The following is a 42,613-nucleotide window of genomic DNA, read 5'->3' as shown; positions in this document are numbered from 1 at the left end:
GGCGGTGTGAGCGGCTTTCTTTGCCTACTTTCTTTGCCGCGGCAAAGAAAGTAGGTGCCGCCCCGCACAGGGGCAACACCTGCGCCGCGAGGCGCTATCGCGGATGCCAGCGATAGTGGCAAAGCACACTGCCAGTGAAAGCAAAAAAAACCGCCCAGCATCGCAGACAAAAAAATCACCCTTGCGCTCCAATCACATTCACAACCCGCACATGCCGCGTATCAGGCACTTCCGCATACGACAACACCTTCAACTGCGGCAAGCTGCGCCGCAAAAACCGCGCAAGCATCGCCCGCAACGAATGCTGGACAAGCATCACGGGAGTAAGCCCCAGATTCTGCTGCCGCGTCATCGCCTTTTGAGTCTCCATCAGCAACGTATTCGCGAGACCAGGTTCGAGGCCGGGATTCGTGCCCGTGGCGAGCGCGTGCGTCAAGACGCGCTCCAGATTCGCGTCGAGACCCATCACCTGGACGTCGCCATTGCCGGGGAACCACTGCTGCGTGATCGCGCGGCCAAGCGAGAGGCGCACGGCGGCCGTGAGATCGTGCGGATCGGTGATCTTCGAGCCGTGCTCGGACAGCGACTCGAGAATCGTGCCCATGTCGCGGATCGGCACGCCTTCTTCCAGCAGGTTCTGCAACACCTTCTGCAGCGTGGCGACAGAGATCATCTTCGGCACGACGTCGTCGACGAGCGGCGCGGCATCCTTCTGCATCCGCTCGATCAACGCCTGAACTTCCTGGCGGCCAAGCAGTTCCGCCGCATGCGTGACGACGAGGTGATTCAGGTGGGTCGCGACGACCGTGCTCGAATCGACCACCGTGTAGCCGTACACCTGCGCCTGTTCGCGCAGATTCGTGTCGATCCAGATCGCCGGCAGGCCGAACGCCGGGTCTTGCGTCGGCGTACCCGGCAGCGCGGCCGTGACCTGGCCGGGATTGATCGCGAGCCATTGACCCGGATACGCCTCGCCGACGCCCACCTCGACGCCCTTGAGCGCGATCCGGTAGCCGTTCGGGCGCAGCTCCAGATTGTCGCGAATATGAATGACGGGCGGCAGAAAGCCGATTTCCTGCGCGAACTTCTTCCGGATGTTCTTGATGCGCTTGAGCAGTTCGCCCTCCGAGTTCTTGTCGACGAGGGGAATCAGGCGGTAGCCCACTTCGAGGCCGAGCGGATCGATCATCGTCACGTCGTCCCAGCTGGCTTCCGCGCCTTCCGCCGGTGCGAGCGCCTGCGGCGCGACCTCGGCGAGCGCCGTGCGGGTCTTGCTCTGCGCAGCGCGCTTTTTCATCATGCGGCCGAGCTGGATCGCGCCGCCCCCCAGCAGCAGAAACGCGAAGTGAGGCATGCCCGGAATCAGGCCCATCAGCACGAGGATCGAGCCCGTGATCATCAGCACGCGCGGGTTCGTGAACAACTGGCCCGTCAGCTGCGTGCCGATGTCCTCGTTGGTCGCGACGCGCGACACGATCACGCCCGCCGCCGTCGAAATCACCAGCGACGGAATCTGTGCGACGAGGCCGTCACCGATGGTCAGCAGCGTGTAAGTCTTGCCGGCATCCGCGAAATCCATCCCGTGCTGCACGATGCCGACGATCAGCCCGCCCAGAATGTTGATGACCATGATCAGCAGACCGGCAATCGCATCGCCGCGCACGAACTTGCTCGCGCCGTCCATCGAGCCGTAGAACTCGGCTTCCTGCGCGACTTCCATGCGGCGCTTGCGCGCCTGGTCTTCGTTGATCATGCCGGCGTTCAGGTCGGCGTCGATCGACATCTGCTTGCCGGGCATCGCGTCCAGCGTGAAGCGCGCGGACACTTCCGCGATACGCCCCGCGCCCTTCGTGATGACCATGAAGTTGATCACCATCAGGATGATGAACACGACGATACCGACCGCGAAGTTGCCGCCGACGAGGAAGTGGCCGAACGCCTCGATCACGGCGCCCGCCGCGCCCGGACCGGTATGGCCTTCGAGCAGCACGATACGCGTCGAAGCGACGTTCAGCGACAGCCGCAGCAGCGTCGAGAACAGCAGCACGCTCGGAAAGGCCGCGAAGTCGAGCGGCTTCATCGTGTACATGCTGACGAGCAGCACCATCACCGACAGCGCGATGTTGAACGTGAACAGCAGATCGAGCAGGAACGGCGGCAACGGCAGAATCATCATGCCGAGGATCATGACGATCAGAAGCGGGCCCGCCAGCGCCCGCAGGTTCGTGCCGTTCAGCGCGTCCGGCCGTCGTGAAAGGAAACCCGCGCGGGCGTTCATGCTGATGCTCCGTTTTGATTGTCGCCGCCGAGCGCGTCGGAGGCTTCCTGGTCGGCTTCGTCGTCCGGAACGCCGCCCTTGTCCAGCTCCGGCGGAACGTCCAGTTCCGTCGGCGCGACAGGCGCGACGCCACCGTCTTCCTTGAAGCGGCGCAGTTGATAGACCCACGCGAGCACTTCCGCGACGGCGCCATACAGCGCGCCCGGAATCTCGCGATTCAATTCGACGTTGTGATACAGCGCACGCGCGAGCGGCGGCGCTTCGAGCAGTGGAATGTTGTGCTCCGTCGCCAGCTCGCGGATGCGCGCGGCCACGAGGTTCACGCCCTTCGCGACCACCTTCGGCGCGCCCATCTCGCCGTCCGTGTATTGCAGCGCGACCGCGAAGTGCGTCGGGTTCGTCACCACCACGTCCGCCTTCGGTACGTTCGCCATCATCCGGCGCCGCGCCATCGCGCGCTGCTGCGAACGGATGCGCGCCTTCACGTGCGGATCGCCTTCGCTCTCGCGATGCTCGCGCTTCACTTCTTCCTTCGTCATGCGCAGCTTCTTGTGGAAGTTCCACAACTGGTACGGCACGTCGAGCGCCGCGATCACGAACATGCCCGCGACTGTCATCGCGCAGCACACGGCGACCAGATGGCCCGCGTGCGACAGCGCGACATGCAGCGGTTGCGTCGTGAGCGCGAGGATGTCCTCGCGCCGGGACCAGATTGCAAGCCCGCCGATCAGCCCGACTACGAAGATCTTTGCGAGCGACATCCCAAGCTGGATGACGCCGTTGATCGAAAAGATGCGGCCGAGACCCGCCACGGGGTTCAGGCGCGCGAAATTCGGCGACAGCGATCTGGTCGACAGCAGCCAGCCGCCGAGCGCCATCGGCGCGAGCAGCGCCGCGAGGCCCATCAGCACGAGCAACGGCAGCAGCGCGTACGCGCCTTCGCGGGCGACGGCGCCCGCGTCGGACAGCGTGCGCTTCGTATCGAAGACGGTCCCGTGATTAAACGTCAAGGCCGTGCGCAGCATCGTCTGCACGTGCTCGCCGATCATTCCGGACAGGCCCCACGCGCCGAGAAACCCGGCCGCCACGAGCGCGAACGTCGCCAGCTCCCGCGAGCGCGCGACCTGCCCTTCCTCCCGCGCCTTCTCCAGGCGCCGGGGGGTGGCTGATTCGGTCTTTTCGAGGTCGCTATCCTCTGCCAACGCGCTCTCCAGCGGGAAGGGCACCATGCCCTTTTTCAGTGACAGCGATTATTCCTGCAGACGTCGAGCGCCGATTGGCGGATAAGGGCGGGGAAACCGGGGTATTTCAACCGATCGTACACAGCAGCAGGCTTCCGGCGCACCGGCAACGGCGTGGAGGCGAGCTGCGGCGCGGGGACGGCCTGGGCGACGCGCGGCGGCGGCCAGCCGGGACGGCGAGCTTCGGCGACGCGCGGTGGCCGCCAGCCGGGACGGACAGCTTCGGCGACGCGCGGCGGCCGCCAGCCGGGACGGCGAGGTTCGGCGACGCGCGGCGGCCGTCAGCCGGGACGGACAGCTTCGGCGACGCGCGGCGGCCGCCAGCCGGGACAGCCAGCTTCGGCGACGCGCGGCGGCCGCCAGCCGGGCGCCGGGCAAGAAGCGCCGCGTGCTTGCGTCGCCTGTCATTCGGGCCATACGAAGCGGGCCGCGGCGCCGCGCGGCCCGTCATGCCGTCAGAACGCCACGAATGGCGCCTGGCCGCCCGACGCACGCTTGTCCATCCCGAAGTACACGTAGCGGCCGAAGAAGAACGGCAGCCCGAGATCGAACGCCGTCAGCGAACCGATCTGCCCGCCGAGATTGTTGAACACGAAGTTGCTCTGGTTGCTCAGCAGCGTCTGCGCGCTGACGATGCTGATCGTCGCCGCACCTGTTGCGCCGTTCGCGCCGACGAGGCTCACCGTGCGTTGCTGCGGCGAGCTGGGGCAGTAGAACGCCGACAGGCTGCCGCCGCACAGCACCAGCGAGTCGTCCTGGAAGAAGTAGGCGTTCGAGCCCGAATCCATGAACGCGCTCGTCTTCGTGCCGTTGAACTGGCTGTTGACGAGGTCGCCCGACGCGTCGGTCGTATAGGTCGTGGCCGCCGCATTGCCGTTGTTCGACTGCGTGCCGATGCCGAACACGACCGTGCCCGTCGCCGACACCGCGCCGCTCGACGAAATGGGCGCCATCTGCACGATCACGCCATTGTTGTCGACGGCGAATTTCGGCACCGGGTTGGCCACCTGCTTCGACGTCTCGGCGAGCGTGCGCGTGCAGTTCGCACCGTTCGGACACGCGTAATAGTTGCTGAACTGCGCGACGTTGCCCTGGACCGAGCACGCCGCGCCGCAGTCGACGGGCGCCACGCCAATTCCGATGATGCCGTTCGCGCCCAGCGACTGCGCGGTGTTCTCCGCCGCGCCGTTCACGCATCCACCCGGAATGGTCGAATCGGGCAGATCGCCGATCACCTGGATCGGGATGTTGTTCGCCACTTCGCCGCTGATCTTCACGGTTGCCGTGCGCGTCGTGCCCCAGCTGAAGCCGTCCGCGAAGTGCGTGCATTCGACGAGCTGGCCGCCCGCCGTCGCTTGCTGGATGGGCAGTGAGTTCGCCAATGAGCCGAGCGCGGAATTGACGACGCGCAGGCCGAACGAGCCGGTATCGAGCAGCACATGGTCGATGGTCGTGCAGTTCGTGGTGGAGTTCGGCGCGCAGACGGTCACGCTGATGGTCGGGATGTTGATGATGTTCGCCACACCACGATCGACGGTCACGGCCACCGTGTTCGGCGCGTTCGCGGCGATAGGTTGCTGGCTGGGGGCGCTATTGTTGTTATTGTTATTGTTATTGTTATTGTTGGAAGACGACGACGAATCTCCGCCTCCGCCACAACCTGCGACGAGCGCTGTCATCGCGATGACGGATAGGGCCAGCACGGCCTTCATGACACGGGTGCACTCTTCTAGCTTCACGGCAAATCGCATGGCTGGTCTCCCGTCGTCAGTGGATATCGTTGCCGCTCATGCCCGCGGGTAATGCCTGCGGCAGCCAGGCCTGGCCCGAGAACGCACCCATGTGGCCGCCCGAACGCACGACAAGTCCGCTGTCCTGCACGACACCGGGACCGTGGCCGCCGCCGCGCAATGCGCGCGCGTTCGTCACGCCCGCCACATACTGCGGAAAATAGCTGCCGAGCAGACTGGACAGATTGGGCATCTGCGGCCCGCTCCATGCGAGGCCGAACACATTGCCCGTCGTCGAAATGTACTCGCGCACCACCGTGCCGTTGCCGAGCGTCGTCTCGCGGACGGTATAGGACGCCGCGGCGCCCGACGACGAAGAAGAAGCTGACGAAACCGTCGCGCCCGAACTGGCCGACGACGCGCTGCGCATCACGGCAACACCGCTCGATGGCGCAGGCACCGTGACGGTCGTGGCGCTCGACCCGGGCGGCGGCGTCATCGGACTGCCGCCTAGCGCGGCGCTGGCGGGCTGCGACGCGAGCATGGCGGGCAGCGCACAACAAAATGTGGAAACAACTGTGGAAACGGCAGCAGCACGGCTGAAGCGAATCGACATGGTAACGACACCTCCCGAATCGACGTCGGACCGCGCCGCAATTTGCGGTCCCGAGTTGTTGATACTGGAAGAAACGGCGCGGCTGAAAACGGCTGAAAGCAGCTAAAAGCGTCCACGAGCGGCGCGCGAGCACGCCGGGGCCGCGCGCAAAACGGCGGCGAACGGCGTCATTCACCATCCTCCCCTGGCCGTAGTATGCCAGTGGTTGATGACGGCGCACGATTTCCGGGCGCGCCAACGGATGCGCACCGACGCAGCAGGCATCGATGCGGAAGGTGTCGATGAGGTGCGCTGCCGTGATGTCACGGAGCAGCTCGCGTTTCTGCGCAGCGCGCCCCGTTTGTACGTGTCGAACGGCGCGACGGGTCGCCCGCGCCGGGGCCCGGCTTCAGAAACCGAGGCTCGCGAGCAGATCGTCCACCTGCCCCTGATCCTGCACCACGTCGGTCTTGCCTTCCGGGTTGATCTGCGGACCGTTGAGCAGGCTTTGCGGGCTCCCCGTCGGCGAAACGGGATCGTGCTGCGCTTGCGCAACGAGTTGCGCCGCCGTCGCCGCAAACTGCTCGCGCCGCTCAGCCGCAATGTTGTCGATCAGCACGCCGAGAAGCTGCTGCTCGATCAGATACACCACATCCGTGATCTTCTTGATGACCTGCCCGGTCAGATCCTGGAAGTCCTGCGCCATCATGATCTCGAGCATCTGTGCGTTGGTCGCCGTCGTGACCTCGGGCACGCCGCGCAGGAACTTGCGCGTGTCATCCATCAGCGCGCGCACTTCCTCGCGCTCGATGGGCGCCGCATACCACTGCTCCCAGCGTGCATCGAGCTCGGCCGCGTCGTGCTGCAACTGTTCCTGCAACGGCTTTGCGATCTCGATCGAAGTCAGAACGCGCTCGGCGGCCTGCTCGGTCATCGTCGCGATGTACTTCAGACGGTCGCGAGCGTCCGGCACCGCTTCCGCCGCGCGCTCGACATGCTTGTCGATCCCCAGCTCGCGCATCGAATCGCGCAGTGTGCGCGTGAGCTGCCCGATGCGCGCCAGGATGCGGTCGGTCGCGAGGTCGGTGCCGTCTTCCCTGGCGCCTTGCTCGTTGATGGGTGGGTTCACATCAGCTCCCGGTTTTTGCCATCTTCTCGAGAATCTTGTTGAGCTTCTCGTCGAGCGTCGCCGCCGTGAACGGTTTCACCACGTAGCCGCTCGCGCCTGCCTGAGCGGCCGCGATGATGTTTTCCTTCTTCGATTCCGCCGTGACCATCAGCACGGGCAGATGCGCGAGCGACGCATCGGCGCGGATTTCCTTCAGCATCGCGAGGCCGTCGAGGTTCGGCATGTTCCAGTCCGAAATCACGAACTCGTAGGCGCCGCTGCGCAGACGCGCGAGGCCCGCTGCGCCGTCTTCCGCTTCGTCGACGTTCGAGTAGCCCAGCTCCTTGAGCAGGTTGCGGACGATCCGGCGCATCGTCGGAAAGTCGTCCACAACCAGAATCTTCATTCCCTTATCCATTTCCTGTTCCTTTTCCCCAATCCAGATGGCGCGGTGGTTATCGGCTTATCTCAATTTGCGGCCGAGGCCCGCATCATACGCGCTGAACGCGCTCACCCATTGCAGCGAGACGCCCCATCACGCGCCGGCTCATTTCCGACAGCGGCGCGATCTCGTCGGCAGCGCCGATTGCGATCGCCTCGCGCGGCATGCCGAACACGATGCAGCTCGCCTCGTCCTGCGCGAGCGTGTACGCGCCCGCCTTGCGCATGTCCAGCAGTCCCGCTGCGCCGTCGCGGCCCATGCCCGTCAGGATCACGCCAACGGCGTTCTTCCCCGCATGCTGCGCCGCCGAGCGGAACAGCACATCGACAGACGGACGATGCCGGTTGACCGGCGGGTCGTCTGACAGATGCGCGATATAGTTGGCTCCGCTACGGGCGAGCAACAGGTGAGCGTGACCGGGCGCGATATACGCATGACCCGGCAGCACGCGTTCGCCGTGCTCTGCCTCTTTAACGGTAATCCGGCACAAACCATTAAGGCGTTGCGCGAAAGATTTTGTGAAACCCGGCGGCATGTGCTGCGCGATCAGCACGGCGGGCGCGTCGGGCGGCAGCGGCACGAGCACTTCGCGGATCGCTTCCGTGCCGCCCGTCGATGCGCCGACGATGATCAGCTTTTCCGTCGACACGAGCGGGTTGTTGAACAGCGGCGCCGGCGCGGCCTGCGCGGCGGGCGCGCCGCCAGCATGACCGGCCGCCGCCGCATGCTGCGCGGGCGCGGCCTGGCGCACGCGCGCGCGGGCAGCGGCGCGCACTTTGTCCGCGAGCTTTTCCGCGTAGTCGAGCATGCCGTCGCGGATGCCGACTTTCGGCTTCGTCACGAAATCGACGGCGCCCAGTTCCAGCGCGCGCAGCGTGATTTCCGAGCCGCGCTCCGTCAGCGACGACACCATCACGACGGGCATCGGCCGCAGGCGCATCAGCTTCTCGAGAAAGTCGAGGCCGTCCATGCGCGGCATTTCGACATCGAGCGTCAGCACGTCCGGGTTGTGCTGCTTGATGAGCTCACGCGCGACGAGCGGATCGGGCGCGGTGGCGACGACCGTCATGTCCGGCTGACTGTTGATGATCTCCGTCATCAGGCTACGAATCAGCGCCGAATCGTCGACGCACAATACTTTGATTTTTTGCACAGCGTTCACGCCTCCTCGACGGTCCTGGCGTTGTTTGGTTGGATAAGGCGCGCGGGCGCGCCGAATAATTCGATTCGCGGCTTCGAGGCGGGCGCGTTCGAGCCAGCCGCCGCATTCGCGCCAAACAGCTCGATGCGCGGCTTCGCTGCGGCGGGCGCCGAGAACAGCTCGACGCGCGCACGCGCCTTCGCGAGCCGGTCGGCGCGCTCTTCGGCCGATTGCCGCGCGAGCGCCTGTTCGCGTTCCGCGACGCCCGCTTCCTGTTGCAGGCGCAGCTTCTTGACCATCACCTGGCCCGTGCGCGGCATGAACGCGACCTTGCGCGGATGCTTGCCTTCGAGGTCTTCGGCGACGATGCGGATCTTCTCCAGCGCGAGATAGCGGCGCACGAACGCGGAGTTGCGATCGCCGATGTTCATCGTCGTCATTCCAGCGAGCACGGCCGCTCCGCCGAATACCTTCGCCTCGAAACGCTCGCGCCGTCCGCCTGCCTTGATCAGTTCGTTGATCAGCACTTCCATTGCGTACGCACCGTAGCGCATCGAATCGGACGCGGCTTGCGCGAGGTCGGCGCCGTCGTCGGGCAGCATGAAGTGATTCATGCCGCCGATGCCCGCCGTGCGATCCTGAATGCACGCGGCCACGCACGAGCCGAGCACCGTGACGAGCACCATGTCGTCGCTCGTCGTATAGAACTCGTTCGGCAGCAGCTTCACGCCGGGGCGCTGGAAGTGGTTGTCGTAATAGAGATTCGTTGCGATCGGCAGGGCGCTGCTCATGCGGGCACCCCACTCGCCGCGCCGTGGTTCGAAGCACGGTGAGCCGCACGGCCGGCGCCCGTCGCGGCGCCCGCGTCGCGCGTCAGTTCGTACACGGTCTGGCCGCGCAGACGGAACGCCTGCGTGACATACGTGAAGTTCTCCGAGTGCCCGGCGAACAGCAGCCCGCCCGGCTTCACGAGCGGCTCGAAGCGCGTCAGCACCTGGGCCTGCGTCGGCTTGTCGAAGTAGATCATCACGTTGCGGCAGAAGATCGCGTCGAACTGCGTGTTCAGTCCGTAGTCGCGATCGGTCAGGTTCAGTTGCTCGAAGCGGATCATCGCGCGCACTTCGGGGCGCACCTTCACCATGCCGGCATGCGCGCCCGTGCCCTTCAGGAAAAAGCGCTTGAGCCGCTCCTGCGACAGATGCTTGACCTGATCGAACTGATACATGCCCGCTTCGCCCTTGGCGAGCACCTGCGTATCGATGTCCGTCGCGAGCACCGTCGCCTGGCGCGCGGCGTGATCGCCGAGCGCTTCGATCAGCGTCATCGCGATCGAATACGGCTCCTCGCCCGTCGATGCCGCCGAGCACCACACGGACACCGGCCCGGAGCGGCGCGTGACGAAGTCGGCGAGGATCGGAAAGTGATGTGCCTCGCGGAAGAACGCGGTGAGGTTCGTGGTGAGCGCGTTGGTGAACGCTTCCCACTCGGCGGGATCGTTATCCGCTTCGAGCATGTCGAGATACTGGCGGAACGAGTCGAGCCCGCGCGCGCGCAGCCGCCGCGCAAGTCGGCTGTATGCCATGTCGCGCTTGTGATCGGACAGCGAAATGCCCGCGCTGCGGTGAATCAGCTCGCGAATGCGAGCGAAATCCGCCGATGTGAACTCGAAGTCGCGAGCCTGTTCGGCAGATCTCGCCGGCTCTGCCCGCTCAGGGCGCGATTGCGCGCGCGTTGCCATCATGATGTCTTCCGTCTGCCATTAGGAGCGCCGCACCGCCCGCCGATCCTGCTAATGCCGCCTTTCCCCGCGATCGCGTCGGCGCTGGCGTCAGCGCCGCTGCCTGTCGTGTTGCCTGCACTGCTGTCTGCGTTACTCGCGCCATCTCTGACTGCGCCGCGTGCGCATGCCTGCCCGTTGCTGTCCGGACGGACGCGCTTGCCGCCGCGCGTGCGCCTTCACGACGCATCGCGCTGAAACGTCCGCCATGGGACGAGGTGCCGCGAGTCCGCATATCCGTGCGCCGTTGGTCAGAACGTTTCCCAGTCGGCGTCCGACGCGGAGGCGACGCTCGCCGTCTGACGCGCGACGGGCTCGGCCGCCGCGTGCGCCTTCCTGACCACGGGTTCGACACGCGCGGGCGCAGCCGCTTCCGTCCTCGCGGCGGCAGGCTGCGCATGCGCCGGTTGCGCCGGTTGCGCCGCGTGCGCGACGGCGGCCTTCACGCGAGTCTTCGCCGCTTTCGCCGACGCCGGGCGCTGCGTCTGCCGCGCACCGCCATAAGCCCCGCCTTGACCGCCATTCACGCGCCACTGCCCGATCACCGTCTGCAGCGAACGCGTCTGCTCTTCGAGCGAGGCCGCCGCTGCCGCCGCCTGTTCGACGAGCGCCGCGTTCTGCTGCGTCACCTCGTCCATTTGCACGACGGCGCGATTGACCTGCTCGATGCCGCCCGACTGCTCTTCCGATGCCGCGCTGATCTCGCCCATGATGTCCGTCACGCGGCGCACGGCCTGCACGATCTCGTCCATCGTCGTGCCTGCCTGGCCGACGAGCGCCGAGCCGTTCTGAACCTTATCGGCGGAGTCACCGATCAGTTCCTTGATTTCCTTCGCCGCGCTCGCGCTGCGTTGCGCGAGGCTGCGCACTTCGCCCGCGACGACGGCGAAGCCGCGGCCCTGCTCGCCGGCGCGCGCCGCTTCGACGGCCGCGTTGAGCGCGAGAATGTTGGTCTGGAACGCGATGCCTTCGATCACGCTGATGATGTCGACGACCTTGTTCGAACTGGTCGCGATGTCCTGCATCGTGCTGACCACCTGACTCACCACCTGGCCGCCGCGCGTCGCGATATCCGACGCGTTCACGGCAAGCTGGCTCGCCTGGCGCGCGTTCTCGGCGTTCTGGCGCACGGTGCCCGTCAGCTGCTCCATGCTCGACGCCGTTTCCTGCAGCGAGGCCGCCTGCTGTTCCGTGCGCTGCGACAGGTCCGTGTTGCCCATCGAGATTTCGCGCGCGCCCGTGTCGATCGATTCGACGCTCGCGTGCACCGACTTGAGCATCGCCGACAGGCTATCCTGCATATGCTTGACGGCCTGGAAGAGGCGCCCGATTTCGTTCGTGCCCGAGGTGTCCACGTGCTGCGACAGGTCGCCCTTCGCAATGCGCTCGAAGCACGAAATCGCGTTGTTCAGCGGCTGCACGATCATGCCGCGCATCGCGAAGCGGATCGCCACGACCAGCACCAGCGCGAGCACCACGACGCCGATGATCAGCGCGCGCATCGTCGTCATCTGCGCGACGGTGTCCGCCTGCTGCTGCTCGGCGTGCGCCTGCAACGCCTTGATGACGGGCGACGACGCGTTGTCGTACACGACGAACATCGGGCTGATCTTCGTGTCGGCGATCGCGTGATAGCCGGACAGGTCGCTTGCCCGCAGCGCGGTGAACTCGGGGTTCACGCCGTCGTTGAGGAGCGACGCGCGCTTCGCAACGACAGCGTCGATCAGCGACGGGTCGATGCCGTTCTTCCGGGTGTTCAGGAACGCCTGCCAGTTTTCATTCGATTTGCCAAGCAGTTCGGCCGCGCGGTCGAGCACCTGCTTCGACTGCTCGATCTCGCCCGCCGCGATCAACGCGTTGACGCGGTCGAGCGACACGCGCGAGCGCAGCAGATACGAAGCCGAATCGTTCAGCGTGCGGATCGCCACCATGTCGCCGTGCGCCATGCTGTCCAGCGCGTCGCCCGAGCGGCTCAGTGCGGCGAGCCCAAGCGCCCCGACGATCACCGTCAGCGAAACCAGAATGATCCCCACGAGAGTCAGCGTCGTGCGAATCGACCATCTGCTCAGCATTTGTTCTACTCCCTGATTACTGTCGGTTCTACGTCGTTCCCGCGACCCGCGTCACTTGCCGAGCGTTTCCGTCAGCGCCATTTCCCGGCTGGTCATCAGCTTCTCGATGTCCATCAGGATCAGCATGCGGCCGTCGACGGTGCCGAGGCCCGTCAGATATTCCGCCGTCAGCGTCGCGCCGAACTCCGGCGCGGGCATGATCTGATCGGTGGCGAGCGTCAGCACGTCCGACACGCCGTCCACGACCATGCCGACCACGCGGCCCGCGACGTTCAGGATGATCACCACCGTCTGATGGTCGTACTCGACCCGCCCCAGGTGGAACTTGATGCGCATGTCGACGATCGGCACGATGATGCCGCGCAGGTTGATCACGCCCTTGATGAACTCCGGCGCGTTCGCGATGCGCGTCACGCTGTCGTAGCCGCGGATTTCCTGAACCTTCAGGATGTCGATGCCGTACTCTTCGGCGCCGAGCGTGAAGATCAGGAACTCCTGACCGCTCGCGTCGGCTTGCGCGTCGCGGCGGCCGCCCGAACCGGCCAGGCCGTTCGAATTGATGGATTGGACTTCTGCCACGTTAGCCCCCAAAACGGTTGGGATATGAGTTGAGTTTCAGTTTCAGGCGAGCGCGAGCGACGCACCATGCGACGCCCGCGTCTCGCGATTCAGTGCCGCCACGTCCACGATCAGCGCGACGCTGCCGTCGCCGAGAATGGTCGCGGCCGAAATGCCGTGTACCTTGCGGTAGTTCGTTTCGAGGTTCTTCACCACCACCTGCTGCTGGCCGACCAGCTCGTCGATCAACATCGCGAAGCGCCGTCCTTCCGTCTGCATGATGGTGACGATGCCCTGCGTCGGATCGGTGCGCGCGTCTTCGACCGAGAACACTTCATGCAGCGCGACGAGCGGCAGATATTCGCCGCGCACACGCACGACGCGCTCGCCGTTGGTCACCGTGTAGATGTCGTCGGCGCGCGGCTGCAGCGACTCCATCACGAAGTTCAGCGGCAGGATGAAGATCTCGCTGCCCACCTTGACCGACATGCCGTCGAGAATCGCCAGCGTGAGCGGCAACACGATGCGCGTCGTGCTGCCCTTGCCCGCGTGCGACGTGATTTCGACGTGACCGCCCATCGACTGGATGTTGCGCTTCACCACATCCATGCCGACGCCGCGGCCCGACACGTCCGTCACCTGCTCGGCCGTCGAGAAGCCCGGCAGGAAGATCAGGTTCCAGACTTCTTCGTCGGTCATCGTGTCGCTGACGGTCATGCCCTGCTTGGCCGCCTTCGCGAGAATCTTGTCGCGGCGCAGACCCGCGCCGTCGTCGCTGACTTCGATCACGATGTTGCCGCCGTGATGCGCAGCCGACAGCACCAGTTGGCCCGTCGAATCCTTGCCTGCCGCCTTGCGCGCCTCGACCGTTTCGATGCCGTGGTCGAGGCTGTTGCGCACGAGGTGAGTCAGAGGATCGATGATGCGTTCGATCAGGCTCTTGTCGAGTTCCGTCGCCTGACCGAAGGTGACGAGTTCGACCTGCTTGCCGAGCTTCGCCGCCAGATCGCGCACGAGACGCGGGAAGCGGCTGAAGACGTAATCCATCGGCATCATGCGGATCGACATCACGGCCTCCTGGAGGTCGCGCGCGTTGCGCTCCAGTTGCGCCATGCCGTTGAACAGGCGGTCGTGCAGCGCGGGATCGAACGTGCTGGTGGTCTCGGCCAGCATCGCCTGCGTGATCACCAGTTCGCCGACCAGGTTGATCAGCTGGTCGACCTTCTCTACGCCCACCCGGATCGAGCTGCCTTCCCCCGCGTTCGCGGCCGCCGCCGGACGCGCCTTGCGATCGCCTTCGGCGGACGCGGATGCGGATGCGGGCGCGGCAGGGGCCTTCGCGGCTGACTGCGCGGCGGGCGCTGCGTCGGCGGCAGCCGGCGCGGCTTGCGGTGTAACGATTGCGGCGCTCGCCGGCTGAACGGCGGGCGCCGCGGCGGGCTGAGCCGCCGCGGGCTGCGCGGCGGCAGGCGCCGTCGCGACAGCGGCTGCAGGCTGCACGACAGCGGCCGGCGCCCCCGCGCCGCCGCTCGCCATGCCCCCCACGTTCGCCGGCGCGGACGGCGCGGATTCGGACGCTCCAGGCGCGCCCTGCTCCGCGCCGTTGGCCGGCGCTGCGCCGCGGCCGATCACGATCTGACTTTCGTCGATCACGAAACAGCACACGGCGACGATATCGTCGGACGACACATCGGATTCGAGCCACAGCGTAATATCGCCGCCTGCCTTCACCTGTCCAACGATACGGCCCAGGTTGCCCAACTCTTCGGTCAGCAGTTCCTGGTCCTTTTCCCCAACGCCCCGTAGCGTAATTTTCAGATGGGGTCCTGCGGCCACTTCGGATGAAGCAGCGCCGGTCTCTGCCGGTTCGTTGCCTGCCCATTCGCCTGCGGCTTCTACTGCCTGTTCGATCACATGCTCGGGCGCCTGGCCTGACGCTGCGGGCGCTGCCGCCGGTGCAGCAAGCGCGGGCGCCGGCGCTTCGCCGCGGCTTTCCGCGTGCAGCCGTTCGAGCTTTGCGCAGATCGCGGCCGCGGTCGCCGCATCGGGCTCGGCGCTCGCGCGGTAGTCGGCGAGCTGGCCCGAGAGCACGTCCTTCGTTTCGAGGAACGTGTCGATCATGTCCTTGCGCAGCACGAGCTCGTTGTTGCGCGCGCGGTCCAGCAGCGATTCGAGAATGTGCGTCGTCTCGGTCAACGCGGTGAAGCCGAAGGTCGCCGCGCCGCCCTTGATCGAGTGCGCCGCGCGGAAAATGGCGGCGAGATCCTCGGGATCGGGCTGGCCGACGTCGAGATTCAGGAGCAATTGCTCCATTTGCGCGAGCAGCTCGTCCGCTTCGTCGAAGAACGTCTGGTAGAACTGAGTAATGTCGAGTGTCATGCGTGTGTCACCGCGAGAGTCCTGGCTGCTATGCCGCTTCCATGTGTCGGTTGCCGCCTGCTGGCCGCCGCGCTCAGCCGAGCGCCGCGACCAGTTCGGTCAGCATGTCGGGGTCGAGCGGTTTTTCGATCCATCCCGTGGCGCCCGCGTCGCGCGCCGCAGCCTTGAACGGCTCGCCGGATTCCGTTGTCAGGACGAGGATCGGCGTGGTGCGGTAGGCGGGGTTGCCGCGCAGCGCGGTGATCAGATCGAGGCCGGTTCTGCCCGGCATGTGCTGATCGGTCAGCACGAGATCGAACGGCATCGCCAGCGCGTTTTCGAGCCCTTCGTCGCCGTCGGCCGCGAGCGTCACCTGATAGCCGGCACCCGTCAGCGTCGCGGCAAGGATTTGCCGCATCGCCGCCGAATCGTCGATCGCCAGAATGTGCCTGATCATTCAATCCTCACTGCGCTCACGATGGATCCCGGATGCGCTCTCTGCCGCGCGTCCGTCATCCGCTAACTGTCATTGCGTCGCCGTTGCAGGCGCCGCGCCGCTTTTATCAGCACTGTCAGCCGCGCTCTGCGCGACTGCGCTCGATTCGCCCGCGCCTTCGTTCATCGCGCCATGCTGTTTGAGCGCCGGCGATTTCGGCGCGGCAGCAGGCTGCGTGACGGATGGCGGAACAGACGGCAAAGCGGGCTGGGAAATCTTTTGCAGCAACGACGGCTTGCTGGCAGCGCCTGCACCTGCGCCCGCCGCGTCGTTCGACAACGTGGTCGAGGTCGTGTCGTCCTGCATCAGCGCTTCTTCCGAGCGCCGGTTCAACACGATGATGCTGATGCGCCGGTTCTCCGGGTCGAGCGGATCGGCCTTGTTCAGGTTCTGCGTCGATGCGAGGCCGAGCACGCGCAACACCTTCGCCTCGTCCATGCCGCCCGCGATCAGCTCGCGACGCGACGCATTCGCGCGGTCCGCCGACAATTCCCAGTTGCTGTAGCCCTTCTCGCCGCCCGCGTACGGCACGGCGTCCGTGTGGCCCTGCACGACGATGCGGTTCGGCACGTCGTTCAGCGTGGTGCCGATCGCCTGCAGGATGTCGCGCATGTACGGCTGCACGATCGCCTGCGCGGTCGCGAACATCGGCCGCTTCTGCGTATCGACGATCTCGATGCGCAAGCCCTGCAGCGTCGAGTCGATGCGGATCTGCTGCTTGAACTGGCGCAGCAGCGGGTTCGCCTCGATCGCGGCCATCAGCTTGACCTGCAGGTCGTGCAGGCGGACCTGCTCGCGGCGCTCGACGGCGCCCTGCAACTGTTGCAGCGCCTGGTCGTCGGCGCGCATCGCGGTGTGTTCGGCACGGTTCGTCGAGCCGTCCGTCTGGCGCGTGATGCCGTCCTTGTCGGTCGAGATGTCGCGGCCGCTGCCCGGAATCGCGCTGGAGTCGACGGCACTGCGGTCGCCGCCCCAAAGCGTGATCTTCAGCGGCTGATTGAAGTAGTCGGCGATGCCTTTCAACTGCACCGTCGATGCCGAGCTGAGCAGCCACATCAGCAGAAAGAACGCCATCATCGCCGTCATGAAGTCCGCGTACGCGAGCTTCCATGCGCCGCCGTGATGGCCGCCCTTCTTCGGCGCAGCGCGCTTGACAACGATTGCGCGGTCTTTGTCCTTGCTCATTGCCCGTTCCCTGTCCCGTGCGTGCCTTACTTCGCCTTCACGCGGCGCACGTGTTCTTCCAGCTCGGCGAACGACGGACGTTCAGTCGAGAAGAGCACCTTGCGTCCGAATTCGACGGCGATGGCGGGCGCGTAGCCGTTCAGGCTCGCGAGGATCGTGACCTTGATGCACTGGAACATCTTGGTCGACTCGGTGACGCGCTGCTCGGCGACGCTCGCGAGCGGCCCGATCAGGCCATACGAAAGCAGAATGCCGAGGAACGTGCCGACCAGCGCCTGCGCGATCATTTCGCCGAGCACGGCGGGCGGCTTGTCGGCGGAGGCCATCGTGTGCACGACGCCCATCACGGCCGCGACGATACCGAACGCGGGCATCGCGTCGCCGACCTTCATCAGCGCGTGGGCGGGCGCTTCGCCTTCGGCGTGGTGCGTTTCGATCTCTTCGTCCATCAGGCTTTCGATCTCGAACGCATTCATGTTGCCGCCGACCATCAGGCGCAGATAGTCCGTCAGGAATTCGACGATGTGATGGTCAGCGAGAATCTTCGGGTACTGCGTGAAGATCGGGCTCTTCTGCGGATCGTCGATATCCGCTTCGAGTGTGAGCGTGCCCTCCTTGCGCGCCTTCGCCAGCAGGACGTAGAGGAGCGCCATCAGCTCCATGTAGACGTCCTTGTTGTACTTGGCGCCTTTGAACAGCGTCGGAATCACGCGCAACGTAGCCTTGATCGTCTTCATCCCGTTGCCGAGGATGAACGCACCGAGACCCGCGCCCGCGATCATCAGCACTTCGACGGGCTGCAGAAGCGCACCCAGGTGGCCGCCCTCCAGCGCATAGCCGCCGAAGACGGACAACAGCGTAACGAGTGTTCCCACGAAAATCAGCACTGCCGAGCCCTCACGAAAAGCGACGGAGACCGTCGTTATTCAGGTTTACGGCAAGCAGTCGGAAAACTTTGGCCGATTGAGTGCCCGACCCGGGGCGGTGTAAACCAGAGGAGCCGTGCGAGCGACGCCGGGCCTGCGCGGCAGCCGCTCAGACGGAGCTGGCGACATCGTCCCGCGAGGCTTCCAGCGTGTCGCCGCGCCGCGTGACGATGGCCGCCCGCGGTTCGTCGCAGCGGGCGTCGGCGGCCTTGCGGGTCTTGCCGGCGCGCGACGGCGGCGCACAGAGGCCGCATACGAAGCCGTGCTGCGGATCGTGCGCATGTGCGACGAAATGCCCTCGGCAGCGGGTGCAGGGCGTCATCTGCAGCATGCCGGAGTCGAAGAAGCGCACCAGCGTCCATGCGCGCGTGAGGCTGAGCGCCGGCTCGTCGTGGTGCATCCGTACGTGCTCGAGATAGAGCCGGTACGCCTTGACGATCGACTGGATCGTCGCGCAGCCGCCCAGTCCCGACATGAACCGGTAGACGTTGTAGAACAGCGACGCGTGGATGTTCGGCTGCCACGTCATGAACCAGTCGGTCGAAAACGGCAGCATGCCCTTGGGCGGCGACACGCCCTTCACTTCCTTGTACAGCTTGATGAGCCGGTCGCGCGACAGCGACGTTTCCGCTTCGAGCAACTGCAGGCGCGCGCCGAGTTCGACTAGCTCGATCGCCAGGGTGATTTCCCTGACTTCGAGCACCACGCTTTTTTGTGCCATCCGCCTCGCTTCCCATGTCCGTTGCCGTTCCCATGCGGCGCGGCCGGACGGGAACGGTAAAAGCGCCGTCGCCGGCGCGCGTATGGTTGCGTCCGTCGCGGCGCATGTGCGCCGGCGGGCCGGCGTCAGCCGATCTGCTCGACGGGCTGCCCCGCCAGCAGGATTGCGGAATGCGCCTGGGCGACGGCGCTCGATTTGCCCTTGTCGGCCAGCGACGAGAGGATCTGATGATCGTCGAAGCGGAAGCGGCACAGCATCTGGTTCGATGCGGCCAGTTTGACGGTCTGTGCGAGCGACAGATTGGCGAGCACGTCGGCGAGCTGCTCCGAGATGCCCATGCGGAACATGCCCATCGGCTTGTCTTCGCGCAACAGACGTTGTGCGAGAAGCAGATAGGACAAGTTCAATTCCCTTATTTCATTGAGCATGTCACTTTGAGTGCTCATTGAATCCCCCGGTTTGAAACTGGCTGGTCAGGCCTGTGTGAAACGTTTGCTCGATCGCGTTAAAAAACCACGAACGGCACGCTTATGGTCAGCGTGCATTTTCCCGAAAGGGCCAGCCGACGAGAATCGGACATCCACCCCAACTGGTTGACGGAAGAATCCAGAATTTCTGTAGGAGTTTTTCCTACAAATTTTTTAGCGAGGGATTTGAAAAGCAGACAGCGCGCGTTGCGTATGCCGGCGCTTACACGCGAGAACATGCGTGAAAGGTTTGGGAAGCGGATTATGCGCCCATATTCCGGCGACTACCAAGCTAAATTCGCACGGATTCGTACGGCGATGCACAAATTGATCGGACGAATCGGGCATGCAAGATGCTCCGTTATCTGGCGCCAGGCGCGGCAGACATTGCCTCATGCCGCGGCCGGCGGGCTTTCCGGCAGCTTCCACTCGTTTTTACGCATCCTGTTTCGCGCTGTAACAACTTTAAGTGTTTGAAAAATAGCTCGAATTGGCGCGCCTGATCACGATAATGGCACCTAGGGATAACCCGATCGGGTTCCTGCCGCGGGCGGCGGCACACCGCGCCCAACCGTCCGTCAGGCTTGCGCTTTTTGCCATACGAAAGGCACCGCCGCGCGAAGCCGTCAGCATAAGGAGATCACGCATGCGAATCGCACAAATCGCACCGTTGTACGAAGCTGTCCCACCGAAACTCTATGGCGGCACAGAACGCGTCGTGTCATATCTGACCGAGGCGCTGGTCGACCTGGGCCATGATGTGACGCTCTTTGCGAGCGGCGATTCCATGACATCCGCCAAACTCGAAGCCGCGTGGCCGCGCGCGCTGCGTCTCGATCCGACGATCCGCGACGCGCTCGCTCCGCACATGCTGCTGCTCGAAAAGGTCCGCAAGGTCGCGCACGAGTTCGACGTGCTGCACTTTCACCTCGACTATTTGCCGTTCCCGCTGTTCACGACGCTCGACACACCCTTCGTGACGACGCTGCACGGGCGCCTCGACCTGCCCGAATTGCAGCCGGTGTTCGATACGTTCGTCGACGCGCCCGTGGTCTCGATTTCGGATTCCCAGCGCCTGCCGCTGCAACAGGCAAACTGGCTCAACACGATCTATCACGGTCTGCCCGACCAGCTGCTCACGCCGCAAGGCCACAAGCAACCCGAATACCTCGCGTTTCTTGGCCGGATCTGCCCGGAAAAGCGCGCCGATACAGCCATCAAGATCGCCGCACAAAGCGGTTTGCCGCTGAAGATCGCCGCCAAGGTGGACAAGGTCGACCAGGAGTACTTCAAGACGGAAATCGAGCCGCTGCTGTCGCAGGCGCACGTCGAATTCATCGGCGAAATCAACGAGGCGCAAAAGCCGGAGTTTCTGTCGGGCGCGAAGGCGCTGCTGTTCCCGATCGACTGGTCGGAGCCGTTCGGCCTGGTGATGATCGAATCGATGGCGTGCGGCACGCCCGTGGTCGCGTTCAACCGCGGTTCGGTGCCAGAAGTGATCGACCACGGCGTCACCGGTTTCATCTGCGAGGACGTTCAGGGCGCGGTGGCGGCGGTCGAACGCATCGATGAACTGTCCCGGACGGAAATCCGCTCGCAGTTCGAACGCCGCTTCAGCTCGAAGATCATGGCGCAGAACTATGTAGACAGCTACTCGGCGCTCCTCGAAGCCACGCGCCGTCCGATGCTGCGTCAGGTGGCCGTGGGCTGATCGCGCCGCCATGTTGTTCGATTCTGTTGATCTGACGTATTACGCGTAAATTGTTCATTTGAAACGTTTGCGCGTAGGTGCATAACCTTCGTTTCGAATCGTAGCCGAAAAAAAGCCGCCTCCCCAGGCGGCTTTTCTATTTCCGCGATCGAAACCCGACCGCAATGGCAGTGCGTTCTTCAATGCGCAGTACTCCGCTTTTGGTGAATGAGGTTATCCGTTCCTCAGATGCCTTACCGCGCTTTAAAAGAATCCGCAAAGTGGCGCATTCAGCTTGCTGACCTTCAATCGGCTTTCGCCTTTCTCCCAATTACGTCTGGCCAATCAGAAAACGCTCGCGGTTCTTGCCGGCAATCCACTTGGGCGGCTTTCCCCGGCCGCTCCATGTGCTGCCCGACTTCGGGTCCTGATACTTGGCGGGCAGCGGCGCCTTCTTTGGCGGGCGTCCGCGGCGGGCCGCCTCGGCAAAACCGAGGTCATGCGCGCTAAGTCCGTATTCGGCGATCTTCTGGCGGATTTCGGCAATCACATTGCCGACTTCATGACGGCGTGCTTCCTCCGCTTCCGCCTGCAAGCGAGCGATCTGCGCCTTCAGATCTGCGTATTGTGACATTTGGGCTCCCCTCTTTCTTGTAGAAGTGGTTAGCACGGAGATTAGCCCGTGCTAACGAAATTCGCAATGGCGGTTAATACCTCGCTTCAAAGATTTTGTCTGAGTATTTATTAAAACCTACTTGAATCGTTCAAACGGAGGTTGTTTTATCGCAAATAATTCGGCCTCCGTGAATGACAATTCTTGACACTCCATTTGTGCTCGGGTGCTTAAAATTTGCGCTCGCAAGTCCCGGGTAGCGCATGCGCTCTCGTCCTTGATTCCCTTGTACTTATTAGGATTACACACAATGAACCTCTCCAGGCGTCTTGCAGCGGAGCTGTTCGGCACCTTCTGGCTCGTACTTGGAGGCTGCGGCAGCGCTGTCCTTGCGGCAAACTTCGCGGGGCCCGTTCACGGACTCGGCATCGGCTTTGTCGGCGTATCGCTCGCCTTCGGCCTGACTGTTCTAACAATGGCCTATGCGATCGGGCATATTTCCGGCTGCCATCTGAATCCGGCGGTGAGCGTCGGGTTGACGGTCGCGGGCCGCCTTCCGGTGCGCGACCTCGTGCCGTATATCGTCGCGCAGGTTCTTGGCGCGGTCCTCGGCGCATATGTGCTTTCGGTCATCGCTTCGGGCAACCCGGATTTCCACCTCGTAGCCAGCGGTTTTGCGAGCAACGGTTACGGCGACCGCTCGCCGGGCCACTACGCATTGCCGGCCGCGTTCGTCTGCGAGACGGTGATGACGGCGTTCTTCCTGTTCATCATTCTTGGCGCGACCGACAAGCGCGCGCCGGCCGGCTTCGCGCCGATCGCAATCGGCCTGTGCCTCACACTGATCCATCTGGTTTCGATTCCCGTGACCAGTACGTCGGTTAATCCAGCACGCTCGACTGGCCCCGCAGTTTTCGTCGGTGGCGCGGCCGTCGATCAGTTGTGGCTGTTTTGGGTTGCCCCCATTCTCGGTGCGGTGATTGCTGGAATCGTGTACCCGCTGATTGCCGGCGATGCTCAGACGACGACAGAGTCGCCGCGCGCCCGAGTCACGGTTTCCTGATCATTCTCTATTCAGTCTTATTGCAAAACGGGGCGCTTCGGCGCCCCTTTTTTCGTCCGGTTGGCGCAGTTGCAGCATTAATAGATGGTTCAAATGTAAGGCTGGTTTACGGTTGAATTTCATCGCAACCCAGTCGGCGCTTTACCCGAATGAAAGACGGCTGATAGCGCCTTGCGCAGCGCCTCGCCGATTCCGACGGCATGGTGCTGGGGCCGATAAGCGCATGCGCAGCGGGCATGCCCGCTTTCACTTCGTAACATGCTGTCGCAGCCGCATCCACCGACGACGCGTAGATTGATCCCGTACGGCAAGCACGCCGCATTCAAGGGAGAAACAACATGAAAGGCATCGTCATTCACATGCTCGTTGCAGCAGGTCTCGCCGCTGGCGCATGCGGTGTCGCACAGGCGCACACAGATCTGAGCATCGGCCTGTCGCTCGGCGCGCCTGCTCCGGCGTATATCGCGCCCGCGCCCGTCTATGCCGCGCCGCGACCGGTGTACTACGGTCACCGCTACTGGGGAGGCCGTCGCGATGACGGCTATCGACATAACTGGGACCGCGGTCGCGGCTGGGATCACGACAACCGCGGGTATGGCGACAACCGCAATCGCTGGAACGACAACGGGCGGGGATGGGGTTACCACCGCAACTGAGATACCGGCGTATTGCTGCGGGGACAGGCCTGGAATCTCGTAGCGAAGCTGGAAAAGGCGGATGTCGCATCGTATGGCGCGTCTCCCATAAAGAAAGCGCGCCATGCGTTTTGAAGCGTTGGGGATTTATGCCGTCATTTCGTCGTCGATCTCGAACAGCTTGCGCAAATGGTGCGCGACCCCCGCTTCGAAGTTATTGCCGATACGCGGGACGCCCGGAAGCCGTGCGATCAGATCCGGGTTCGCGTTGTTCATCATGAACGGATGGCCCGCCGTTTCCAGCATGTCGATGTCGTTCATGTTGTCGCCGAACGCGACGCACCTCGCGGCCGGGACTTTGAGGCGGTCGAGCACGAACTGCAGCGCCCGTCCTTTCGATACATTCGCCGTCATCACCTCGAGGCAGTCGGGCAACGAGTATGTGACATACAGTGCATCGCCGAACGTCTGCTCGAGGTTGGCCGCCACCACCGCGAGATCTTTCGGATCGCCGATATACAGCGCCTTCGCGATATCGGCTCCATCATGCTGCTGCAGATCGATCACGTTATAGGTGAAGCCCGAGTCCTGGTGATAGCGCAGTAATTCAGGCGCGTCGCGATCGATCAGCCATTCCTTGTCGGCGAACAGATTGACGATCACGCGCCCATGCTCACCGGCGATTTCCGGCTTGACCAGCTGCTGCACGACGCCTGCAGACAGGTCGTCGGCGAAAATCATTTCGTCGTCGGGGGAATGGACGCGAGCGCCATTCGACGTGATCAGGTACGGCCGAATGCCGAGGACGTCGCGAATACCGGCAACGTCGCAGTAGTGGCGCCCCGTCGCGATCACGAGATGCACGCCCTGAGCCTCGAGCGCGCGCATGGTGGCGACCGTGAATGGATCGACCTGGTGATTGCTGTTCAGCAGCGTTCCATCCAGATCGCTGGCGATGACTTTGTACATAGGTTCGCGAGCTGACGAAGTCGGAAAACCGCTATTTTATCGCCTCCCGTCGCGCGTCTTGCCGTACCGGGCGTGCTTGGCGTCAGGCGTCGCGGCTGATTCGCCCGACCTCGCGTTGCGCCAGTCGCAGCGCACCGTGCGCGGAATCGGAAACAGGCGGGCGAAGACGGTCGCGGTACGGCGCCGGCACGTATTCGCTCAAAGGCCCGCCGAGGCCGCCGCACAGTGCGACCGGCAACGTACCCGAAGGGTCGAGCGCGGCGATCATCTTGCTGATCTCGCGACCTGCTTCGTCCAGCAGACGCGCCGCAAACGGATGCTCGCGATGCGCGACGACCACGGGCGCGAGGCTCGCGTAAGCCGTTTGATTCGCGTCGCACAACCAGACGACCAACCCGTCGCGATCCGCTGCCCCGACATGCTCGATTAGCGCCTGTGAAAATTCGTCCGCCGGGACGCGGCCGTCGAGCGCCTGCTGTGCGTGCACGATCGCGCGCAGGCCGAGCCAGGCGCCGCTCGCTTCATCGGCGGACGGGTAGCCGTAGCCGCTGACCATCCGGCTCACGCCATTGCGATCGAGCACGGCCGCGACGCTGCCCGTCCCGAGCGCCACGATTACGCCCGGCTCGCCGCCGTGTGCGCCGAGCAATGTCGAGTATGCGTCGCTTTCGATCGCGAGACCGGCCAAGGGTGGTGCCTTTGCGCGAAACGCGGCCAGCCACTCCCGGTTATTGACACCCGCCAGCCCGCAACCGAGCACGCAGCGCGACCAGTCGGCAGTCACGCCGGCTCGCTCGCACGCTTGCGCGCTGGCGCCGAGGATCGCCTGCCAGGCGCGCTCCACGCCGAGGCCGAGCCCTGACGGCCCCGCCGTGCCTTGCGCAAGTTCTTGCCCCGTGGCGTTGGCCAGCACGACGCGCGTGCCAGTGCCGCCGCCGTCGACGCCGATCAGATAGAGGTCTTGATTCATCGATACGCTCATTGATGTGTTACCGCATAGCGTGGCAGGTCTCTTCGCGCACCGCAATTGGCCGAATGGCCAGGTTGCGGCCGCACCTCGTTCCGCTATGCTGGCGTAGCCCGACAAACGGGCGACCGATCAACCATGCAGGAGCCTGAACGTGGCAGAGCAGCGATGCAACTGGGCGACGAGCGAAGCGCTCGCACACTATCACGATACCGAGTGGGGCGTTCCGTCGCGCGATGATCGGCATCTGTTCGAGATGCTGGTGCTCGAAGGCGCGCAGGCCGGTTTGTCGTGGTCGACGATCCTCAACAAGCGCGCCGGTTACAGGCGCGCGTTCTTCAACTTCGATATCGACAAGGTCGCCCGCATCTCGCCGCAAAAAATCGATGCGCTGGTGCTCGACGAAGGCATCGTGCGCCACCGCGGCAAGATCGAGTCGGCGGTGATCAATGCAAAAGCGGTCAAACAGATTCAGGCGGAACACGGCTCGTTTGCGGACTTCGTGTGGTCGTTCGTCGATAACACGCCTATCCAGAATTCGTGGTCGAGTTACAAGCACGCACCTGCATCGACGGAAGTATCGGATGCGCTCAGCAAGGCGCTCAAAGGCTACGGCTGCAAATTTGTCGGCACGACCATCTGCTACGCGTTCATGCAAGCGGTGGGCATGGTCAACGATCATCAAACGGATTGCGCCTGCTACACGCAATGCGGATCACTGGGTAAGAAAGGCCGGAAGAAGAGTCCGATGTGATGCAGGCGGTGCGCGGCGGCGGCCGCCGATCGGTGTCGCACCGTCGCAACATATGCCATAACCGCGCCCGGACTCATGTCGGCGCGGCCGGTTGCGCAACGGCGCGCACGAACTGGCCTCCGGCAAGGCTTCGCAGCATTTCTCCGCGAGCCTCGCAACGGCCGGCTCAACGGGAACTGAGCGCTAGCCAACACAACGGCTGACTTTGGTCGCATTCCCGTCGTTATAACTGATACATGCGATGCCGGACGGGGCAGTCATCCGGGCAATCGACGGCATCGTTGGTGCAATGCAGGGCAGCGCAAGCTGTGAATTGAGCGTGAATCCGCGCTCTAGTCGCGGCTTCGGGGAATGGTGCGGCACGGGATACTGTTCGCCATTGCACCAGATACAAATGACCGCTGCGCAGTGCGCGGGGAAGACCAACATGAAAAATCTTAACTTCCTGACGCATCAGGAAATATTCGACCGGGCAGTCGAACACCTGTTCGGCCAGGGTCGCACTGCGCTGCTGCCGCGCGGCGGGGGCGCTTACCGGGGGTATTGCGGCGGTTGCCCGGTCGGCAGCTTCATCCATCCGCGCGACTATATGACGGCGATGGAAGGGATTCCCGTCCGATATATCGGCAAGGCGCCGTCCGAAGTGCCGATGTACATGGACGTCGGAGTTGCTGCGCTGAAGAAGGCGTTGCTGCGTTCCCGCTTGAACATCTACGACCCGGCCACCATCGAATTGCTCAGTTGCCTGCAGAACGTCCATGACGTCTTCGGTGCATGGGAGTGGCGCGACCGGCTTCGCTCGATCGCCCGTCAATTCAAGCTTTCCGACGAACGCACGCGGACCGCGGCCTGACGCTCGGCATCGGCTCGATATCGCCGGCCGCGAGCCTCTCGCGCCGATGTCCTTCCTGTGAGCGGAAACGAAAAACGGCGGTGCGGCTTCTTTCGAAGCTCACACCGCCGTTCGGCGTGCTTTCGCGTGCCTGGAAGCGTGCTCAGTGCAGCTTCTTCGGCAGCATCTGGCTGCGCAGGCGCTTGTGCAGGCGCTTCACTGCAGCTGCCTTCTTGCGCTTACGTGCCGTCGTCGGCTTTTCGTATGCCTGGCGCTCACGCAGTTCTGCGATCAGGCCATTCTTTTCGATTGCGCGGCGGAAGCGGCGGATTGCCACTTCGAACGGCTCGTTTTCTTTCAGAAGAATCGTCGTCATGTAATTCCTAAAAACGCTTGATACGGTTAATGGCGTGGCGGTTAGCCCACTCACGCGCCGGCCCTCCGGTCGTTCCGATTCTGGCGAAGCACAACTGAAACGAGAGGCAAAGCGGCCACGGAGGCCGGAAAAGAGAGGTGGGAGTTCACCGCGAAACGCGGGCAGCGCACGTTGCGGCGCCGCGCCTAGCTAGCGTTTCGCCACCAGTAACCCATGACGAAACGAGCAAAGATCTCAATTCACTCCCGATCATATCAGGAAATTGTCTCGCGGACTAGCATTTTAGCGAATTTGCTCAGGCACTTGCGTCGTTCAATAGCCGCAAGTCGGCGTCTGTGAGCTTTAAATTGACGGCCGCGACAAGACTTTCCAGCTGTTTGACGGATGTCGCGCTGGCGATCGGCGCCGAAATGCTGGGGCGCGCGATCAGCCAGGCGAGCGCAACAGACGCCGCCGTGCTGCCACGCCGCCCGGCCACCTCGTCGAGCGCGTCGAGGATGGCGAAGCCGCGTTCATTCAGATATGGCTCGACCTTGCCGCCGCGTGCGCTTTTCGACAGATCCTCGCGCGAACGGTACTTGCCCGACAAAAAGCCGCTCGCCAGACTGTAGTAGCAGACGACGCCCAGCCGTTCAGCCAACGCGACGGGCTCGAGATCGGTTTCATATGAGGCGCGGTCGTACAGGTTGTACTCCGGCTGAATCACCTGATACTCCGGCAGGCCGTTGTCCCGCGAGACCTGCAGCGCCTCCTGCAACCGTGCGCCGCTATAGTTCGATGCGCCGATCACCCGGACCTTGCCTGCCTCGATCAAGCGCTGATACGCGCCGAGCGTTTCCGCGAGCGGCGTCTCTTCATCGTCGAAATGGGAGAAGTAGACGTCGACGTAATCCGTTTGCAAGCGCCGCAGCGAATCCTCGACGGCCGCGCGGATGTTGCCCGCCGACAGTCCCTTGCGGCTGCCCAGCATGCCGACCTTGGTCGACAAAACGATCTGATCGCGCTTGCCCGTCTTCGCGAACCACTTGCCGATGATCGTCTCCGACTCGCCGCCTCGATTGTCCGGCACCCACGCCGAATAGACGTCGGCGGTGTCGATGAAATTCAGCCCGGCGTCGGCGAATGCGTCGAGTATCGAGAAGGACGTTGCTTCGTCTGCCGTCCAGCCGAACACGTTGCCGCCGAACATCAGCGGCGCGACCTGCAGATGCGATGTGCCGAGGTTGCGTTTGCGCATGACTGTTCCACAAGCGAGTAAAACGAAAATCAAGCATACGCCGCCTTCGCATTTGTCACATTCACACCGGCCGTGGCCGCACGCCTGTATTCCGCCCATGCGCCCCTAAATTTCGTGAGCAGGCCCCTAAAGTTTTCTTCTGACCACGCCGTCAACCAGGACAGGCGGCGACGCAATGCACAGAGAATGCGCGACGCCAATGCGAAACAGCCTACACAAAAGGCGTTTTACAAACGAGGACGCAAAATGCTGAACATCAATACCAACATCCTGTCGCTGACGACGCAAACGAACCTGTCGGGTTCGCAAAACGCGCTGTCGTCCGCCATCAACCGCCTGTCGTCGGGCAAGCGCATCAACACGGCGGCTGACGACGCAGCAGGCCTCGCGATCGCCACGTCGCAAACGTCGGCAATCAACTCGTGGAACCAAGGCGTCGCCAACGCAAACAACGCGATCTCGATGGTGCAAACGGCTAACGGCGCGCTGCAATCGACCATCGACAACCTGCAGCGTATGCGTCAGCTCGCTGTCGAAGCCGGCGACGGTTCGCTGAACGCCTCGGCACTCTCCGACCTCGACACGGAATTCCAAACGCGTCTGAATGAAATCACGCGTGTCTCAACGCAAACGACGTTCAACGGCCAGCAAGTGCTCGGTGGCGGCTTGGGCGCGGCGGGTGCCGTGACGTTCCAGATCGGCCTGACCGGCGCGGATACGCTCACCGCAAACTTCGGTACCACGAAGTGGGATTCGACCAGTCTTGGTATCAATGCGGACAGCCTCACCTCCGCCGCCAACGCCTCGACTGCGATCGCGGACATCGACGTCGCGCTCGGCTCGGTGAATACCTTCCAGGCACAGCTTGGCGCGACGCAAAACACGTTTCAGTCGGCCATCTCGAGCGCACAAACCACGTCGACCAACCTGAGCGCTGCTCGCGCGCAAATTACCGACGCTGACTTCGCGACGGAAACGGCCAACCTCAGCAAGGCACAAGTGCTGCAGCAAGCCGGTATCTCGGTTCTGGCACAAGCGAACTCGCTGCCGCAGCAAGTGCTGAAGCTCCTCGGCTAATAGCCGCCTCCTCTCGGCGTCATAAGATGCGCCGCGTTAAGCGGAGCCATCACAGAAGCCCCGCCAAGCAGCTCTCTTCGCGCTCCGAAAGTCATCCTTTCGGAGCGCCTTTTGCAGTTTCGTTCAAACCCTTTCCCGTTGCGACGAACGGAGCCCACGCATGACCACGACGACATCCTCGACCGATACGAGCAGCTTGCTCGCTCAAGCAGCACAATCCATTCTGAGCGGCTCCACACATTCCTCGCTCGATGTCGGCACGCTCGTGCAATCGCTCGTCACAGCGAAAACCGCAGCACAGGCTGCGACCATCGCGAACAAACAAAGCCTCGATAACACAACCCTTTCCGCGATTGGCCAGTTGCAGTCGGCGCTATCGGCACTGCAAAGCGCGGCGAGCGGCCTTGCGGACGGCAGCGTGCTCTCGAAGCTCGCCGCAACGGTTAGCGGCAGTGGCTTGAGTGCGACAACATCGACGGGTGCAATCGCCGGTACGCACATCGTCAAGGTCACGTCGATCGCAAGCGCGAACATCATCTCGTCGGGGGCGATCCCCAATGGTACGTCGCTTGGAACCGGCAATTTCACGATCAAAGTCGGCAATAACCCGCTTACCATCGCCCTAAACGGCAGCGAGACCGTTTCTTCGCTAGCGGCCGAAATCAACAGCGCGGCGAACAATCCCGGCGTGACGGCATCGGTCGTTAACGGAACGGACGGCCAGCATCTGATGCTCACGTCGAAAAATACGGGCTCAGCCAATGCGATCACGCTGAGCGCAGACCCCACCGTTCTCGGCACCCTTTCCGCCGGCTATACGACGCTGTCGGCAGCACAAGACGCCCAGTTGACGGTGGACGGCGCATCGGTGACAAACAGCACCAATTCGATCTCGGGCGTGATCGCGGGCGTAACGCTGAATGTGTCCGCCGCTTCCGTCGGCACACAACAGACGCTGACGATCGCAAGCGATACGAACGCAGCGGGCACGGCGATCAGCAATTTCGTCAAAGCGTACAACCAGTACGTGAGCGTCTCTTCGTCGCTCTCGTCATATAACTCGAGCGCACCGGCGGGCTCGCAGGCTGGGCCGCTGCTTGGCGACGCGATGCTGAATTCGATCACAAATGGACTCGCCAACATCATCAGCAGCGGCGTCACGACCGGCGGCCAGACGTATAGCCTTGCATCGATCGGCCTGGACCTGCAGCCCGACGGCACCATACAAGTCAACAGCACAACGCTTCAAAACGCACTGAGTTCAAACAGCTCGGCTATTTCGGCGCTCTTCAACACGACCAACGGTGCTGGCGCCGCGTTGAATACGTTCGTCAAGACGGCTATCCAGACTGGCGGCACCCTTGATGCTCGCACACAGGCCCTCAAGTCCGATCTGTCCGACCTGAACGATCAGAATACGCAACTGCAGGCCTACTCGGACCAACTGACGGCCCAATACAACGCGCAGTTCACCGCGCTGAACAACTTGATGACGACCATGCAGAACAACCAGCAGTATCTGACGCAGCTTTTTGGCGGCCAGAACAGCGCGGGCACGCTGGCAACCAACAAGTAACGCTCGGCGACCTGCCGCTCAGCCTCAACGGAAAACCCACCATGGTGCAAGATTCGCTGCTTCGCACGCTCGAACTGAGTCAGGAAATCGATACCGCGGCGGCGCAAGGCGACTGGGCGCGGGCGGCCGACTTGGTCGCCGCGCGCTCGCCATTGCTGATGGCGCTTGAACCGACGCGCGATGCCGAAGTCCTCGACATCGTGCGAACCATTCAACTGCTCGATGAGGCCACCACGCTAAAAGCCCGAGAACAATACGACGCGCTTACGGAACAGAAGCGCGAATCGATGCGGCGCGTGGCCGCCGCGGGCTTTTACCAGGCGACAGGAAGACTCTGATCGTCAATCTTTCCGATCACGACTGGGCGTCCCCCGCCATATAGGTCTGCCACATCTGCTCGAATGCATCCTCGAGATGGCGCGCGAACCGCGGCGCGTCGAAAAGCGGCGACGCCAGTACCTGCGCGCGCAACCCCGCGCGAAGATTGGCGAGGCGCATCGGGTCCCTCGCAAAAGTGGCCGCCTTTGCGACATAGTCGTCATCGCCCTCGGCAATCCAGTCCGACAACCCCGCGGTGTGAGCGATGCTTTCACCGATGTGGGACAAAAAACGATCACCACGCCGCGTCAGAACCGGTACACCCATCCACAATCCCTCGACACTCGTCGTGCCGCCAGGATAAGGAAATGGATCGAGCGCAATGTCGACGCGATTAAACGTGCCGATATGGACTGCGCGCCGCGACTGCCCCTCCAATATCAGTCTTTCCCGCGCGATGCCGTGCCGTGAGAATCTCTCCACCGTCTCGCGGTGAACGCCCTCGTCTTTGAGCTGCTTCGCCTTCAACAGCAAGCGTGAATCGGGAACGGCGTGCAGCACGCGCGACCAGAGTGCGATCACGTCCTCATTGACTTTCAAAAGATTATTAAGGCATCCGAACGTTACGAACCCGTTGGCCTCCATCGGCAACGGTCCGACGTCGACGTCGAACTCTGGCGTCGTAAAGCAAAGGTAACTGTCCGGCAGCCGCCATGGCTTCTCGACGAAATGCCAGGACTCTTCGGCGGGCAATACGTGACGGTCGCCGAGGATATAGTCGACCGTGTCGAGGCCGGTGGTCGCAAAAAAGCCAAGCCAACTCACCTGCACCGGAGCGGGCTTCCAGGCAAACGCCGGTAGCCGGTTTAAAAGTGTGTGCCCGGACAGATCTACGAGAATGTCGATTTCATGCTCATAAACCATGCGAGCGAGCGCTTCATCGTTCAAATGGGCCACGCAGCGCCACTCGGAGAAATACCGCATCAGCTGCGCAGTGAGTTCGTCACCGTATTTCTCCGATGAATACGCAACGAGTTCCAACCGCTGCGGATCCAGATGCTCCAGTACGCTCGCGAGAAAGTGCCCGACGGGATGCCCCTTGAGATCTCCCGAGACAAAGCCGACCTTGATCCGCCCGCCACGTTTATTGCGATCGCGGTCTCGCGTGTGCGCCAAGCGCTCAACTCGATCGCTCACGCACGCACGAAACCGATTGGCCTGTGCAAGAAACGCATCTGGCGACAAGCGCGGGGAATAGCTCGACAGAAAGAGCAGGGACGAGTGAATCGCGGTCGCGTCTGGTTTCAGCTCGATCACCTTGCGTATTTCCGCGACCGTCCCCTCGAGATCGCCGAGATCCGACCGAATGACTCCGAGCGTGTAATAAATCCTGGACAAATCGCCTTTGAGCGACAACGCCGTCAGGCAGCTGGGGAGCGCGGCACGAGTATCACCCTTTTGGATCAACGCCCGCGCAAGCGCGAGATGGGCCTCGGCGTGCTCTGCATTGAGCGCGATCGATTTCTTGCAGCTTTCGACGGCCTCCTCATGTTTCATCTGATTCGAATAGGCCATGCCGAGCGCGAGGTGCCCCTCATGAAGCGCAGCATCTAGCTTGATCGCTCGCTGATAGCAAAACACGGCCGCTTCGAGCTGTCCTGTGGCGAGGTACGCGTTTCCGAGATGCATATACACGTGCGCATTGCCAGGTGCCAGATCTATCGCACGACGGTAGCTGTCGATTGCTGGCTCGATTTCCCCGCGTCTCGCCAACGCGTTGCCGAGGCTCACGTGCGCCGGTGTCAGGTCTGGCTTCAGCGAAATTGCCGTGCGACAACAGCCGATCGCCGCATCTAGATTGCCCTGTACGGCCCGTACATTTCCAAGGTTGAGATGCGCCTCGGCATAGTGTGGCTGGTACTCGATGGACTTGAGGTAGCTCGACGCCGCCGCGTCGAACTCGTTCAAATCTCTCAGAGCATTGCCCAGGTTGTTGTACGCCTGCGCATAGCCCGGATCGAGCTCGATCGCCTTCGCGCAACTTTCGACCGAAGCCTGCGCGTGCCCCGCCAGCCGCAGCGCGTCACCGAGATTGTTATGCGCTTGCGCGTAATTCGCATCGAGCGCGATGGCAACCTGATAGCTTTCAATGGCTTCTTCGAGATTGCCGCTTTCCTTCAGCGCGTTGCCGAAGTTGTTGCAATACACGGCGTTCGGTTTGAGCCCGATAGACCGGCGCATCAGCGCGATACCGGCCTCGTGCTGGCGCACTTGGCACGCGAGCAACCCCAGAAAATGCAGCGCATCCGGGTGTTCGGGCTCCGCTTGCAGTATCTGTCCATAGATGACCCGCGCATCCGCGAGACGCCCGGCCTCATGATGCGCCAGCGCGTCGGCAATCAGTTCAGTAGTACGTTGCATGATTGGAAAAAAGCGGCCGTAAAAAAAGAGGACAGCCGCGATGCTCACATGCTGCCGACCTCTTTTGATGTGGAAAAATTTCAGTACGGGTGTGCGCCCGTATCGAAATCGACGAGCTCGCCGCCGTGTTCGATCATGACGGAGTCCACGGCAATATCCTCGCGCGCCATCTCGGCGATGATGTCGCGCGCGCGCCATTGCGTCGGAATCACAATGACGTCCACGGGTGCCGTCTTCAACACGTCGCGAAATTCGATCTTCTGCCCGCTGCCGGGCACGAAAGTGCCTGCCTTGCTCGGGTCCGAATCGACGACGAGCGGAAAGCGCCGTGCGTCCGCGCAAAAATGATGAATGAAGGCAGCAGCCTTGCCCGTGCCGCCCCAGATTGCCACGCGCTTGCCCTGCTCGGCGAGCGCCGACAACTGATTGGCAATCGTCTCGCGGCTCGCGATGGAACGCACCGAGAACGCGGAAGCCGCCTTTTGCCGATCTCGTATGTGCACCGGCACGCCAAGCTTCACCAACGCATAGACGACCTCGCCGTCGTACCCTTGCTCGAGCACCGCGATTTCGCCGGCGCGCGCCATGAGGGTCCGGAACGATTCGGTCGTGAAGTGCGACACATGCTCGTAGAAGAAGTCCGCAAGGCGATCGGTTTCGAAGACGCGGTCGATGCACGGCACCTCCGCGAAAAGCCAGCACTCATTGCCCTGCGCGGCGGCACCCCATGCAAGTTGTTCGATCAGTTTCGCGGGCTCGGTCAGATGCTCGAGCACATGGCGGATGACGACACCGTTCGGCGCGAAGGTCGGCATGTCGGTCAACGGCTCGAACAGGCGCGCGTGAAACTCGACTCCCTTACCGGTTTCCGGGCTTGCATTCGGATCGAACCCGACGAATCGTCCACCGTCGCGCGCGCGCGCGAGGCCGCGCACGAAATGTCCTTCCCCGCAGCCGATTTCGACGACAACGGGCTTTGGCGGCAAGTGCGCAAGCAACAGATCGCGCGTGGCGGCGAGATGGCCCTTCCAAATCCCGCCGTTGTTAAACATGCGGTTGGGATTGCTTTCGTAGGGAATTGCGTCGTAATGAAAGCGGTGGTTCCAGACGTGCGAACAGGCTGGGCATTGGACAAAGTCCAGCGCATGGCGCGGTAAGTCCCGCGCAGCTTGCGCCGACGAGGGCCAGGCAAGCGTGGCGAGCGGCTGCTCGCCTGCGGGAAAAAATGGCGCCGCCAGCGAGTGTGCGCAAACGGGGCAAGTCGTACTGACAAAATCGAGGCTCATGTATTCACCAATTTTTTGAACCAGGCGATGGTTTCTTTCAGGCCGTCTTCCAGAGCGACGCCGGGACGCCAGTCGAGCGTATGGCGCGCCTTTGCGATGTCGGGGCGACGCTGAACCGGATCGTCCTGAGGCAGCGGACGGTATTCGATGCGGCTGCGCGATCCCGTGAGCCGCAATATGTGCTCAGCCAACTCGCGGATCGTGATTTCCGACGGGTTACCAAGGTTAACGGGGCCGATCTCGTGGTCCTGATCCATCAGGCGCAAGAGTCCCGAAACCAGGTCATCCACGTAGCAAAATGAACGAGTCTGGCTGCCGTCGCCATAGAGCGTAATGGGATCGCCCTTCAACGCTTGCATGATGAAGTTCGATACGACGCGACCGTCATCGGGACGCATCCGCGGGCCGTACGTATTGAAGATTCGCGCGATGCGGATGTCGACTTTGTGCTGGCGGTGGTAGTCGAAAAAAAGCGTTTCCGCGCAGCGCTTGCCTTCGTCGTAGCACGCGCGCGGGCCATTCGGATTCACATTGCCCCAGTAGGTCTCCTGCTGAGGATGAAGCTGGGCGTCGCCGTAGACCTCGCTCGTCGAGGCTTGGAGAATCCGCGCGCCGCAGCGCTTCGCGAGACCAAGCATATTAATGGCGCCGAGCACGGCAGTCTTGACCGTCGATACAGGGTCGCTCTGATAATGGACCGGGCTCGCGGGACACGCCATGTTGAACACGCGATCGGCTTCAACGTAAAGCGGCAGCCACACGTCATGGCGAATTACCTCGAAGTTGGTGTTCCCGATCAGGTGTTGGACATTGCGTTTATTGCCCGTATGGAAGTTGTCGACGCACATGACGTCGTGATTAGCTGCGACCAGACGGTCGCATAGATGCGAGCCGAGGAAGCCGGCGCCACCCGTCACGAGAATGGAATGGTTCATTTAGTGGTCTCCCCGGCACGCCTGGCGTAGCGCTCCCACATGCCACGAAAAGCGTGTTCGAGATGGTTTGCAAAGCGGGGGGCATCGCATAACGGCGACGCGAGAATTTGGGGCCGCAGTTGTGAGCGCAACCTGGCGAGACGATCGTGAACAGATGCGAACGCCGCAGCCTTCGCGACATATGCGTGACTGTCAGCCGCGATCCAATCCTCCAGGCCGGCGGTGTGCAAGATGCTTTCACCGACATGCGAGAGAAACCGGTCGCCGCGCCGCGTCAACACCGGCACACCCATCCATAGCGCCTCGATGGTCGTGGTGCCACCGGGGTAGGGAAACGGATCGAGAGCGATATCCACGCGGTTATATGAGGCAAGCAGTTCGGCGCGCGGCGACGCGCCTTCGAGCGCCAGCCGGGCCGCGTCGATGCCGTGTGCAACAAAGCGCTCGAGCATGCGACGCTGCACGTCGGGATCGCCGAGCTGTTTTGTCTTCAGAAAGAGGCGAGAATCGGGCACCGCATGCAGGACGCGCGACCACAGCGAAATCACCGACTCGTTCAACTTCGCCAGGTGATTGAAGCAACCAAACGTGAATGTGCCCGTCGCCGTTACGGGCATAGGACCCACGGGAATGTCCTGCGTCGGCGGAGTAAAGCACAGGTAGCTGTCGGGCAAGCACCACGGTTCTTCGATGAAATGCTCGCGCTCGTCGTCGGGGAGCACATGCCGATCGCCGAGGATATAGTCCATCGCCGACAATCCAGTGGTGGCGAAGTAGCCAAGCCAACTCACCTGGATCGGCGACGGCTTGCGCGCGAACAGCGCCAGGCGGTTGTGGCTCGTGTGTCCGGACAGATCGACGAGAACGTCGATGTTGTCGTTGTGGATCTTTCGTGCGGCCTGCTCATCATTCAGTGTTGACAAGCCGCTCCACGCCGCAAAGTACGGCTTGAGCCGCGAGGTCACAGTGTCTTCGTGCGTGCGCGTCGGGTAGGCGATGAGTTCGATCCGCGCAGCGTCGAGATGCGCCAGCACGTCTTCCAGAAAGTAGCCGACCGGGTGCGATGCGAAGTCGCCCGAAACCAGCCCTACTCGCAAACGCCGGTTTGGATCGCGGGCGCTCGCATCGGGTTCATGCCGGTAAGGTGTCACCGCTGCGCTCAGACGCGCTCCCAGACGCCGGCTTTCGTCGAGCAGTTCTTGTGGCGTGCACTGCGGCAGGAAGTTCAGCGTGACGAGCAAGTTGCTGTGCACTTCGGGCCACGCAGGATCACATTCGACAGCCTTGTGAAGGCACTCGACCGCTTCATCAAGGAGGACGGCATCGCGCAGAACATTGCCCAGGTTGCTCCGTATCGTGGCAACTCCCGGCTCCAAGACGATCGCCTGCCGATAACAGGCGATTGCGTGCTCCAGGCGATTTAGCTTCTCGAACACATTTCCAAGATTGTTATGCGCTTGCGCGTACCACGGGTTAAGAGCGAGCGCCTTGGCGTAGCTCTTGATCGCGGCGTCCCAATTGCCGCTGCCTTTCAAGGCGTTGCCCAGATTGTTCCAAGCTTCGGGATAGTCAGGCTTCAACGCGAGCGCCTGCGCGCAGCTTTGCATCGCAGCCGTCCAATCGCCGTCCTCGCACAGGGCATGTCCTAGATTGTTGTGTGCCTCCGCATAGTCTGGCCGTAGCAGGATTGCCTGCCGATAACACTCAATAGCGGATGCTCGATCCCCCTGCCGACCAAGCACGTTGCCGTGGTTGTTAAAGTAGATGGCGTTTGGTTGGAGCCTGATTGACCGAGCCATCATTGCGAGCCCGATATCTCGCTCGCCCGTATCGCAAAGCAGCAGACCGAGGAAGTGCAGCGCATCGGCATGCTCGGGTTCGGCCTTCAGGATCTCGCGGTACAGCGCTTGCGCTTCGGCGAGGCGCCCCGCTTGATGATGACCGAGCGCGGCCTGCACGTGCTCGTGGAAGAAGGCTACCGTGGATTGCGCACTGGCCGGTTCAGGAACGCCGATCGGTGCGCCCTCGCAATCAGCGGGGACGCTGCAGTCCGCTTGTCGATCGGTCCTGTCCGGGCGCGTCATACGAACGCCAACCGCTGCAGACAATGGCCGTTGAAAGAGGCCGGCACATTCGCGCACCTAACGCCCGATACGTAATTGTTGCGATATTGGCGGTAAGCGGTCGAAACCATCGGACAATAAACGGAGGCGAGGTGACGGGGACTCTGAGATCGGCCTCCAATTTAGACGATGCGATCGAGGACCAAATTGTGGAGAAGAACAGGGATTCGGGCGCATTTCGGGCAAATGCACACGACATTTGAAAACGCGGGTGTGGCGCGAAAAGTCCACGATAGCCTCAAGCGGCGCCGGGCGTGCCATGTGCGGCAACCGGATCCACATGCAGTACCGACCACGGCCGCTTCGTTAGGTTCTCGCTCCGCGGTGGCGCTGCTGGCTCTGATCGCTCTATGAGACTTCGATGTACAGCAAAGTCGGTATGCGTCGCTATTGGCGAGCACGATTCCCAACGCGTCGCGCGGTGTTCACTACGGAACCGCCTTCGCATTTACCAGTCCGGGTTTTGATGTGTGCTCGCAAGAACGGCACCGCATCCGTTCGATCGATTTCGGCAAACACACTTGTTTTAGACCCGCCCACGGCAGTCGGCCATCCCTGATCCAACTTAGACCGCACAAGGAGTACGCCGGATCTATCCTTAGGACTGCATTGAGGGTGCAGAATACGATGCATCTCCCGGCAGCCCATGATTAGAACGTGCGCCCGGAAAGCGGCCGTTTGCGATCGTTGCACTGATACCAAAATGGATGGCGGCAAAGCGCTTGCGTGTAGAACTCCGCGCGGGCAGGGTCGTCGGGACGAAAACCAGGCAGGCGATGACTGTGTGGCGCTGCTACCGGATAGCCGAGATAGGCCGCTTGCAATGATGCGGGCCAATAGGCCGTGATGGCAAGACACCGGCCCGCCGCCAAGCATGATTGTGAAAGTTCGACAACAGGCAACCGACGAGAATTCTCGCCTCGCGCGACACCGCCGTGGGCAATTACCGAAGTTTAGGTTTCTGATTCGGTGATCGTCACTAGAAAGCACCGCACGGCTCGGATACCGGCCGTCCTTGTTCACTATTCAAGGCGTGAGCGGCCGGTCCCGGTGCACAGACCGAACCTCGCACTTCAACGCGCTCAAGCCAGTCATCGCGCTGGCACGCAAAAAAGACAGCGCTAAGACACGCACCACACACCGCGCGTGTTGTCGGTGTTGTTGTGGGGAAGGTGGGGGGAATGACCTGGATGCTTGAAAACACTTGGCGCGCCCGGCTGGGATCGAACCAGCAACCCCTGCCTTCGGAGGGCAGTACTCTATCCATTGAGCTACGGGCGCATTCCGCGAAAAGCGCTGCAAAATCACGAGGTTGATTCGACATGCAGCGCCAAGGCGAGACCGAGAGCATACCCGGTTTCGGGCGGCCCGTCCACCGCGACCCGCCGAAGCGCCGCCGAAGTCCGCCGAAAGCCATTGCCGTGCGCAAACAAGCCGCGCAGAAATTGCAGCTTCGAGCCCGACCGGTTCGCGTAAACGCCTACTGAACACGCTGGAGGCCCGCTCGCCGACGCCGAAACCTTCCGTCTATAATCGTCGCTGGCTGATCAAGAATAACGTCGTTGCCGTCACGCTGTACCGCTCACAATACCCACGGGAGACGAGACAAGCATGAGCGAAGCACCACACGGAGCCCCGATCAAGACCCCCGCACAGCTGATCGCCGCAGTCATCGCCGGTTTTGCTGTCCCCATCGTCATCATCATTCTGCTCGCGTATTACGTCGACAACTCGACCCGCACGGGTGCGGGCACCGACAGTCTTTCCAACGCCGCCGTCGACGCGCGCACCGCGCCCATCGCAAAGGTCGAGATTCGCGACGCCAACGCGCCGCGCGTCTACAAGACGGGCGAGGAAGTCTACAAAGCCGTGTGCGCGACGTGTCACGCGTCCGGCGCGGCGGGAGCGCCGAAATTCACCAACACGGCCGACTGGGCACCGCGCATCGCGCAAGGTTTCGACACGCTCTGGCACAACGCGCTGACGGGCAAAGGCGCAATGCCCGCGCGCGGCGGCACGAGCCCGGACGATTACAGCGACTACGAAATCGGCCTCGCTGTCGCATACATGGCGAATAACGCGGGTGCGAAGTTTGCGGATCCGCCGAAGCCCGTGCCCGGCCAACCGGCTGCGGGTCCGGCGGGAGCGGCTAGCGGTGCGGCGGCGGCCAGCGGCGCGGAAGCAGCGTCGGGCGCGGCATCGGGTGCCGCAGGCGCGTCTGACGCGGCGGGCGCTCAGGCCGCTGCGGCGATGGCTGCAATGGCGAACGTGCCGCAAGCCGCGGCCCCCGCGTCAGGCGCGACGCAAAGCGCGGACGCTTCGCAGGCAGGCAAGGCGCTATATCAGCAGGTCTGCCAGGCTTGCCACGCGGCGGGCGTGCTGAACGCGCCGAAATTCGGCGACAAGGAAGCTTGGGCACAACGCCTGAAAGACCCGATCGATACGATCTACAACTACGCGCTGCACGGCAAGGGCGCGATGCCGCCGAAGGGTGGAGCGAACGCATCCGATGCCGATGTGAAGGCCGCCGTCGATTACATGATCAACGCGGCGAAATAGGCATCACACATACTTCAGGCGCAAAAAAATCCCCGACTCGATCGGGGATTTTTTATGCGCCCGGCATACGTCGACTGTCGACGGATCAAGCCTTCTGCAGCAGTGCCTTCAGACTCGCCAGCCGATCTTTCGGCGACATCGGCGCTTCTTCCGGCGTCGGCGGCGGCGCTTCGTCGAGTCCCATTTCAGGGATGAAGCGCGACTGCTCGCACACGACCGTCTCCCGCGCGCGCTTGCGCTTCTTGCACCAGTTCAGATGCAGACTGCGCTGCGCGCGCGTGATTGCGACGTACATCAGGCGGCGTTCTTCCTCGATGCGCTCGTCGTCGATCGGACCGTCGTCTTCCGTGCCGCCGCGATGCGGCATGATGCCCTCCTCGACGCCCACCAGAAACACGTGCGGATATTCCAACCCCTTCGACGCATGCACCGTCGACAGCCGCACCGCGTCGGGATCTTCGTCCTTGCCTTCGAGCATCGACATCAGCGCGACCGTCTGAATCAATCCGAGCAGATTCTTGCCGGTGTCAGCGAGACCGTCGGCGGTGTCGTAGCCCGTTTGTTCGGCGCCCGCTTCCGGCTCAGGTTTCGTGCCTTTGCGCTTGAGCCATTCCAGAAACTCCAGCACGTTCTGCCATTTCGCCTGAGCCTGGCGTTCGTCGAATGCGTCGTACAGGTAGGCTTCGTAGTGAATCGCCTCCATCATGTCGTCGAGCACGGACGTCGCCGCATCCTTGTCCGCCCGGTCTCGCAGGCGCTGCATGAAGTCGCAGAACACGCGCAGCGGCTCGACCTGGCGCGCCGACAGCCGCGCCTCGATGCCGCCCATGTACACGGCCTCGAACAGCGACACCTTCGCCTGTCCGGCGAACGCGCCGAGCGCTTCGAGCGTCGTGTTGCCGACGCCGCGGCGCGGCGTCGTGATCGCGCGGATGAATGCGGGGTCGTCGTCGGCGTTCGCGATCAGGCGCAGGTACGCGCAGAGATCCTTGATCTCGGCCTTGTCGAAGAACGACTGGCCACCCGACAGCACATATGGAATGCGCTCGCGCCGCAGCACCTGTTCGAAGATGCGCGCCTGGAAGTTGCCGCGATACAAAATCGCGTAGTCGCGGAACTGCGCGCGGCGCTCGAACTTGTGCGCAGACAGGCGGAATACCACGGACTCGGCCTCATGCTCTTCATCGTTGCAACCCGTGACCGTGATCGAATCGCCCATTCCGTGCTCGGACCAGAGCTTCTTCTCGAAGAGCTTCGGGTTGTTCGCGATCACGTTGTTCGCCGCCGTCAGGATGCGCACCGTCGACCGGTAGTTCTGTTCGAGCTTGATCATGTGCAGCTTCGGAAAGTCCTTGCCGAGCTGCGCGAGATTTTCGAGCGTTGCGCCGCGCCAGCCGTAGATCGCCTGATCGTCGTCGCCGACCGCCGTGAACGCGGCGCGCGGGCCGGCCAGCAGCTTCACGAGTTCGTACTGGCACGCGTTGGTGTCCTGGTACTCGTCGATCAGCAGATAGCGCAGCTTGTTCTGCCAGCGGTCGCGCACCTGCTCGTTGGTCTTGAACAACTCAGCGGGCAGGCGGATCAGATCGTCGAAATCAACGGCCTGATACGCGTGCAGCGTCGCGACATAGTTGCGATAGACGATGGCCGCCTGATGCTCGTCCTCATTCGACGCGATCGCCATCGCTTCGTCCGGCATGACGAGGCCGTTCTTCCATAGCGAGATGATCGTCTGGATTTTGCGGATGAAGCCCTTGTCGGTCGAGCCAACCTGCTCCTGGATCATGCCGAAGCAGTCGTCGGAATCCATGATCGAGAACTGCGGCTTGAGGCCGACGTGCTCCGCCTCCTGGCGCAGAATCTGCACGCCGAGCGAGTGGAACGTGCACACCGTCAGCTGGTTGACGGGCACCTTGCGGCCTTCCTTGCCGGGCGCCGTGAGCGTCTTGCCTTCGAGCAGCTTGCCGACGCGCTCGCGCATTTCCGCCGCGGCCTTGTTCGTGAAGGTGACGGCGGCGATGTGGCGCGGCTCGAAGCCTTTGTTTTCGATCAGGTGCGCGATCTTCTGTGTGATGACGCGCGTCTTG

General features: G+C 63.0%; 38 protein-coding genes and 1 tRNA gene (1 of these 39 running past the window's edge). 11 read left to right on the top strand and 28 right to left on the bottom strand.

Annotation, left to right across the window (positions count from 1 at the left end):
- Positions 1-175: 175 nt before the first annotated feature.
- From flhA to J8I87_RS16115, 4 genes are all read right to left on the bottom strand, one after another.
- Positions 176-2,278 (bottom strand): flagellar biosynthesis protein FlhA, encoded by a 2,103-nt coding sequence (gene flhA / locus J8I87_RS16130; protein WP_209932463.1) that lies wholly within the window; start codon positions 2,276-2,278, stop codon positions 176-178.
- Positions 2,275-3,480: a flagellar biosynthesis protein FlhB gene (flhB, locus tag J8I87_RS16125; RefSeq protein WP_209932478.1), complete on the bottom strand. Its 1,206-nt coding sequence runs from the start codon at positions 3,478-3,480 to the stop codon at positions 2,275-2,277. Before flhB ends, flhA begins: the two co-directional genes overlap by 4 nt.
- A 494-nt stretch (positions 3,481-3,974) precedes the next feature.
- Positions 3,975-5,270: a DUF3443 domain-containing protein gene (locus J8I87_RS16120; RefSeq protein ID WP_209932461.1), complete on the bottom strand. Its 1,296-nt coding sequence runs from the start codon at positions 5,268-5,270 to the stop codon at positions 3,975-3,977.
- Between the two features lie 16 nt (positions 5,271-5,286).
- Positions 5,287-5,793 (bottom strand): DUF2844 domain-containing protein, encoded by a 507-nt coding sequence (locus J8I87_RS16115; RefSeq protein WP_313064618.1) that lies wholly within the window; start codon positions 5,791-5,793, stop codon positions 5,287-5,289.
- Here J8I87_RS16115 and J8I87_RS46000 point away from each other — a divergent pair.
- Complete coding sequence (locus J8I87_RS46000; protein ID WP_313064627.1) at positions 5,711-5,971, top strand: hypothetical protein; 261 nt, start codon at positions 5,711-5,713, stop codon at positions 5,969-5,971. The two genes, J8I87_RS16115 and J8I87_RS46000, sit on opposite strands and share 83 nt — an antisense overlap.
- A 282-nt stretch (positions 5,972-6,253) precedes the next feature.
- On the opposite strand, the gene cheZ is transcribed toward J8I87_RS46000, so the two are convergent.
- The 13 genes from cheZ to flhD form a co-directional block, all read right to left on the bottom strand.
- Positions 6,254-6,973, bottom strand: coding sequence for a protein phosphatase CheZ (cheZ, locus tag J8I87_RS16110; RefSeq protein WP_209932459.1), 720 nt, complete (start codon positions 6,971-6,973; stop codon positions 6,254-6,256).
- Between the two features lies 1 nt (position 6,974).
- Entirely contained in the window at positions 6,975-7,370 is a 396-nt protein-coding gene (gene cheY, locus J8I87_RS16105; protein WP_209932458.1) for a chemotaxis response regulator CheY, read from the bottom strand.
- 73 nt (positions 7,371-7,443) lie between these two features.
- Positions 7,444-8,547, bottom strand: a complete 1,104-nt coding sequence (locus J8I87_RS16100; RefSeq protein WP_209932457.1) for a chemotaxis response regulator protein-glutamate methylesterase — start codon at positions 8,545-8,547, stop codon at positions 7,444-7,446.
- Between the two features lie 5 nt (positions 8,548-8,552).
- Positions 8,553-9,326 carry a chemoreceptor glutamine deamidase CheD gene (cheD, locus tag J8I87_RS16095; RefSeq protein WP_209932455.1) on the bottom strand — a complete coding sequence of 258 codons (774 nt, stop codon included), beginning with the start codon at positions 9,324-9,326 and terminating at the stop codon, positions 8,553-8,555.
- Positions 9,323-10,276 (bottom strand): CheR family methyltransferase, encoded by a 954-nt coding sequence (locus J8I87_RS16090; RefSeq protein ID WP_209932454.1) that lies wholly within the window; start codon positions 10,274-10,276, stop codon positions 9,323-9,325. Before J8I87_RS16090 ends, cheD begins: the two co-directional genes overlap by 4 nt.
- 287 nt (positions 10,277-10,563) lie before the next feature.
- The gene (locus J8I87_RS16085) at positions 10,564-12,384 is read right to left on the bottom strand and encodes a methyl-accepting chemotaxis protein (RefSeq protein ID WP_209932453.1); all 1,821 of its coding nucleotides are present in this window, start codon (positions 12,382-12,384) and stop codon (positions 10,564-10,566) included.
- Positions 12,385-12,435: 51 nt separating this feature from the next.
- On the bottom strand, positions 12,436-12,963 hold the full coding sequence (locus tag J8I87_RS16080) for a chemotaxis protein CheW (protein WP_209932452.1): 528 nt from the start codon (positions 12,961-12,963) through the stop codon (positions 12,436-12,438).
- Positions 12,964-13,005: 42 nt separating this feature from the next.
- On the bottom strand, positions 13,006-15,321 hold the full coding sequence (gene cheA, locus J8I87_RS16075) for a chemotaxis protein CheA (protein WP_209932451.1): 2,316 nt from the start codon (positions 15,319-15,321) through the stop codon (positions 13,006-13,008).
- A 73-nt stretch (positions 15,322-15,394) separates the two neighbouring features.
- Positions 15,395-15,757, bottom strand: a complete 363-nt coding sequence (locus tag J8I87_RS16070) for a response regulator (RefSeq protein ID WP_209932449.1) — start codon at positions 15,755-15,757, stop codon at positions 15,395-15,397.
- A 69-nt stretch (positions 15,758-15,826) separates the two neighbouring features.
- On the bottom strand, positions 15,827-16,981 hold the full coding sequence (motB, locus tag J8I87_RS16065) for a flagellar motor protein MotB (protein ID WP_209932448.1): 1,155 nt from the start codon (positions 16,979-16,981) through the stop codon (positions 15,827-15,829).
- 26 nt (positions 16,982-17,007) lie between these two features.
- A complete protein-coding gene (motA, locus tag J8I87_RS16060; RefSeq protein WP_209932447.1) occupies positions 17,008-17,868 on the bottom strand; it encodes a flagellar motor stator protein MotA in 861 nt (286 codons plus the stop codon).
- Between the two features lie 148 nt (positions 17,869-18,016).
- A complete protein-coding gene (flhC, locus tag J8I87_RS16055) occupies positions 18,017-18,628 on the bottom strand; it encodes a flagellar transcriptional regulator FlhC (RefSeq protein ID WP_209932446.1) in 612 nt (203 codons plus the stop codon).
- A gap of 125 nt (positions 18,629-18,753) precedes the next feature.
- On the bottom strand, positions 18,754-19,074 hold the full coding sequence (gene flhD, locus J8I87_RS16050; RefSeq protein ID WP_209932445.1) for a flagellar transcriptional regulator FlhD: 321 nt from the start codon (positions 19,072-19,074) through the stop codon (positions 18,754-18,756).
- A gap of 84 nt (positions 19,075-19,158) precedes the next feature.
- Between flhD and J8I87_RS16045 the strand changes: the two genes are divergently transcribed.
- Positions 19,159-19,572: a hypothetical protein gene (locus J8I87_RS16045; RefSeq protein WP_209932443.1), complete on the top strand. Its 414-nt coding sequence runs from the start codon at positions 19,159-19,161 to the stop codon at positions 19,570-19,572.
- Between the two features lie 169 nt (positions 19,573-19,741).
- A complete protein-coding gene (locus J8I87_RS16040; protein WP_209932442.1) occupies positions 19,742-20,806 on the top strand; it encodes a glycosyltransferase family 4 protein in 1,065 nt (354 codons plus the stop codon).
- A 310-nt stretch (positions 20,807-21,116) separates the two neighbouring features.
- Here J8I87_RS16040 and J8I87_RS16035 read toward each other — a convergent pair whose 3' ends face one another.
- Entirely contained in the window at positions 21,117-21,419 is a 303-nt protein-coding gene (locus J8I87_RS16035; protein ID WP_209932441.1) for an H-NS family nucleoid-associated regulatory protein, read from the bottom strand.
- 289 nt (positions 21,420-21,708) lie between these two features.
- On the opposite strand from J8I87_RS16035, the gene aqpZ reads away from it, so the two are divergent.
- Both aqpZ and J8I87_RS16025 read left to right on the top strand, forming a co-directional pair.
- On the top strand, positions 21,709-22,461 hold the full coding sequence (gene aqpZ, locus J8I87_RS16030; protein ID WP_209932440.1) for an aquaporin Z: 753 nt from the start codon (positions 21,709-21,711) through the stop codon (positions 22,459-22,461).
- 338 nt (positions 22,462-22,799) lie between these two features.
- Positions 22,800-23,117 (top strand): hypothetical protein, encoded by a 318-nt coding sequence (locus J8I87_RS16025; protein WP_209932439.1) that lies wholly within the window; start codon positions 22,800-22,802, stop codon positions 23,115-23,117.
- A 126-nt stretch (positions 23,118-23,243) separates the two neighbouring features.
- Here the strand turns inward: J8I87_RS16025 and J8I87_RS16020 are convergent, their stop codons facing one another.
- A complete protein-coding gene (locus J8I87_RS16020; protein WP_209932438.1) occupies positions 23,244-24,065 on the bottom strand; it encodes a Cof-type HAD-IIB family hydrolase in 822 nt (273 codons plus the stop codon).
- A gap of 82 nt (positions 24,066-24,147) precedes the next feature.
- Positions 24,148-25,035 (bottom strand): BadF/BadG/BcrA/BcrD ATPase family protein, encoded by an 888-nt coding sequence (locus J8I87_RS16015; RefSeq protein WP_209932436.1) that lies wholly within the window; start codon positions 25,033-25,035, stop codon positions 24,148-24,150.
- Between the two features lie 151 nt (positions 25,036-25,186).
- Here J8I87_RS16015 and J8I87_RS16010 point away from each other — a divergent pair, with 151 nt between their 5' ends.
- Together J8I87_RS16010 and J8I87_RS16005 are read left to right on the top strand one after the other, a co-directional pair.
- A complete protein-coding gene (locus J8I87_RS16010) occupies positions 25,187-25,786 on the top strand; it encodes a DNA-3-methyladenine glycosylase I (protein WP_209932435.1) in 600 nt (199 codons plus the stop codon).
- Between the two features lie 427 nt (positions 25,787-26,213).
- A complete protein-coding gene (locus J8I87_RS16005; RefSeq protein WP_209932477.1) occupies positions 26,214-26,639 on the top strand; it encodes a hypothetical protein in 426 nt (141 codons plus the stop codon).
- 142 nt (positions 26,640-26,781) lie between these two features.
- Here J8I87_RS16005 and rpsU read toward each other — a convergent pair whose 3' ends face one another.
- Entirely contained in the window at positions 26,782-26,994 is a 213-nt protein-coding gene (gene rpsU, locus J8I87_RS16000) for a 30S ribosomal protein S21 (protein WP_007581560.1), read from the bottom strand.
- A gap of 295 nt (positions 26,995-27,289) precedes the next feature.
- Positions 27,290-28,231 carry an aldo/keto reductase gene (locus tag J8I87_RS15995; RefSeq protein ID WP_209932434.1) on the bottom strand — a complete coding sequence of 314 codons (942 nt, stop codon included), beginning with the start codon at positions 28,229-28,231 and terminating at the stop codon, positions 27,290-27,292.
- Between the two features lie 246 nt (positions 28,232-28,477).
- On the opposite strand from J8I87_RS15995, the gene J8I87_RS15990 reads away from it, so the two are divergent.
- The 3 genes from J8I87_RS15990 (at position 28,478) to J8I87_RS15980 (ending at position 31,222) form a co-directional block, all read left to right on the top strand.
- A complete protein-coding gene (locus J8I87_RS15990) occupies positions 28,478-29,308 on the top strand; it encodes a flagellin domain-containing protein (protein WP_209932433.1) in 831 nt (276 codons plus the stop codon).
- Positions 29,309-29,468: 160 nt separating this feature from the next.
- Positions 29,469-30,884, top strand: coding sequence for a flagellar filament capping protein FliD (gene fliD, locus J8I87_RS15985; RefSeq protein WP_209932431.1), 1,416 nt, complete (start codon positions 29,469-29,471; stop codon positions 30,882-30,884).
- A gap of 41 nt (positions 30,885-30,925) precedes the next feature.
- Positions 30,926-31,222 carry a flagellar protein FliT gene (locus J8I87_RS15980; RefSeq protein ID WP_209932429.1) on the top strand — a complete coding sequence of 99 codons (297 nt, stop codon included), beginning with the start codon at positions 30,926-30,928 and terminating at the stop codon, positions 31,220-31,222.
- A gap of 16 nt (positions 31,223-31,238) precedes the next feature.
- On the opposite strand, the gene J8I87_RS15975 is transcribed toward J8I87_RS15980, so the two are convergent.
- The 5 genes from J8I87_RS15975 to J8I87_RS15955 all read right to left on the bottom strand — a co-directional run bounded on the left by J8I87_RS15975 (position 31,239) and on the right by J8I87_RS15955 (position 39,248).
- Positions 31,239-33,671 (bottom strand): tetratricopeptide repeat protein, encoded by a 2,433-nt coding sequence (locus J8I87_RS15975; protein ID WP_313064596.1) that lies wholly within the window; start codon positions 33,669-33,671, stop codon positions 31,239-31,241.
- Between the two features lie 32 nt (positions 33,672-33,703).
- The gene (locus J8I87_RS15970) at positions 33,704-34,909 is read right to left on the bottom strand and encodes a class I SAM-dependent methyltransferase (RefSeq protein ID WP_209932427.1); all 1,206 of its coding nucleotides are present in this window, start codon (positions 34,907-34,909) and stop codon (positions 33,704-33,706) included.
- On the bottom strand, positions 34,906-35,844 hold the full coding sequence (locus tag J8I87_RS15965; protein WP_209932425.1) for a UDP-glucuronic acid decarboxylase family protein: 939 nt from the start codon (positions 35,842-35,844) through the stop codon (positions 34,906-34,908). Before J8I87_RS15965 ends, J8I87_RS15970 begins: the two co-directional genes overlap by 4 nt.
- The gene (locus tag J8I87_RS15960) at positions 35,841-37,928 is read right to left on the bottom strand and encodes a tetratricopeptide repeat protein (RefSeq protein WP_209932423.1); all 2,088 of its coding nucleotides are present in this window, start codon (positions 37,926-37,928) and stop codon (positions 35,841-35,843) included. The genes J8I87_RS15965 and J8I87_RS15960 overlap by 4 nt, the downstream gene beginning before the upstream one ends.
- A gap of 1,244 nt (positions 37,929-39,172) precedes the next feature.
- Positions 39,173-39,248: transfer RNA gene (locus tag J8I87_RS15955), tRNA-Arg, on the bottom strand.
- A 330-nt stretch (positions 39,249-39,578) separates the two neighbouring features.
- On the opposite strand from J8I87_RS15955, the gene J8I87_RS15950 reads away from it, so the two are divergent.
- Positions 39,579-40,526, top strand: a complete 948-nt coding sequence (locus J8I87_RS15950; protein WP_209932422.1) for a cytochrome c5 family protein — start codon at positions 39,579-39,581, stop codon at positions 40,524-40,526.
- Positions 40,527-40,611: 85 nt separating this feature from the next.
- On the opposite strand, the gene J8I87_RS15945 is transcribed toward J8I87_RS15950, so the two are convergent.
- A protein-coding gene (locus tag J8I87_RS15945; RefSeq protein WP_209932421.1) for a UvrD-helicase domain-containing protein crosses the window boundary here: on the bottom strand, positions 40,612-42,613 show its 3' portion. 86 nt of this gene lie beyond the right edge of the window; 2,002 of the gene's 2,088 nt are visible here — the last part of the coding sequence; the start codon falls outside the window, past its right edge; the stop codon is at positions 40,612-40,614.

The organism is Paraburkholderia sp. LEh10, assembly GCF_017814945.1.
Classification (GTDB): Bacteria; Pseudomonadota; Gammaproteobacteria; order Burkholderiales; family Burkholderiaceae; genus Paraburkholderia.
Note: the sequence above shows the minus strand (reverse complement) of the source record. Positions and strands in the feature narration are given on the sequence as shown.

Bases quoted from the DNA above. Each gene is read 5' to 3' on its own strand.
- flhA (WP_209932463.1), bottom strand. From the start codon at position 2,278: ATGAACGCCCGCGCGGGTTTCCTTTCACGACGGCCGGACGCGCTGAAC.
- J8I87_RS16120 (WP_209932461.1), bottom strand. From the start codon at position 5,270: ATGCGATTTGCCGTGAAGCTAGAAGAGTGCACCCGTGTCATGAAGGCC.
- J8I87_RS16115 (WP_313064618.1), bottom strand. From the start codon at position 5,793: ATGCTCGCGTCGCAGCCCGCCAGCGCCGCGCTAGGCGGCAGTCCGATG.
- cheY (WP_209932458.1), bottom strand. From the start codon at position 7,370: ATGGATAAGGGAATGAAGATTCTGGTTGTGGACGACTTTCCGACGATG.
- cheD (WP_209932455.1), bottom strand. From the start codon at position 9,326: ATGAGCAGCGCCCTGCCGATCGCAACGAATCTCTATTACGACAACCAC.
- J8I87_RS16090 (WP_209932454.1), bottom strand. From the start codon at position 10,276: ATGATGGCAACGCGCGCGCAATCGCGCCCTGAGCGGGCAGAGCCGGCG.
- J8I87_RS16085 (WP_209932453.1), bottom strand. From the start codon at position 12,384: ATGCTGAGCAGATGGTCGATTCGCACGACGCTGACTCTCGTGGGGATC.
- cheA (WP_209932451.1), bottom strand. From the start codon at position 15,321: ATGACACTCGACATTACTCAGTTCTACCAGACGTTCTTCGACGAAGCG.
- J8I87_RS16070 (WP_209932449.1), bottom strand. From the start codon at position 15,757: ATGATCAGGCACATTCTGGCGATCGACGATTCGGCGGCGATGCGGCAA.
- motB (WP_209932448.1), bottom strand. From the start codon at position 16,981: ATGAGCAAGGACAAAGACCGCGCAATCGTTGTCAAGCGCGCTGCGCCG.
- flhC (WP_209932446.1), bottom strand. From the start codon at position 18,628: ATGGCACAAAAAAGCGTGGTGCTCGAAGTCAGGGAAATCACCCTGGCG.
- flhD (WP_209932445.1), bottom strand. From the start codon at position 19,074: ATGAGCACTCAAAGTGACATGCTCAATGAAATAAGGGAATTGAACTTG.
- J8I87_RS16045 (WP_209932443.1), top strand. From the start codon at position 19,159: ATGGTCAGCGTGCATTTTCCCGAAAGGGCCAGCCGACGAGAATCGGAC.
- J8I87_RS16040 (WP_209932442.1), top strand. From the start codon at position 19,742: ATGCGAATCGCACAAATCGCACCGTTGTACGAAGCTGTCCCACCGAAA.
- J8I87_RS16035 (WP_209932441.1), bottom strand. From the start codon at position 21,419: ATGTCACAATACGCAGATCTGAAGGCGCAGATCGCTCGCTTGCAGGCG.
- aqpZ (WP_209932440.1), top strand. From the start codon at position 21,709: ATGAACCTCTCCAGGCGTCTTGCAGCGGAGCTGTTCGGCACCTTCTGG.
- J8I87_RS16025 (WP_209932439.1), top strand. From the start codon at position 22,800: ATGAAAGGCATCGTCATTCACATGCTCGTTGCAGCAGGTCTCGCCGCT.
- J8I87_RS16020 (WP_209932438.1), bottom strand. From the start codon at position 24,065: ATGTACAAAGTCATCGCCAGCGATCTGGATGGAACGCTGCTGAACAGC.
- J8I87_RS16015 (WP_209932436.1), bottom strand. From the start codon at position 25,035: ATGAATCAAGACCTCTATCTGATCGGCGTCGACGGCGGCGGCACTGGC.
- J8I87_RS16005 (WP_209932477.1), top strand. From the start codon at position 26,214: ATGAAAAATCTTAACTTCCTGACGCATCAGGAAATATTCGACCGGGCA.
- rpsU (WP_007581560.1), bottom strand. From the start codon at position 26,994: ATGACGACGATTCTTCTGAAAGAAAACGAGCCGTTCGAAGTGGCAATC.
- J8I87_RS15995 (WP_209932434.1), bottom strand. From the start codon at position 28,231: ATGCGCAAACGCAACCTCGGCACATCGCATCTGCAGGTCGCGCCGCTG.
- J8I87_RS15990 (WP_209932433.1), top strand. From the start codon at position 28,478: ATGCTGAACATCAATACCAACATCCTGTCGCTGACGACGCAAACGAAC.
- fliD (WP_209932431.1), top strand. From the start codon at position 29,469: ATGACCACGACGACATCCTCGACCGATACGAGCAGCTTGCTCGCTCAA.
- J8I87_RS15980 (WP_209932429.1), top strand. From the start codon at position 30,926: ATGGTGCAAGATTCGCTGCTTCGCACGCTCGAACTGAGTCAGGAAATC.
- J8I87_RS15970 (WP_209932427.1), bottom strand. From the start codon at position 34,909: ATGAGCCTCGATTTTGTCAGTACGACTTGCCCCGTTTGCGCACACTCG.
- J8I87_RS15965 (WP_209932425.1), bottom strand. From the start codon at position 35,844: ATGAACCATTCCATTCTCGTGACGGGTGGCGCCGGCTTCCTCGGCTCG.
- J8I87_RS15960 (WP_209932423.1), bottom strand. From the start codon at position 37,928: ATGACGCGCCCGGACAGGACCGATCGACAAGCGGACTGCAGCGTCCCC.
- J8I87_RS15950 (WP_209932422.1), top strand. From the start codon at position 39,579: ATGAGCGAAGCACCACACGGAGCCCCGATCAAGACCCCCGCACAGCTG.